Source organism: Catenulispora sp. EB89 (assembly GCF_041261445.1).
Lineage (GTDB): Bacteria > Actinomycetota > Actinomycetes > Streptomycetales > Catenulisporaceae > Catenulispora.
Genome location: NZ_JBGCCU010000009.1, coordinates 57,672 through 113,965 on the forward strand (window position 1 = coordinate 57,672; position 56,294 = coordinate 113,965).

At 70.4% G+C, this 56,294-nt stretch carries 54 protein-coding genes (2 of these 54 cut by a window edge); 33 read left to right on the forward strand and 21 right to left on the reverse strand.

What is annotated here, in order from left to right; all coding sequences use genetic code 11:
* On the reverse strand, positions 1–518 hold the 5' portion of the coding sequence (locus ABH920_RS20705; protein WP_370350696.1) for a hypothetical protein. It extends 142 nt beyond the left edge of the window; the window shows 518 of its 660 coding nt (coding positions 1–518); it begins with the start codon at positions 516–518; its stop codon lies off the left edge, out of view.
* Positions 519–666: 148 nt separating this feature from the next.
* Here ABH920_RS20705 and ABH920_RS20710 point away from each other — a divergent pair, with 148 nt between their 5' ends.
* Both ABH920_RS20710 and ABH920_RS20715 read left to right on the forward strand, forming a co-directional pair.
* Positions 667–2,499, forward strand: coding sequence for a hypothetical protein (locus ABH920_RS20710; protein WP_370350697.1), 1,833 nt, complete (start codon positions 667–669; stop codon positions 2,497–2,499).
* 240 nt (positions 2,500–2,739) lie between these two features.
* Positions 2,740–3,729 (forward strand): phospholipase D-like domain-containing protein, encoded by a 990-nt coding sequence (locus ABH920_RS20715; protein ID WP_370350698.1) that lies wholly within the window; start codon positions 2,740–2,742, stop codon positions 3,727–3,729.
* Positions 3,730–4,127: 398 nt separating this feature from the next.
* Here ABH920_RS20715 and ABH920_RS20720 read toward each other — a convergent pair whose 3' ends face one another.
* Genes ABH920_RS20720 through ABH920_RS20730 form a run of 3 tightly spaced genes read right to left on the reverse strand, consistent with a single transcriptional unit; the run spans position 4,128 to position 5,664 of the window.
* A complete protein-coding gene (locus ABH920_RS20720) occupies positions 4,128–4,667 on the reverse strand; it encodes an EF-hand domain-containing protein (RefSeq protein WP_370350699.1) in 540 nt (179 codons plus the stop codon).
* 56 nt (positions 4,668–4,723) lie between these two features.
* The gene (locus ABH920_RS20725) at positions 4,724–5,086 is read right to left on the reverse strand and encodes a winged helix-turn-helix domain-containing protein (RefSeq protein ID WP_370350700.1); all 363 of its coding nucleotides are present in this window, start codon (positions 5,084–5,086) and stop codon (positions 4,724–4,726) included.
* Positions 5,083–5,664, reverse strand: coding sequence for a hypothetical protein (locus ABH920_RS20730; RefSeq protein WP_370350701.1), 582 nt, complete (start codon positions 5,662–5,664; stop codon positions 5,083–5,085). The genes ABH920_RS20725 and ABH920_RS20730 overlap by 4 nt, the downstream gene beginning before the upstream one ends.
* Before the next feature lie 138 nt (positions 5,665–5,802).
* Between ABH920_RS20730 and ABH920_RS20735 the strand changes: the two genes are divergently transcribed.
* The 5 genes from ABH920_RS20735 (at position 5,803) to ABH920_RS20755 (ending at position 10,041) form a co-directional block, all read left to right on the forward strand.
* Complete coding sequence (locus tag ABH920_RS20735; protein ID WP_370350965.1) at positions 5,803–7,176, forward strand: glutamate decarboxylase; 1,374 nt, start codon at positions 5,803–5,805, stop codon at positions 7,174–7,176.
* Positions 7,177–7,372: 196 nt separating this feature from the next.
* The gene (locus ABH920_RS20740) at positions 7,373–8,227 is read left to right on the forward strand and encodes an SAM-dependent methyltransferase (RefSeq protein ID WP_370350702.1); all 855 of its coding nucleotides are present in this window, start codon (positions 7,373–7,375) and stop codon (positions 8,225–8,227) included.
* A 177-nt stretch (positions 8,228–8,404) separates the two neighbouring features.
* Positions 8,405–9,325, forward strand: coding sequence for a YhjD/YihY/BrkB family envelope integrity protein (locus ABH920_RS20745; protein ID WP_370350703.1), 921 nt, complete (start codon positions 8,405–8,407; stop codon positions 9,323–9,325).
* Positions 9,322–9,651, forward strand: a complete 330-nt coding sequence (locus ABH920_RS20750; protein ID WP_370350704.1) for a hypothetical protein — start codon at positions 9,322–9,324, stop codon at positions 9,649–9,651. The genes ABH920_RS20745 and ABH920_RS20750 overlap by 4 nt, the downstream gene beginning before the upstream one ends.
* A gap of 57 nt (positions 9,652–9,708) precedes the next feature.
* The gene (locus tag ABH920_RS20755; protein ID WP_370350966.1) at positions 9,709–10,041 is read left to right on the forward strand and encodes a cupin domain-containing protein; all 333 of its coding nucleotides are present in this window, start codon (positions 9,709–9,711) and stop codon (positions 10,039–10,041) included.
* A gap of 74 nt (positions 10,042–10,115) precedes the next feature.
* On the opposite strand, the gene ABH920_RS20760 is transcribed toward ABH920_RS20755, so the two are convergent.
* On the reverse strand, positions 10,116–11,165 hold the full coding sequence (locus ABH920_RS20760; RefSeq protein ID WP_370350705.1) for a DUF4349 domain-containing protein: 1,050 nt from the start codon (positions 11,163–11,165) through the stop codon (positions 10,116–10,118).
* Positions 11,166–11,567: 402 nt separating this feature from the next.
* On the opposite strand from ABH920_RS20760, the gene ABH920_RS20765 reads away from it, so the two are divergent.
* The gene (locus ABH920_RS20765) at positions 11,568–14,288 is read left to right on the forward strand and encodes a glucosidase (RefSeq protein WP_370350706.1); all 2,721 of its coding nucleotides are present in this window, start codon (positions 11,568–11,570) and stop codon (positions 14,286–14,288) included.
* A gap of 1,071 nt (positions 14,289–15,359) precedes the next feature.
* Complete coding sequence (locus ABH920_RS20770; RefSeq protein WP_370350707.1) at positions 15,360–15,992, forward strand: TetR/AcrR family transcriptional regulator; 633 nt, start codon at positions 15,360–15,362, stop codon at positions 15,990–15,992.
* Between the two features lie 4 nt (positions 15,993–15,996).
* Here the strand turns inward: ABH920_RS20770 and ABH920_RS20775 are convergent, their stop codons facing one another.
* A complete protein-coding gene (locus ABH920_RS20775) occupies positions 15,997–17,016 on the reverse strand; it encodes an SIS domain-containing protein (RefSeq protein ID WP_370350967.1) in 1,020 nt (339 codons plus the stop codon).
* 83 nt (positions 17,017–17,099) lie between these two features.
* Here ABH920_RS20775 and ABH920_RS20780 point away from each other — a divergent pair, with 83 nt between their 5' ends.
* The 3 genes from ABH920_RS20780 (at position 17,100) to ABH920_RS20790 (ending at position 20,374) form a co-directional block, all read left to right on the forward strand.
* Positions 17,100–18,683 (forward strand): PLP-dependent aminotransferase family protein, encoded by a 1,584-nt coding sequence (locus ABH920_RS20780; RefSeq protein ID WP_370350708.1) that lies wholly within the window; start codon positions 17,100–17,102, stop codon positions 18,681–18,683.
* A 197-nt stretch (positions 18,684–18,880) separates the two neighbouring features.
* Entirely contained in the window at positions 18,881–19,768 is an 888-nt protein-coding gene (locus tag ABH920_RS20785) for a chitosanase (protein ID WP_370350709.1), read from the forward strand.
* Positions 19,769–20,080: 312 nt separating this feature from the next.
* Positions 20,081–20,374, forward strand: coding sequence for a winged helix-turn-helix transcriptional regulator (locus ABH920_RS20790; RefSeq protein WP_370350968.1), 294 nt, complete (start codon positions 20,081–20,083; stop codon positions 20,372–20,374).
* 100 nt (positions 20,375–20,474) lie between these two features.
* Here the strand turns inward: ABH920_RS20790 and ABH920_RS20795 are convergent, their stop codons facing one another.
* Positions 20,475–22,514: an LCP family protein gene (locus ABH920_RS20795; RefSeq protein WP_370350710.1), complete on the reverse strand. Its 2,040-nt coding sequence runs from the start codon at positions 22,512–22,514 to the stop codon at positions 20,475–20,477.
* Positions 22,504–22,890, reverse strand: coding sequence for a hypothetical protein (locus ABH920_RS20800; RefSeq protein ID WP_370350711.1), 387 nt, complete (start codon positions 22,888–22,890; stop codon positions 22,504–22,506). The genes ABH920_RS20795 and ABH920_RS20800 overlap by 11 nt, the downstream gene beginning before the upstream one ends.
* A gap of 614 nt (positions 22,891–23,504) precedes the next feature.
* Between ABH920_RS20800 and ABH920_RS20805 the strand changes: the two genes are divergently transcribed.
* The 5 genes from ABH920_RS20805 to ABH920_RS20825 all read left to right on the forward strand — a co-directional run bounded on the left by ABH920_RS20805 (position 23,505) and on the right by ABH920_RS20825 (position 26,852).
* Positions 23,505–24,818: an LCP family protein gene (locus ABH920_RS20805; RefSeq protein WP_370350712.1), complete on the forward strand. Its 1,314-nt coding sequence runs from the start codon at positions 23,505–23,507 to the stop codon at positions 24,816–24,818.
* An 80-nt stretch (positions 24,819–24,898) separates the two neighbouring features.
* A complete protein-coding gene (locus tag ABH920_RS20810) occupies positions 24,899–25,876 on the forward strand; it encodes an L-threonylcarbamoyladenylate synthase (RefSeq protein WP_370350713.1) in 978 nt (325 codons plus the stop codon).
* A gap of 75 nt (positions 25,877–25,951) precedes the next feature.
* Complete coding sequence (locus ABH920_RS20815; RefSeq protein ID WP_370350714.1) at positions 25,952–26,416, forward strand: lipopolysaccharide assembly LapA domain-containing protein; 465 nt, start codon at positions 25,952–25,954, stop codon at positions 26,414–26,416.
* Positions 26,417–26,453: 37 nt separating this feature from the next.
* Positions 26,454–26,615 carry a hypothetical protein gene (locus ABH920_RS20820; protein WP_370350715.1) on the forward strand — a complete coding sequence of 54 codons (162 nt, stop codon included), beginning with the start codon at positions 26,454–26,456 and terminating at the stop codon, positions 26,613–26,615.
* A 39-nt stretch (positions 26,616–26,654) separates the two neighbouring features.
* Positions 26,655–26,852, forward strand: a complete 198-nt coding sequence (locus ABH920_RS20825) for a CsbD family protein (RefSeq protein WP_370350716.1) — start codon at positions 26,655–26,657, stop codon at positions 26,850–26,852.
* Between the two features lie 28 nt (positions 26,853–26,880).
* Here ABH920_RS20825 and ABH920_RS20830 read toward each other — a convergent pair whose 3' ends face one another.
* Both ABH920_RS20830 and ABH920_RS20835 read right to left on the reverse strand, forming a co-directional pair.
* Positions 26,881–27,450, reverse strand: a complete 570-nt coding sequence (locus ABH920_RS20830; RefSeq protein ID WP_370350717.1) for a MarR family transcriptional regulator — start codon at positions 27,448–27,450, stop codon at positions 26,881–26,883.
* Positions 27,451–27,566: 116 nt separating this feature from the next.
* A complete protein-coding gene (locus tag ABH920_RS20835; RefSeq protein WP_370350718.1) occupies positions 27,567–28,754 on the reverse strand; it encodes a PP2C family protein-serine/threonine phosphatase in 1,188 nt (395 codons plus the stop codon).
* A gap of 67 nt (positions 28,755–28,821) precedes the next feature.
* On the opposite strand from ABH920_RS20835, the gene ABH920_RS20840 reads away from it, so the two are divergent.
* From ABH920_RS20840 to ABH920_RS20855, 4 genes are all read left to right on the forward strand, one after another.
* Positions 28,822–29,370, forward strand: a complete 549-nt coding sequence (locus tag ABH920_RS20840) for a MarR family winged helix-turn-helix transcriptional regulator (protein WP_370350719.1) — start codon at positions 28,822–28,824, stop codon at positions 29,368–29,370.
* A gap of 189 nt (positions 29,371–29,559) precedes the next feature.
* Positions 29,560–29,895: an STAS domain-containing protein gene (locus ABH920_RS20845; protein WP_370350720.1), complete on the forward strand. Its 336-nt coding sequence runs from the start codon at positions 29,560–29,562 to the stop codon at positions 29,893–29,895.
* 101 nt (positions 29,896–29,996) lie between these two features.
* Entirely contained in the window at positions 29,997–34,682 is a 4,686-nt protein-coding gene (locus ABH920_RS20850; protein WP_370350721.1) for a HAMP domain-containing protein, read from the forward strand.
* A gap of 74 nt (positions 34,683–34,756) precedes the next feature.
* Positions 34,757–37,750 (forward strand): SpoIIE family protein phosphatase, encoded by a 2,994-nt coding sequence (locus ABH920_RS20855; protein ID WP_370350722.1) that lies wholly within the window; start codon positions 34,757–34,759, stop codon positions 37,748–37,750.
* A gap of 4 nt (positions 37,751–37,754) precedes the next feature.
* On the opposite strand, the gene ABH920_RS20860 is transcribed toward ABH920_RS20855, so the two are convergent.
* Complete coding sequence (locus ABH920_RS20860; protein ID WP_370350723.1) at positions 37,755–38,063, reverse strand: STAS domain-containing protein; 309 nt, start codon at positions 38,061–38,063, stop codon at positions 37,755–37,757.
* Between the two features lie 173 nt (positions 38,064–38,236).
* Between ABH920_RS20860 and ABH920_RS20865 the strand changes: the two genes are divergently transcribed.
* The 3 genes from ABH920_RS20865 to ABH920_RS20875 all read left to right on the forward strand — a co-directional run bounded on the left by ABH920_RS20865 (position 38,237) and on the right by ABH920_RS20875 (position 40,636).
* On the forward strand, positions 38,237–38,686 hold the full coding sequence (locus ABH920_RS20865; RefSeq protein ID WP_370350724.1) for an ATP-binding protein: 450 nt from the start codon (positions 38,237–38,239) through the stop codon (positions 38,684–38,686).
* 4 nt (positions 38,687–38,690) lie between these two features.
* A complete protein-coding gene (locus ABH920_RS20870) occupies positions 38,691–39,482 on the forward strand; it encodes a SigB/SigF/SigG family RNA polymerase sigma factor (protein ID WP_370350725.1) in 792 nt (263 codons plus the stop codon).
* A gap of 167 nt (positions 39,483–39,649) precedes the next feature.
* Entirely contained in the window at positions 39,650–40,636 is a 987-nt protein-coding gene (locus ABH920_RS20875; RefSeq protein WP_370350726.1) for an anti-sigma factor RsbA family regulatory protein, read from the forward strand.
* On the opposite strand, the gene ABH920_RS20880 is transcribed toward ABH920_RS20875, so the two are convergent.
* The 3 genes from ABH920_RS20880 to ABH920_RS20890 all read right to left on the reverse strand — a co-directional run bounded on the left by ABH920_RS20880 (position 40,623) and on the right by ABH920_RS20890 (position 42,113).
* On the reverse strand, positions 40,623–40,925 hold the full coding sequence (locus ABH920_RS20880) for a hypothetical protein (RefSeq protein WP_370350727.1): 303 nt from the start codon (positions 40,923–40,925) through the stop codon (positions 40,623–40,625). The genes ABH920_RS20875 and ABH920_RS20880 overlap by 14 nt on opposite strands.
* Before the next feature lie 208 nt (positions 40,926–41,133).
* Positions 41,134–41,643, reverse strand: a complete 510-nt coding sequence (locus ABH920_RS20885; protein ID WP_370350728.1) for an ATP-binding protein — start codon at positions 41,641–41,643, stop codon at positions 41,134–41,136.
* A 53-nt stretch (positions 41,644–41,696) separates the two neighbouring features.
* On the reverse strand, positions 41,697–42,113 hold the full coding sequence (locus ABH920_RS20890; RefSeq protein ID WP_370350729.1) for a hypothetical protein: 417 nt from the start codon (positions 42,111–42,113) through the stop codon (positions 41,697–41,699).
* A 160-nt stretch (positions 42,114–42,273) separates the two neighbouring features.
* Here ABH920_RS20890 and ABH920_RS20895 point away from each other — a divergent pair, with 160 nt between their 5' ends.
* Both ABH920_RS20895 and ABH920_RS20900 read left to right on the forward strand, forming a co-directional pair.
* Positions 42,274–42,957: a hypothetical protein gene (locus tag ABH920_RS20895; RefSeq protein ID WP_370350730.1), complete on the forward strand. Its 684-nt coding sequence runs from the start codon at positions 42,274–42,276 to the stop codon at positions 42,955–42,957.
* Positions 42,958–43,004: 47 nt separating this feature from the next.
* On the forward strand, positions 43,005–44,906 hold the full coding sequence (locus ABH920_RS20900; RefSeq protein WP_370350731.1) for an acyl-CoA dehydrogenase: 1,902 nt from the start codon (positions 43,005–43,007) through the stop codon (positions 44,904–44,906).
* Between the two features lie 186 nt (positions 44,907–45,092).
* Here the strand turns inward: ABH920_RS20900 and ABH920_RS20905 are convergent, their stop codons facing one another.
* Both ABH920_RS20905 and ABH920_RS20910 read right to left on the reverse strand, forming a co-directional pair.
* Positions 45,093–45,629, reverse strand: a complete 537-nt coding sequence (locus ABH920_RS20905; protein WP_370350732.1) for a DUF1453 domain-containing protein — start codon at positions 45,627–45,629, stop codon at positions 45,093–45,095.
* A gap of 77 nt (positions 45,630–45,706) precedes the next feature.
* Positions 45,707–46,261, reverse strand: coding sequence for a hypothetical protein (locus tag ABH920_RS20910; RefSeq protein WP_370350733.1), 555 nt, complete (start codon positions 46,259–46,261; stop codon positions 45,707–45,709).
* 410 nt (positions 46,262–46,671) lie between these two features.
* Here ABH920_RS20910 and ABH920_RS20915 point away from each other — a divergent pair, with 410 nt between their 5' ends.
* The 3 genes from ABH920_RS20915 (at position 46,672) to ABH920_RS20925 (ending at position 49,268) form a co-directional block, all read left to right on the forward strand.
* Positions 46,672–48,033 carry a GAF domain-containing sensor histidine kinase gene (locus ABH920_RS20915; protein WP_370350969.1) on the forward strand — a complete coding sequence of 454 codons (1,362 nt, stop codon included), beginning with the start codon at positions 46,672–46,674 and terminating at the stop codon, positions 48,031–48,033.
* On the forward strand, positions 48,023–48,745 hold the full coding sequence (locus tag ABH920_RS20920; RefSeq protein WP_370350734.1) for a response regulator: 723 nt from the start codon (positions 48,023–48,025) through the stop codon (positions 48,743–48,745). Before ABH920_RS20915 ends, ABH920_RS20920 begins: the two co-directional genes overlap by 11 nt.
* Before the next feature lie 73 nt (positions 48,746–48,818).
* Entirely contained in the window at positions 48,819–49,268 is a 450-nt protein-coding gene (locus tag ABH920_RS20925; RefSeq protein ID WP_370350735.1) for a response regulator, read from the forward strand.
* A 51-nt stretch (positions 49,269–49,319) separates the two neighbouring features.
* On the opposite strand, the gene ABH920_RS20930 is transcribed toward ABH920_RS20925, so the two are convergent.
* The 5 genes from ABH920_RS20930 to ABH920_RS20950 form a co-directional block, all read right to left on the reverse strand.
* The gene (locus tag ABH920_RS20930) at positions 49,320–51,050 is read right to left on the reverse strand and encodes a thiamine pyrophosphate-dependent enzyme (protein WP_370350736.1); all 1,731 of its coding nucleotides are present in this window, start codon (positions 51,048–51,050) and stop codon (positions 49,320–49,322) included.
* A 96-nt stretch (positions 51,051–51,146) separates the two neighbouring features.
* Complete coding sequence (locus tag ABH920_RS20935; protein ID WP_370350737.1) at positions 51,147–51,326, reverse strand: hydrophobic protein; 180 nt, start codon at positions 51,324–51,326, stop codon at positions 51,147–51,149.
* Positions 51,327–51,444: 118 nt separating this feature from the next.
* Entirely contained in the window at positions 51,445–52,443 is a 999-nt protein-coding gene (locus ABH920_RS20940; protein ID WP_370350970.1) for an undecaprenyl-diphosphate phosphatase, read from the reverse strand.
* 154 nt (positions 52,444–52,597) lie between these two features.
* Positions 52,598–53,338, reverse strand: coding sequence for an HU family DNA-binding protein (locus ABH920_RS20945; RefSeq protein WP_370350738.1), 741 nt, complete (start codon positions 53,336–53,338; stop codon positions 52,598–52,600).
* Between the two features lie 171 nt (positions 53,339–53,509).
* Complete coding sequence (locus ABH920_RS20950) at positions 53,510–53,956, reverse strand: MarR family winged helix-turn-helix transcriptional regulator (RefSeq protein ID WP_370350739.1); 447 nt, start codon at positions 53,954–53,956, stop codon at positions 53,510–53,512.
* 41 nt (positions 53,957–53,997) lie between these two features.
* Here ABH920_RS20950 and ABH920_RS20955 point away from each other — a divergent pair, with 41 nt between their 5' ends.
* The 4 genes from ABH920_RS20955 to ABH920_RS20970 form a co-directional block, all read left to right on the forward strand.
* Positions 53,998–54,588, forward strand: coding sequence for a YbhB/YbcL family Raf kinase inhibitor-like protein (locus tag ABH920_RS20955; protein WP_370350740.1), 591 nt, complete (start codon positions 53,998–54,000; stop codon positions 54,586–54,588).
* A 118-nt stretch (positions 54,589–54,706) separates the two neighbouring features.
* Positions 54,707–55,090: a hypothetical protein gene (locus ABH920_RS20960; RefSeq protein ID WP_370350741.1), complete on the forward strand. Its 384-nt coding sequence runs from the start codon at positions 54,707–54,709 to the stop codon at positions 55,088–55,090.
* 136 nt (positions 55,091–55,226) lie between these two features.
* Complete coding sequence (locus ABH920_RS20965) at positions 55,227–55,892, forward strand: response regulator transcription factor (protein WP_370350971.1); 666 nt, start codon at positions 55,227–55,229, stop codon at positions 55,890–55,892.
* On the forward strand, positions 55,889–56,294 hold the start of the coding sequence (locus ABH920_RS20970) for a sensor histidine kinase (RefSeq protein WP_370350742.1). The gene runs 836 nt beyond the window's last position; 406 of the gene's 1,242 nt are visible here — the first part of the coding sequence; it begins with the start codon at positions 55,889–55,891; the stop codon falls past the right edge of the window. The genes ABH920_RS20965 and ABH920_RS20970 overlap by 4 nt, the downstream gene beginning before the upstream one ends.

The following is a 56,294-nucleotide window of genomic DNA, read 5'->3' on the forward strand; positions in this document are numbered from 1 at the left end:
TGCAGATCCACGAAGCGCACGTTGGGTTGGATGGGGTTGCGCGACACCGCCGCGTTGCAGGCGGCCGCGTCGGGCGTGCCGGTGATTGCGGCGACCTGGCCTGCGAAGTCGAGGTAGCTGGTGTTGTCCAGCGGGTTGAAGCACGCCAGGGTGATGTCGCCCCACACCTCGCCGCCGGGCAGGTAGGTCCATACCTTGGGGCCCGCGGCGCTGAAGTCGGCGCCTGCCGGGTTGTAGCTGACGTTTTCGCCGTCCATCTGGCAGCTCGCCCCGGGCAGCGTGAAGGACGCCGCCTGGTAGCTCACCGTGTATGAACTGCCGGGAGCCGGTGGCGATGTGGCGTTGTGTCCCGCGCTGCTTCCGCCTTTGGCCAGTGCGGCGGGAGGTGCCGTCAGCGACGTGGAACCCTGCGCCGTGGGCTGGTCGGCGCTGCGCGGCCACACCCACGCGACGACAGCGACGATCGCGCTGACCGTGGTGGCCAGGGCGCTCAGCGCTTTCCATCGTCTGTCCGACACTTTCGCCTCCTTTGTCGGGCGATCCGTCCGCCGGATGAACGGCGCCAACTGGTACTGACGGACCATGTCAGGTAGTTCCACGGATTCGTCGTCCGTGCCCTGCGCCATAGCCTCGTCAAGGTATTCGGGGCCTTACAAGGGGGAGACGATGAGAAGTGATGTGGCCCGCGTGCGGGCGGGCCGGCGTGGTGCGGCGGCGGGGCTGATCCTGGCGTTCGCGGTGGCCGTGGCCGGTTGTGGCGGGGGAGGGAATTCGGGTTCGACGACGTCGCGCGGAGGGGATGCGGCGGCCGTGACGGATCCGGTTTCCTGGTACGGCTACGGGCCGGCGCCGGATCCGCACATCACCTATCAGCCGGACGTGGTGATGATCGGCGGGGGGCCGAAGGCCATCCGGTCGGCGTCCTCGGACGGGCTCACCTGGACGCTCGACGGCTCCGCGAAGGGGGTGTCGGATCTGCAGCCCGGCAAGGTGATGCTCGCCAGCGCCAGGGCGGCGGGGCGGGTCGTCGGGATCCAGCACCAGGGGTCGGACGTCGCGGTGACCGTGGCGCCGGTGTCGCTGACCGACGTCGTCAAGGACGGCCATCTGACGATGGACCAGCCGCTGGATCTGGGGAGCATGCTCTACCAGCAGATCCCGGACGAGCCGGGGGCGTTCGTCGATCTGAAGACGGCGTCGGGGGACGCCTCCGGGGCCACGCCGACGGACGGGTCGAGTTCGCCGACGGACGGTTCCGACACGGCGACCGATGGCTCCGGCACGCCGACGGATTCGTCCACTGACACGCCGCCTGCGGATACGTCCACTGATACGCCGACTGATACGCCGACCGATACGCCGACCGACACACCCACGGACACGTCGAGCACTGACGCGGGCGCAGCAGCGGACACCGCTTCGTCGGGCGACACCGCAGGCGACACGTCAGGTGACACCGCGTCCCCGACCGACACCGGCTCGGCGACCGACACCGGCTCCGCGACCGACGCCGCCGCCGCGGACGGCACCCGCGTCATCAAGCTCCCGCCGGTCGACCTGGCCGCGGCCGTCGCCGCGTCCGGCGGCAAGCTGCCGCCGCCCGGCGCGTCGGTCAAGAACGACCCGAACGCCAGCTCCGCGGTCAGCGTCGGGAACTTCGAGGTGTCGCCCTACCGGGACGGCAAGAACATCGGCTTCACCGCGACCTACAGCCAGGGGCTGAAGCTCTCCTTCGACTTCAGCCTGGACGCCAGCACCGCGGCCGTGCACGCCGACGTGCCGATCTCCGGCGGCCAGGTCTCCTCCAACTCCCAGATGTTCATCAGCGGCATCAAGGCCGTCCGGGTCAAGCTCCAGGCCGGCAGCGCCAACGGGTTGGCGGACAACAAGAAGGTGCGGATCCAGCTGCCGATCGACCTCGGCTCCGAGCTCATCCCCATCTACGGCATCCCGACCACCATCGCCATGAAGATGACGTTCATCGTGGACACCGGCTTCAGTGCGAAGAACTCGACGCTCACCGCGTCCGGCACCATTCCGCTGAGCGGCAACGTCGGCTTCGGCGGTTCGGGTGCCGCGGCCAGCGGGTCGCCGGCCGGCGGACTCATCAACTCGCTGTCCGGCAGTTCGGTGGGAGTCAACGCCGTCGTCGTCGCGGCGAACGTCAAGGCCAGTTGGGGTCTGGGCTTCGCCGCCGCGATGGCCGGTCCCTATGCCAGCCTGACGTTCTCCGCCGGGTTCACCACCGGATCGAGCATCGGCATGCTGCCCTGCAAGAGCGTGACCTACAAGGTGACGGTCGGCGGCGGCGTGGGCCTTTCGGTCTCCTCCGATGCGATCGACGGGTTCAAGAAGGCCCTGGTCGCAGCAGCGCCGAATGCCACGGCGTGGCTTGGCAAATCGCTCGGCACCGGCGTCAGCAAGGACTTCCCGACGGTCACCGCGCTCAGCCAGACCGACTACTACCCCAAGGTCAACGGCTGCAATCCGAGCTCGTAGCGGTCGCATAGCGGTCGTATCAGGGGTCGTCTTCACACAACCCCAGCCTCCCAGAATATCGGAGTAGTCAACGTCTCCATAACCCGGTTCATGGAATCGTTGCGGAGACGACACGGAATCTCCATCTGGATTCAGTGTGCTGAGTCGGGGTCCAGTGATGGTCTGGACCCCGCCCCCTGATACGGGATCCGCGCCCCCTGATACGGGCGCGACACAGCCGCAGAAGGAGATCACCCCTTGATGAACGCCCACACGTTCCGCAAGACCGCCATGCTCGCCGGCTTCGCCCTCGCCGCCACGGTCGTCGCCTACCCGGCGCACGCCGCGACCGGCACCTACACGCCGTTCGTCTTCGACCAGACCTCCGGCGGGCAGCCGACCATCTACAACTTCATCGACTCCGCGACCACCAGCCTCGACATGACCATGTACGAGCTCGAAGACACCACCGCCGAGCAGGACCTGGTCAACCTGCAGGCGGCCGGCGTCACCGTCCGGGTGATCCTGGACCAGGCCGAGCAGTCGAAGAACCAGGCCGCCTACGACGCCCTGACCAACGGCGGCGTCAGCGTCGCGTGGTCCTCGACCTCGTTCGTCTACACCCACCAGAAGACGATCACGGTGGACGGCGCGCAGTCGATGATCCTCAGCGGCAACCTGACCTCGCAGTACTACAGCACCGGCCGGGACTACGGAGTCGTCGACAGCGACTCCACCGACGTCTCCGCGATCGAGGCCGTCTTCAACGCCGACTTCTCCGGCAGCGACATCACCCCGAGCGACGGCGACAACCTGCTCTGGTCGCCCACCGACTCGCAGTCCCGGCTGCTGTCGGTGATCAACGGCGCCACCTCGACCCTGGACATCGAGGAGGAGGAGCTCAGCGACTCGGCGCTGGTCAACGCGGTCGTGGCCAAGGCCCAGGCGGGCGTGGCCGTGCGCGTCGTGGTCGAGGACCCGTCGTCCTGGAGCAGCGCGGTGAACAAGATCAAGAACGCCGGCGGCTCGGTCGTCGGCTACTCCGGCACCACCGGCCTGTACATCCACGCCAAGGCCGTCGTCGCCGACTACGGCCAGTCCGACGCGGCCGTCGAGGTCGGCTCGATGAACTGGACCTCGAACTCGCTGAACAACAACCGCGAGCTCGGCATCATCCTGACCGACACCGGCGTCGAGAACACCATAGAGACCCAGTTCAGCTCGGACTACTCCGGCGGGACCGCGCAGTAAGCGCCACAAGCGCAGAACGAGCGGTAACCCTCGCCGCGTTCGCGACCGCCGATCGGCGGCAGCGAACGCGGCGAGCCCCGCGTGCGGGTCCGCCGGTCGATCTGGTGGAGGCCTTCGCCATGGCCCTGCCGATCCACGTGATCTGCGAGGTTCTGGACCTGCCCGTTGAGGACGCGCCCAAGCTACCTTCGGCTACGGACCGCCCTACTGCCTCGGAGCGCACCTGGCGAGGGTCGAACTCCAGGTCGCGTTCCCGGCGCTGTTCGGCAGGTTCCCCGACCTGAGCCTGGCCGTGCCCGCGGAGTCGCTGCGATGGTCGACGTCGACGCGTATGCGGGCCCTGCGAACACTGCCGGTGACGTGGGGGAGTGGCTGACGGCACCAGATCCGGCGCACCCTCACACCGGCAGCTCGAACCGCCCGAACACCCACGTACCCGGCGCGGCGGGGTCGTCGCCGGCCCAGAACTGTCGCCACAGCGCCCGGAACTCCTCGTGCGAGAGGTGGCCGTCGCCGTCGAGGTCGAGGAGGTCGAAGATCTCGTCGGTGTCTGTGGGGCGGCCGTTCCAGGCCTCGATGAGCTGGCGGTACTCCGCGCGGGAGATGTGGTTGTCGGCGTTCTCGTCGATGGCCTCGAACATGGCGTCGGCGGTCGCGTCCATTGCCTCGGTCATGGTCGGCAGGGCGTCGACGACGGTGAGGACGTCGTCCAGGCCGACGTGCGTGTCGTCCGCTGCGGCCGCGCTGAGTGCGGACCACCAGCCCAGCATGATCGCCTGGAGGCGGTCGGCGCTCCCGGTGTCGGGCCGGGCTCCGCGCACCGTGGTCCACCTCGCCGCCAGTGCCTCGAAGTCGGCCTTGATCAGGTGGCCCCGGCGGTCTGTGTCCATCGCGGTGAAGACGCCGGCGACCTTGTATCGCTGGAAATCGCTCGCCATGGGGTCATGGTGACTCCGCATCAGAGCCACCAGAATCATTCCCGCGTCAAACCCCGCTATCGAGTGACACCGTCAGGCGAAGTCGCTGGCGCCGACGTCGGCGTCGGCGTCGGCGCGACCAACGAAGCCCCGGTCCCGTTGACGATCTCCTGCAACGCCGATACATGCCGCTCGAACGCCCCGCGCCCCGCACCCGTCAGCCGGGCCGACGTCCGTGGCCGCTTGCCGACGAAGGCCTTGCGGATCTCGACGTAACCCACGTCAGCCAGCGTCGTCAGCTGCTTCGACAGCGCCGAGTCCGACAACCCGAGGCTGTCGCGCAGCACTGCGAAGTCCGCCCACCCGGTCGCCGCCAGGAAGGCGACCAGGGACAGCCGGGTCGGCGCGTGGATGAGCTCGTCGAACTCGGGCGTGGTCATCGCCGGCTCCCGGACCGGCGCAGCAGGACAGCCGTTTCCCACCGCACCAGCAGCTGCCCGCCGACCGCGAACAGCACCGCGCCGACCACCGTGGCGATCGTCGCCGGATGGGCGACCCCGGCCGCCTTCAGGCTCAAGCCGGTCGTCAACGTCACGCCGAGCAATACTGCCACGAAGCCCGCCACCGCCATCAGGGTCCGGCGGGTCGAGCCCGGGCCCGCCAGGTCGCGGCGCGGCGCGGCGGCGCGGGCCCTGCGGGACACCGGGAAGTCGATGGCGGCCGCACAGGCCGTGTAGCCGGCGACACCGATCCAGACGACCGCACCGTGCCCGGACTCCAGGGACGTCGCGAGTGCGATGGTCAGGGCCGCGTGCGCCCACCAGTACCAGCGCGGGAAGATCTTTCGGCGGATCACCTGCTCGCGGCGGCGGTCGATCTCCGCGAGGGCACGCGCGGCGTCGGCGGCGTCCAAGGGGTGCGCGGCGTTCATGTTCGAAGTCGCGGCTGTGGGCTCGATGCGGTCCTTCGTGCGGTCGTTCGTGTGCTCATTCGTGTGCTCATTCGTGTGCTCGTTCATTTTCCCTCCCCGACATTACTTTCCCATCAGGAAAGTAGCCCCCTGACTCCCGCCGCGCAAGGGTTTCGCGCCACTACCGGGCGTTCAGGTACGGCTGGCATGCTGGGCCGCTGAGACAGCCCGCCAACCGAGGGAGTGATCGTGGTCCATCGACACGACGACAACGACGCGGTGATCGATCCGGCCTACACCAAGCGCCTGGGCTGCGTGAACGTGCCGAAGAACAAGATGCCCGACCAGGAGACGTCGCCCCAGGCCGTCTACCGCATGATCCACGACGAGCTGCTCCTGGACGGCAGCTCCCGCCTGAACATGGCCACCTTCGTGACCACGTGGATGGACCCCGAGGCCGAGAAGCTCATGGCCGAGACGTTCGACAAGAACATGATCGACAAGGACGAGTACCCGCAGACCGCGGAGATCGAGCGCCGCTGCGTCAACATCGTCGCCAACCTCTTCCACGCGCCCTCGACCGGCGACGCGATCGGCGTGAGCACCATCGGCTCCTCCGAGGCGGTCATGCTCGGCGGCCTGGCGATGAAGTGGAAGTGGCGCCAGCGCCGCGAGGCGGCCGGCCTGAGCACCGACCGTCCGAACCTGGTGATGGGTTCCAACGTGCAGGTGGTGTGGGAGAAGTTCTGCCGCTACTGGGACGTCGAGCCGCGCTACGTCCCGGTCGCGCACGAGCGGTTCACCGTCGACGCCGCCGAGACGTTGACCTACGTCGACGAGAACACCATCGGCGTGGTCCCGATCCTGGGCACCACGCACACCGGCGAGTTCGAGCCCATCAAGGACATCCACGACCGGGTCGTGGCCTACAACGCCGAGCACGGCACGGACATCGCGATCCACGTGGACGCCGCCTCCGGCGGGTTCGTCGCGCCCTTCCTGCACCCGAGCCTGGAGTGGGACTTCCGGCTGCCGCAGGTGAAGTCCATCAACGTCTCCGGCCACAAGTACGGCCTGACCTACCCCGGCATCGGCTTCGTCATCTGGCGCGACGCCGAGGAGCTGCCCAAGGACCTGATCTTCCACGTCAACTACCTCGGCGGCGACATGCCGACCTTCACGCTCAACTTCTCGCGCCCCGGCAACCAGATCGTCGGCCAGTACTACAACTTCATCCGGCTCGGCCGCGACGGCTACCGGAAGGTCATGGAGGGGCTGCGGGACACGGCGAGGTTCCTGGCCGACGGCATCGCGCAGCTCGACGCCTTCGACGTGATCAGCGACGGGACCGACATCCCGGTGCTGTCGTTCAAGCTCACCGACCCGAGCAAGTACACGGTCTTCCACGTCTCCGACGAGCTGCGGCGCGACGGCTGGCAGGTGCCGGCGTACACGATGCCGCCGAACGCCGAGGACATCGCGGTGCTGCGCATCGTGGTGCGGGAGGGCTTCAGCCTGGACCTGGCCGAGTCGCTGCTGGTCGCGCTGCGCAAGGCGGTCACGCGGCTGAACACCACGCCGCCGGCGCACGAGGCGGAGTCCGGGTTCGCGCACACCTGAGGGGGCGCCGCGCGCCAGGTGTCTTCCCGGCCGGCCACCGGGCCGACCGACCAGCGTCCGACGGGCCGACAGGCCGACCGACCAGCGTCCGACGCCGGGCCGACCAGCGCCCGGCGCCGCGCCGGCCGGCCCGTATCAGCATTCGATGATCATGGGCTACCCTGGCCCGACGACCAAGGCGAAGGGGGAGCCAGGCATGGAGGACACCGACACCGCACCGGGGTTGGGGGACGACGGCTTGACGCCGGGCTGGGCGCCGCCGCCGGTCGACGCCATCGACACCGCCAAGGCCCACCCCGCGCGCATCTACGACTGCCTGCTCGGCGGCAAGGACCACTTCGAGGTCGACCGCCAGGCCGCCGAGGTCGTTCTCAAAGCCCTGCCAGGGGCGCGCGAGATGGTCCGGGAGAACCGCGCCTTCCTCGGCCGCGCCGTCCGCCACCTCGCCGAAGCCGGCATCACACAGTTCCTCGACATAGGTACCGGCATCCCCGGCCCCGGCAACACCGGCGACGTCGCGCGCTCGATCCGTCCCGACGCCCGCGTGGTGTACGTGGACTACGACCCGGTGGTCGCCGTCCACTCCCGCGCCCTGCTGGCCGGCGCCGACCCCGAGCTGACCGCGATCGTGGTGGCCGACGTGCGCGACCCCAAGTCCATCCTGGACTCCCCGGCCGTGGGCGAGGTCCTGGACTTCGAGAAGCCGATCGCCGTCCTGATGGTCGCCCTCCTGCACTTCATCAAGCCCGAGGAGGACGCGCACGGCATCGTCGCCACGTTCCGCGACGCCCTGCCGCCCGGCAGCGCGGTGGTGATCTCGCACGGCACCGACGGCGGCGACCCCGAGACCTCCGCCGAGGCGCGGAAGGGCTGGGACAACGCGACGTCGCAGTTCACTGTTCGCGACCGGGACGACATCGTCGCGCTCTTCGACGGGCTCGAGTTGGCGTTGCCGGGCGTGGTGAACGTGCCGTTGTGGCGGCCGGAGGGGGCGGTGCGCGAGGACTGGGCCGACATCTGGTTCGACGGGGGCGTGGGGTTCAAGCGGTAGCATTCGCGGCTTCGGGGTTCGCGAGTGCGGTGCGAGTGATGCTGAAATACCGTCGAGTCCGTATGGATGGAACAGGCGAATTCGACCGCGTCGGCTGACAACCGCCACACGCGCCCCTGGAGCAACACAACTGCTCTCTCCTTTCCTGGAATCACCAGGTGAGCGAGGAGGTGTGGAATGGAAAGCGAATCCGTCGCCGTCGGTGACAGCGTCGCCGGGCTACCCGCGAGCCGGTATGCGCGCCTGGTCGAGCGGTGCCGCCGCAGCGTCGTGGCGAACGTGTGGCGCGGGGGCGTGCAGATGGAGCTGCTTCGACGTTCCATGGCGTTCGCGACGCTGGGCCTGGTCGCGCTGGTGCCGCTGCTCGTCGTGGTGGCGGCGATCGATCCGTCCTCGCAGCAGGGCTTCGGGCAGTGGGTCGCCGACGGGATGGGCCTGCCTCGCGACACGGCCGCGCCGGTGCTGCGACTGTTCTCCACGCATCATCAGGAAGCGCGGCAGATCAGTGTCCTGGGATTCGCCCTGCTGGCGGCGTTCGGGCTGGCGTTCGTGACGGATGTGAAGCTCGGTTACGAGCGGATCTGGGATCTGCCGTCGCAGTCGTGGCGGCAGGCGTGGCGCCGGGCGGTGTGGCTGGCGGTGATGGTCGGCTACCTCGCGTTCGAGGTGGAGAGCGGCGTTCTGCTGAGCCACGGGGCGTTGCAGTCGGCGGGGCGGATCGTCATCTTCGCCTCGGCCGCGCTGCTTTTCTTCTGGTGGGGCCAGCATTTCCTGCTCGGCGGAACGGTCCCGTGGGGGTGGCTGCTTCCGGGCGCCATCGCGACCGTCGCGGGCCTGAGCGGCCTGCGGTTCTTCTCGACGCTGGTGTTCACCCCGATGATCGTCTCCAGCGCGCACGACTACGGCATGGTCGGCGTCGTCCTGGTGGTGCTGTCGTGGCTGATCGGCGTGGGATTCGTCATCTTCGGCGGAGCGCTGGCCGGGCGGTACTACTGCGAGCGCCTGGCCGAGCGGCGCGCCGTTCGGGAGCCGGTGGCGTGCGGACCGTTTGAATCCGCGAACGACGGGCAGCAGGACGGTTCGTCCGAGGAACCGTGACGACCCCGATCGCTGAGGAGGACACCATGACGGCTTGGATCCGCGTCTACCCCGGCTCAGCGCTGCCGCGCCGCCTGACCGCCGACGACGTCGAGTACCTGGACGGCGCGATGCGGCACGCCTACGGGGTGTTCGCCGACGATCCGGTCACCGGCCTGGACCTGGCCCGGACGATGGCGGCGAGCGTGCTGAACCTGCGCGGCCTGGACGCCGACACGCTGCTGCGCCCCTTCCACGCTTCGCAGGGTGCTGATCGGGCGGAGGTCCTGCAGACGATGGGCGCGCTGGCCGCCGCCATCGACCGGATCGCGGTCGACGGGGCGTAAGCCGACGCCGCCGCACGTCGACGGGGCGTAAGGGGAACCACCATGAGGGGAACCACCATGCAGAAGGTCTCGCTCGAAGCTCTCTCCCGCCAGCACCTGGAGCGCGCCGCGGCCTCGTCCACCGGCCGCAGCTCGCAGACGGTCTACGGCGGCCACGAGCGGGTGCTGCGGCAGACGCTCATCGCGCTGCGGGCCGGCAGTGTGCTGGCCGAGCACGAGAGCCCGGGCGAGGCGACGGTGCTGGTGCGGCGGGGGCGGATCCGCCTGGTCGCCGACGACGCGTCGTGGGACGGCATGGCCGGCGACCTGCTCATCGTGCCCGACTCCAGGCACAGCTTGGAGGCGGTCGAGGACGCGGTGATCGTGCTGACGGTGGCCAAGGTGCTGTGAGGCGGGATGCCCGGGCGCCGTCCACCGAATGCCGCATCGCCGGCGCCTGAACCTGCCTGAACCTGCCCTCGCGGCTATTCGGACCCGTCCGCAGTGGTCACGGCAGCCGGCTGCGCTGGTTGCGCTGGCTGTGCCGACTGCGTCGGTTGCCCCGGCTTCGCCCCCAGCGCCGCTGCCCGCGCACGCAGCCGCGTCGCCACCCGCACCAGCCGCCGCACCGGCCACCACAGCACGGCGACCAGCACCGCGAACGGCAGCAGCGTGCCGCCGACCACCAGCACCACCTTCATCGTGCCCGTGAACGCCTGCCACCCGTCGTGGAGGCCGCGCTGGAGCGCGTTCTGGTGCTTCGCCACCGCCGGGGCCGGCGCCGGTGTCTGCGGGACGAGGAACGTGACGGTGATCGTGGACAGCGACACCTGGTCGTTCAGCGTGGCCAACTGTGCCTGCATCGACTCCAGGTCGGCCTCGCGCCGCGACAGCTCGCCTTCGAGCGAGACCACGTCGGAGAGGTTCGCAGCGTTCTTCATCAGCTCGGTGATCCGCGCGATGCTCGCCTGCTGTGCGGAGATGCGGGTGGTGGTGTCGACGACCTGCGAGGTGACGTCGGAGGCGTTGCGTGTCTCGTCCTGTACGGTTCCGCCGTTGCCGAGCTGGCCGATGACCTTGTCGAACACCGTCGACGGCACGCGCAGCGTCACCGTGGACTGCGTCAGGCCCTGCACGTCCGGCACGGTCCCCGACTGGGAGTTCTCGCCGCCGACGAACCCGCCGTTGCTCGCCGCGAGCGTCTCGGCGTTCGCGGTGGCGCCCGCGACGTCCTTCGTGCGGACGGTCAGGGTGGCCGTGTAGACGATGCTGCGTCCCGCCACCGGCGCCTTGGCCAGCGAGTTGTTTCCCGAGGCGGGCGCTGCTCCGGCGCTTGGGGCCGTATCGCCCGGCGCGCCGCCGCTACCGCCGGCGGCACCGTTCGCGCCGTTGAAGCCCATCGCCGGGCCGGCGGCCGCCTTCGACGACGCCGCCGAATTGCTGTCGGCGTTGGTGCCGCACCCGGCACTGAGGCCGATCGCCACGACCACGGCCAGGACCGCCGCCATCCGCCGTGCTTGAGCGCTCTGATTCATCACGGGACTGGGACGGGGGCGTGCACCGGGCGGTTCCGCCCGCGCGCTCACGGTTCGGTGACGGATCGGTTTCGGGATGGTGCAGAGAGTGCGGGGCCCGCTGCCGGTTTCCTGCCGGGATACGCGTGGTTTCACGGGTTCGGGCGCGCGCCGGGCTCCGTAGCGTTCTCCGTGGACGCACCGCCAGTGGCGCCTGGCGATCAGTACGGGGTCGGGGGGCGCTTTTCACCCCGGCTGGCGGTGCGTCTGATGCGCCACCCCCGGTTATCCCCACCACGCGCCGACGCGCGATCGAGGTCGTCGGCGCCGTCGAGTAGCCGTCGAGCAGACGTCAGCCGCGCAGAAGCGTCATCGGCCCACCCGAAATGCGCGTTATGTGAGTCCTCCCTAAGCTCGGGGATCATGCAGGCGGAGAAGGCCAGGCTGGCGGCGGCCGACGAAGGACGCGTCCCCTGGCGCGCGTGGGGCCCGTACCTGGCCGAGCGCGCGTGGGGGACGGTGCGGGAGGACTACTCGGCCGGCGGAACGGCGTGGGACTACTTCCCGCACGACCACGCCCGCTCCCGGGCCTACCGCTGGAACGAGGACGGGCTCGCCGGCATCTGCGACGACCGGCAGTGGTTCTGCTTCGCACTGGCGTTCTGGAACGGCCGCGATCCCATCCTGAAGGAACGTCTGTTCGGGCTGGCCGGCCCCGAGGGCAACCACGGCGAGGACGTCAAAGAGTACTGGTGGTACCTGGACTCCACGCCGACGCACTCCTGGATGCGCTGGCGCTACCACTACCCGCAGGACACCTTCCCCTACTGCGACCTGGTGGAGGAGAACCGGGCCCGGGGCCAGGACTCGCCCGAGTACGAACTCGTCGACACCGGCGTGTTCGACGAGGGCCGCTACTGGTCGGTGACCGTCGACTACGCCAAGGCCGGCCCGCGCGACATGTGCGTCCTGATCAAGGCCGAGAACCGCGGGCCGCAGGAGGCGACGCTGCACGTGCTGCCGACGCTGTGGTTCCGCAACACGTGGGCCTGGGGACTCGCCGACCACGGGGACTTCCCGGTCGTCCGGGGCGAGGGGTCCCAGCTGATCGGCGACCACCTGTTCGTGGGCCGCGTCGTGCTGTCCGGGGACGGGACGCCGACCCCGCTGGCGTGCGACAACGAGTCCAACGCCCGATTGCTGTGGGACACCCCCGGCAGGTCGCACTACCCGAAGGACGGCATCAACGACCACGTCGTGCACGGCGCGGAGACGGTCAGTCCCGACTGCAGCGGCAGCAAGGCGGCGCTGCACTACGTGCTGACCGTGCCGCCGGGGGAGTGCGCCGAGATCCGGCTGCGGTTGACCGCGCAGGATCCTGAGGGCCCCGACGACACCGGGCAGACCGCCAAACCCGCGACCGCGCACTCGCAGCCGCACCCCGCCTCGGGCAAGCACCCGGACCTGGCCGCGCGCCCGGCCCCGGACCTGGGCTCCGGCTTCGACACCGTCCTCGCCGCGCGCCAGGCCGAGGCGGACGAGTTCTTCGCCGACCTCACCCCGGCCAGCTGCACCGCCGACGAGGCGCTGGTGCTGCGTCAGGCCGTCGCCGGGCTGCTGTGGTCGAAGCAGTACTACCACTACAACACCGCGCGCTGGCTCAAGGGCGACCCGCTCTACCCGGCCGAGGGCAGCCGCGAGCAGGGCCGGAACGCGCGGTGGTGGCACCTGTCGGCGCGCGACGTCATCGCGATGCCCGACGCGTGGGAGTACCCGTGGTTCGCGGCGTGGGACCTGGCCTTCCACGCCGTGGCGCTGGCGCGCGTCGACCCGGCGTTCGCCAAACAGCAGCTGGAACTGCTGCTGGAGGGCTGGTATCTGCACTCCTCCGGCCAGATGCCGGCCTACGAGTGGAACTTCGACGACGACAACCCGCCGGTCCACGCCTGGGCCGCGCTCCAGGTGTTCCATCTGGACGGCGCGCGCGACTTCGCGTTCCTCAAGCGGGTGTTCCGCAAGCTGCTGATGAACTTCACCTGGTGGGTGAACCACGCCGACCCCGACGGCGACAACGTCTTCAAGGGCGGCTTCCTCGGCCTGGACAACATCGGGCCCTTCGACCGGCACTACGGCCTGCCCCCGGGGACGCTGCTGCAGCAGAGCGACGGCACAGCGTGGATGGCGATGTACTCGCTGAACATGATGGAGATGGCGCTGATCCTGGCCCGGCAGGACAGCACGTACCACGACCTCGTGCCGAAGTTCTACGAGCACTTCGCACTGATCGCCGAGGCCGCGTACCGCATCGGGCTGTGGTCGGAGGAGGACGGCTTCTTCTACGACGTGCTCCGACTCCCCGACGACGGCCTCGTCCCGGTCCGCGTCCGCTCGGTGGTGGGCCTGCTGCCGCTGGCCGCGGCGACCTCCGTCCCGACCTCGAGCCTGCGCTCGATCACCGCCCTGGCGAACCGCGTCCGCTGGTACCAGTCGAACCGGCCGGAGTACACCGAGCACCTCGGCGACGACGCGGGCGGCGCCGGCGGCGGGCACCGGCGGCTGCTGGCGATGGTCGGCCCCGAACGCCTGCGCCGCCTGCTCACCCGGATGCTCGACGAGGACGAGTTCCTGTCCGGCCACGGCCTGCGCGCCCTGTCCCGCGAGCACCACGACCACCCCTTCTCACTGGCCGTCGGCGGCATGCGCTACACACTGGAGTACGAGCCCGGCGAATCCCGCACGGTGATGTTCGGCGGCAACTCCAACTGGCGCGGCCCGGTGTGGTTCCCGGTGAACTACATGCTCATCGACGCCCTCGACCGCTACCACGAGTTCTTCGGCGACAGCTGGCGCACGCCCTTCCCAGCCCCGGACGGCCCCCCGGCCACGCTCCGCCAGATCGCCAACGACATCGCGCACCGCCTGGTGTCGCTGTTCCTGAAGGACGCCGACGGCCGCCGCCCGGTGTTCGGCGACGTGAAGCTGTTCCAACACGACCCGGCGTGGCACGACCTGATCCCGTTCTACGAGTACTTCCACGGGGAGACCGGCGCCGGGCTCGGGGCATCGCACCAGACGGGCTGGACGGCGCTGGTGGTGAATCTGATCCTGCGGCGGCAGGAACCGCGCAAGCCCCCTTCGGTGTAGGGGGTGTCCGGCGATCAGCCGGGCCGGCCACGCGGTTCGTCGGGTCCGACCGGACCATGCGGGGGTTTGGTTCTGGGTCCCTCGCCGCGTCGACGGGCGAAGCCAACCTGGCCGGGCTGGTGGTGTCCAGCCGAACGAGGCCTGACCACAGCAGCAGCGATGCGGCTGGACACCGCCAGACCGGACTGGTTCCGTTTACGGCGACGACGCGGCGAGGGACCCAGAACCCGGCGACCACAAGCAGTACCGCCACCGGCCAACGCGGCGCCAGCAACAGCGTGAAGTAGAGCCGAACAGTCGCGGGCCGCCGCCAAACAGCAGGTCGCGCGGGTCGCCCCCTCGCTGTAGAGTGCCCGCCGGAGGCCTCGAGGCGCCCACCAAACGCGGCAGGCAGCCGCCCACATGACGTGTGCGCAGTGACTCGGACCTGTGCGTGCTCTTGCCTGCGAAAACCGCCGGTCGCCAACGCACCACTCACTGACCTCAACCGCTGCGCGGTCGTGTTTATGACAACCGCCAGCCGCCAACGCACCACAGCAGAGACCTGAACTACTGTGCGGTCTTGCCCGCGAAAACCGGCGGCCGCCAGACCAAGCGCGTGCGCAGTGACTCGGACCCACGCGTGGTCGTGGACGCGAAAACCGGCGGCCGCCAGCGCGCCGCCGCAGAGACCTGAACTGGTGCGTGGTCTTGTCCGCGAAAACCGGCGGCCGCCAACGCGCACCGCCGCAGAGATCTGAGCCGGTGCGTGGTCGTGCCCATCAGAACCGCCAGCCGCCAACGCACCACAGTAGAGACCTGAACTACTGCGCGGTCTTGCACGCTGAAACCGCCAGCCGCCAGCGCAACCCGCCGGGCACAACCGAACTGCGTCCCCTAGCGAGGTCACCAAACCTTAGGCGAAGCCGTAAAAATCGCCTGTAAACCCACACGTCTACCGCACCGCGGCAACTTATCGCACACCCCACCTGACACACCCCACCCGAAATCAGCACCACTCCCACCGCGGGCCACCCGCCCGCCTCCTCGCTCCCCTTGACAAGAAGTCAAGCAAATGTTTGAATTCCCGCCATGGCGACAGAGAAGACCGACCTGCGCCGGGAAGCCGGCCAGCGTACCCGCGACGGTCTGATGTCCGCCGCTCTGGAACTGCTCGCCGACCGGGGCCAGGAAGGTGTCACGCTACGCGAGATCACTGACAAGGCCGGTGCGAACGTGGCGGCCGTGAGCTATCACTTCGGTTCCCTCAGGGCGTTGTGCGATTCAGCGATCGAACACGCCCTGGAGAGCTACCTGGACGAGCAGATCCGCGCGATCAGCGCCCTCGGCCCCGCCTCCACGATCGACGAGCTGGCTGAGGCGTTCGCGCTGCCGATGGTGCGGGCGATCGCGGCGGGTGGCCGCGACCGGGACGTGATGCGGACCGTGGCGCGCGTGGCCATCGATCCGCCGGAGAGCTGGGAGCGGCTCACCGCCAAGTTCGAGCTCTCGCGGCGGGACGCCATGCGGGTGCTGGAGGCGAACCTGCCCGGCGTCAGCGGCGAGGACCTGGTGTTCCGGATCCGCTGTGCGGCGGGCATCCTGAACTGGCTGGCGCTGGCGCCGATCGGTGCCGAGCTGGCGACGCAGCCTGTTGAGGAGATCGCGCGGAAGCTGCTTCCGGTGGTGGCCGGCGCTTTCCACGGGTATTCGTCAATGTCCTGATACTTCAGCGAGTCCGCGTGACCTTCGCCAGGGCGCGGGGCGCGTCGGGGTTGAGGCCGCGGGCCATCGTCACGTGGTAGGCCAGCTGTTGCAGCGGCAGGATCTCCAGGATCGGGGACAGCTCCTCGGGGATCCCGGACGGCAGGGTGAAGCCCGCGGAGGCTCCGGCCATGTGCTCGTCGGAGCCGATCACGACGAGGTCCGCGCCGCGTTCCCGCAGGCGTTCCAGGACCGGCTCCAGTGCGGTGCCGTCTGCGCCTTCGGCGGCGATGGCGATCACCGGGGAGATGTTGTCGACCATGGCCAGCGGGCCGTGGAGGAGGTCCGCGCCGGAGAAGGCGTGGGCCGGGGTGTAGGACGTCTCCATCAGCTTCAGCGCTGCTTCGCGGGCGGTCGGGTAGGAGTAGCCGCGAGCGGTGAGGACCAGGCGGGAGGCGAAGCGGTAGCGGCCTGCGAGCTCGGCGACCTCTGCCTGGCGGGCGAGTGTCGCGGCTGCCAGTTCCGGGAGCGGCTTGGCTGCGGAGCCGTCGCCGCCGCGGAGTGCGTCGACGAGGAGCCAGAGGGTAAGGAGCTCGGCGGTGTAGGTCTTGGTCGCGGGCAGCGCGAGTTCCGGGCCGGCCAGGACGTCCAGGTCCAGCTCCGATGCCGCGTTCACGGGGGATCCGGCGACGTTCGTCACGGCCAGCGTCAGGCCGCCGCATTCCTTGGCCGTCTCGGTGGTGGCGACGAGGTCGGGGGAGCCGCCGGACTGCGAGACCGTGATGCACAGGACGTCGGTCAGGTCGGGGCGCGCGTGGTAGGCGGTCGTGGTCGACATGGAGGTCAGGCCGACGGGGAGGCCGAGGGTGATCTCCATGAGGTACTTCGCGTAGTAGGCCGCGTTGTCGCTGGTGCCTCGTGCGGTCAGGAGGACGAAGCGGGGGGCGGCGGCGCGGATCCGGTCGGCGACCTCGCGGATCCGGGGAAGTCCCTTGGCCAGGATGCGTTCCAGCACCTCGGGCTGTTCGGCGATCTCGCGTGCCATCACTTCGCCGGGCAGGACTTCGTCGGTGTCGTTCACACCGAACACGGTAGACGGCAGGCGGCTCGGGTGTACGGTCCGATTCTGTGACGGAAAACCAGTCCAATCGGTCCAGGCGGTCCGGCCAGTCCGGCCAGTCCAGCCAGTCCAATCACGGGTTCGAGACGCTGCTGGTGCCCGACGAGTACGGCCCCGGGCCGCTGCACGCGCGGCTGCGGCGGGCGCTGCGGGCGGCGATCGCGGAGGGGCGGATCGCGCCGGGGAGCGTGGTGCCGCCGAGCCGGTTGCTGGCCGCTGACTTGGGATGTTCGCGGTGGGTCGTCACGGAGGCCTACGCGCAGCTCGCCGCTGAGGGGTACTTGGAGGCGCGGAGCGGGTCGGCGACGCGCGTGCGGCGGGGGCCGGCTGATCGTCCGCAGGAGGTGGCCCGGGAGTCGGTTTCGGCGGGATCGCCGCTGCCGCCGCGGTTCGACTTCGACCTCTCGCCCGGGCTGCCGGACCTGCGCATGTTCCCGCGCAAGCGCTGGATCGAGGCGTTGCAGCACGCGATGCACGACGCCCCGAACGCCGACTTCGGCCACGGCGACCCGGCCGGCCACCCGACGCTGCGCGCCACGCTCGCCGAGCACCTGACGCGCTCGCGGGGCGCGGCGGTGGTGGCGGAGCACGTGACGATCTGCGGCGGCACGACGGACGGGCTGGTCAGGATCCTGACGGCGATGCGGCGCGCGGGGCACACGGCGCTCGGCGTCGAGGACCCGGGGTGGGACTGGCCCGCGACGCGTGCGCTGATCGCCGGCGCGGGCCTCACGGCGGTCCCGATCCCGGTCGACGGGCACGGCCTGCGCGTGGACGTTCTGCGCGAGACCCCGGCGGTGCGCGCGGTCCTGGTCGCACCGGCGCACCACTTCCCGACCGGCGTGGCACTGGCGCCGGACCGGCGCAGCGACCTGATCGCGTGGGCGCGGGACGTGGACGGCCTGGTGCTGGAGGAGGACAAGGACTCGGAGTTCCGCTACGACGGCCGCCCGGTCGGGGCGCTGCAGGGGATGGCGCCGTCGTACGTCGCACTGCTCGGCTCGCTGAGCAAGACGCTCGCCCCGGCACTGCGGATCGGGTGGATCGCGACGCCGGCGCGGTGGACGGCGGCGCTGCCGGGGGCGCGGGTGCCGGCGAGCCAGTGTGCTGCGATAGGGGCACCGAGCCTGGATGCCGACGATCACGCAGCCCATCTGCCGGCCGACTCCGCAGCGCACCCGCCAGCCACTCCCGCCGCCCCACCCCCGACCCTCGACCAACTAGCCTTCGCCCACCTCATCCGCTCCGGCGCCTTCGACCGCCACCTCCGCACCGCGCGCCGGGCCTACCGCCGTCGGCGCGACGCGTTCGTCGCCGAGCTCGAGCGCCTGCTGCCCGAGTGCCCGGTGTCGTCGGCCTCCGCCGGGTTGCACGTGATCCTTCGCGTCCCCGGCGTGCCGGCGGCAGTGGTGGTCGAAACGGCCGGGGCGCGCGGGCTACGCGTCGGGAGTATGGCTGAGCACCGCTCTGAGCTGGATGTTCGCGAGGATCGGTTGGTGCTCGGCTACGGCACCGTGGCCGACAGCCAGGTGGCCGCCGCGGTGTCGGCGCTGGCCGGGGTCGTTTCCTCCGTCGTGAACGAACTTCATTAGTAAACTTTCCTAATAGGTCTGGACTGACGCCCGGACCCGCCCCTACAGTGCTCCACGCGAGCTCGCACCTGTACGTGTACCTGCACCGCCGCACCAGCCGGCCGTCGACAGCGGCCGGTTCCCTTCACGCCGGCCGCGGCATGGCCGCGCCGGAGTATCTGGAGCGTCAGATGCGAGTTTCCCTTCGTCCTGTCCGCGTGGGCAGGCACCTGCTGGTCCCGGCGCTGGTCCCGGCCCTGGTCGCCGCGACCGTCGCCGGCGGGCTGTGCGTGGTCGGTGCGACCGCGCCGAGTGCCGGCCCCGGCCCCCGTGTCGCGCAGCACCAGGCGTTCGCGCCGGTGGCCTGGGCGGCCGGTGGCGGGCTCACCGCCGACCAGCGTCGTCGGGCCGATCAGCTGATCAGCGTCTTCGAGAACAGCACCACGACCCTGCAGTACGCCTACGCCGAGAACATCAACGACGGGCGCGGCGTCACCGCCGGGCGCGCCGGCTTCACCACCAACGACGGCGACGCGCTCAAGGTGATCCAGGCGTACGACGCGATCTCGCCGGGCAACGTCCTTGAGCCCTTCATTCCCGAGCTGCAACGGCTCGCCGCCGCCGGTTCCGGCGACACCTCCGGCCTGCCGGAAGCCGACTACATCGCGGCCTGGAAGCAGGCCGCCACGGACCCGGTCTTCGACCAGGTCCAGGACGACCAGGTCGACCAGCGCTACTTCAACCCGGCGATGGCCGACGCCGACCAGCTGGGCCTCACCACGGCCCTGGCCCGCGCCGAGCTCTACGACGCCTCGATCCAGCACGGCAACGACAGCGGCAACTACGACGCGCTGCCCGCGCTGATATCCCGCACCAACGCGGCGGTCGGCACCCCGGCCACCGCCGGTGAGTCCGCATGGCTGGACGCGTTCTTCAACGTCCGCATCGACGACCTGCGGAACCCGGCGAACAGCGCCACGCAGGCCGAGTGGTCGCAGTCCACGGACCGGGTGGAATGCCTGCGGCGCATCGCCGCGACCGGCAACTACAACCTCGACGGGCCGTTGAACATCACGGCGTTCGGTTCGTCGTACACCATCAACTGATGAGCGTCGAGGCATGAGAACGGGCTACTGAGAAGCAGGCGGGGGGATCGCGCAGGAGTCAGCCGCGCGATCCCCCCGCTCCCCGCGAGTGTTACGCAGGGGCCTGAGAGCACCATGAAGATCTCCTTGATGCAGTAGCCAATGGGTAGCGGCTACCCGCGAGGACCAATGGTTCCCATCGGGTATCGTTGCAGCATGACGACCGTTGCCACCTCCGCGCACAAGGCCCGCGGCACTCACGGATCCCACGGCGCCGCCGGCACGTGCGACGACCCCAAGAGCGTCTACCTGGCCGCCTGCCCCTGCCGCGACATGCTGGACATCCTCGCCAACAAGTGGAGCGCGCTGGCCCTGGGCGCCATGGAGGACGGCCCGCAGCGCTTCAGCGCACTGCGGAACCGGCTGCAGGGCGTGAGCCCCAAGGTGCTCACCCAGACCCTGCGGCGGCTGGAGGACAACGGTCTGGTCAGCCGGGAGATCTTCGCCGAGGTGCCGGTGCGGGTGGAGTACAGCCTGACGCCGCTCGGCGAGGAGGCTTGCGTGCCGCTGGCGCAGCTGCGCACGTTCGTGGAGCTGAACATCGACCGGTTCCCCGGCGCGGTCTGAGGCTGTCCTGCCCATCAGCGCTGTCAGCAGTAAAGGTGCCGCACAGCCTCACGAGGCTGTGCGGCACCTTTCTGAGCTGTCAGAACTCTGTCTTGCCGACTCAGTACACGCAGGGAATCCCGTTCTGCGAACTGGCATCCACCGCGCCACCGCTGTTCAGCCCGTTGCCGGTGTCCCCGCCGCCCGAGCCGCCCGAGCCACCTGAGCCGCCGGTGGTGCCGCCGGTCGAGCCACCGGTGGTCGAACCGCTCGACGTGGCGCCGCCGGTCGGGGTGCTGCCCTCGGTGAGCTTCGACTGCTTGAAGTCGTTCCCCACCGTGACCACGATGTTGTTCGCCTTCAGCGAGCTGCTGGCGACCGGTACCGTGCCGGTGCCCATCGCGTCGGCGATCTTCTGTGCCTCGTCCTGACCGCCGGCGCCGTAGCGGATCACGGTGTGCTTGATGTTGCCGCCGTTCCCGGTCTTGGTCACCGGCACGCCGGTCTTGTCCATGATGAACGACGACAGCTTTAGCGCCAGTCCCGTGCTGTTCGTGCCGTTCTCCACCGTGATGGTGTCCTTCGGCGGGGCCGGGGCTGACGGGGTCGACGGGGCCGCGGGCGCCGACGACGACGTCGTGGTCGGCGGCGGGGCGGGCGTCGCGTCCTTGGTGAAGGTCGAGGCGAAGACCGTCTTGATCGCGGCCGGGTCGACCGTCAGCGCGTCCTCGCCCTTGACCTTGGTCGTACCGGTCGTCGGCAGCGTGATGAACTGGGCGTTGCCGCCGGTCAGGTTCGAGGCGCTGGCGGCGAAGTCGAGGACGTTCCAGTTGTCGTTCTTGTCGATGACGATGTCGTTCGACACCACCTGCAGCAGCGAGTTCATCTTGCCCAGGTCGCCGAACAACCCCTCGCTGCGCAGCTTCGCCATCACCGAGGACAGGAACGCCTGCTGGCGGTGCGTGCGGTCCAGGTCGCCGTTGGGCAGGTGGAAGCGCTGACGTACGAACTGCAGCGCGGTCGCCGCGTCGATCGTCGACACGCCGGCCGGCAGGTTGATGCCGGTGCCCGCGCCGTCCTCGATCGGGTCGTTGGCCGGCGCCTTGAGGCAGACCTGGATGTTGCCGATCGCCTTCACGATGTCGTAGAAGCCGACCAGGTTGACCTCGGCGAAGTGGTCGACGTGCTGGTTGGTCAGCTCCTGCACGGCGGCGATCGTCGCCTCGCGCCCGACCTCGCGGCTCTTGGCCTCCAGGTCGGACTTGTTCGTGATCCCCGCGGCCCGCAGCTTGGTCTCGGCATAGGCCTTGGCGTCGCCGTAGGCCTCCTTGATCTTGCCCTTGCCGTCCGACGGGAAGGTCGGCACCTGCGAGATCGTCGAGGAGCCGCCCGGCCGGTCGACGTCGCTGTCGCGCGGGATCGAGTACGCCGTGACCTTCCCGCCGTTCGCGGGTATGTGCATGAAGATCAGGACGTTGGTGTTGTACCCGCCGATCGCCGAGGACCCGGCGTGCAGTTCGTCCTCGACCAGGGACGTCGGCAGGTCGTTGCCGTTCATGTCCTTGCGCGAGTCCAGGCCGACCAGCAGCAGGTTGATGTCGTTACCCAGGTGCTTGGGGACGTAGCCGCCCTCGCCGGGCTTGGCCGCGTTGGTCGCGTCGGAGGTGTGCAGGCTGTCGTTCAGGCTGCTGTTGACGTACCAGATCGAGCCGGTCGTGATGAACACGGCGGCGCCGACGACTCCGGCCAGTGCGCGGCTGACGATCAGGCCGGTGGCGAGTGCCTTCTTGCCCGGACGGCCGCCGTCGGCGCGGCCGCCATCGGGACGGCCGGCGTCGCGGCGGGACCGGCCCGGCGGGCGCGCCTCCTCGGCGGCGTGGAAGTCGTCGGCCTCGTCATAGCCCTGATAACCCTGACTCTCCGGTGCGGCGTAACCACGCTCTGCCGGGTAACCACGCTCTGTTGGGTAACCCCGTTCCGGGGGATAGCCCTGGTCATAACCCCGGCCCTGGTCTTCGCGGGGGCGCCCGCGCTCCGGCCCGGCAGCGCGGTCCCAGGGCATGGGATCGGGTTGCTGCTGCCCGTACTCGTCCCCCCGCCGCCGACGCCCCTGGCGCGGGTCGTCCTCGCCGTAACCCTCCGGCCGCCACTCATCGGCCACGCCGGGCCCCCTTCTTCTTCCGCTCCTGGACCGTCCCCCAGACGGCCACCAAACCCATCACCACTGCGCAGACCGCTATCACCGGGAACGTGTGCGTGGTGGCGTGCACCAGCCCGACTGCCTCTGCCTTGGTGCCCTCGTAGGGCGGGTTGCGCCACTCCAGCTCGGCCACCGCGCCGACCAGCCAGATCACCGGCGGCAGCGCGGGGATCAGGTACCACAGCCAGTTGGACGCGGCCGCCGCGGCGGCGAGGCCGGCCGCGAGCACGCAGACCACGGCGAAGCCCGGGCCGTAGTAGTTGCCCAGGATTTTGCCCACGATCGCGGCGAGCACCGGGCCCAGCCCCACGGCGGCCGCCGGCAGCCACCCCGGCATCCCCGCCAGCAGCGGCGGACGCCCCGAACCCGACCCCGGCTCGTTCGGGCCGGCCGGGGCGGGGGCGCCGCGGCCCTCGGAACGCGGCGCCTGCCGACGGCTGCCGCCGGGACCGCCGGGACCGCTGGTGTAACTGGGACCGCCGGGGCCTGGGTTCGCGCCGGCACGCCGTGGAACGGGCGGACGGGGTTGCGAGCCTGATGGGCGGCGCGTCTGGGGTGGCATGGGACTCCGAAGTCGAGAGAGGGCGAAAGCCGAACCGGTTGATGCTCACTACTTGGACGCCGCAGCCCACCCTCAGGTTCGTCACAGACTCGCTACAACCGGAAGCTGCGACCGACCCGCGACCGACCCGCGACGAACCCGCGACGAACCCGCGCCGGCGGGGTAAGGGGTAATACGCGAGCCTTTCGAGTGCGTGTAACCGAACCGGGTGATCGCAACGTCTGGACGAGCATAGACGTGAATACGGATCGGGAGGGCGGGCGTTGATGAGGCTCGGACGCCGAAGCGGTGGACCAGCGAAAATCCCGGAATCGGCGCCTTCTGCCCGCGGCGGCCTGCGTCAACTACGAACGATCATTGCTGTATCGACCTTGTCACTGTTGGTGACAGTGGCCGGATCCACTGGCTATGTCTACCTGCACCTCGACCACAACATCCACACCGCCGGCGACCTGAACACGCTGCCGGACCGGCCGCCGGTGCTCGTTCCGCCGCCGACGACGAGCACGAGCGGCAGCAGCGCCCCGGCTCCCAGCACGTCCAGCACCGCGCCTCAGGGCCCTCCTATCAATATTCTGCTTCTAGGCTCCCAGACCCGTGACGGACAGGCGGGGCAGTTCGGCGACTCCAACTCCACCGGCAGCTTCGGCGGCTCGGACGGCACCGACCTGTCCGACACCTCGATGCTGCTGCACATCTCCGGCGACCGGCAGCACGCCATCGTGGTCTCCATCCCGCGCGACACCCTCGTCGACCGGCCGACGTGCCCCGCCCGCGACGGCAAGGGCACGATCCCCGGGCAGCAGCGGGCGATGTTCGACGCGTCGATGAGCCTCGGCGGGCCGTTGTGCGCGGCCGAGACCGTCGAGCAGTACTTCCATGTCAGGGTCGACCACTTCGTGCGGCTGGACTTCAACGGCTTCCGCAAGATCGTCACCTACCTCGGCGGCGTCGAGGTCTGCATCCCGCCCGGCGGCATCAACGATCCGTTCAGCCACCTCAACCTCCCGGCCGGGCGGCAGGTGGTCACCGGCGACGAGGCGCTGGCGTTCGTGCGAGACCGGCACGGCCTGGCCGGCGGCAGCGACCTGGCCCGCATCGAGATGCAGAAGATGTTCCTGACCTCGCTGATCACCAAGATCGAGGACTCCGGGACGCTGAACGACGCGGGCAAGCTCTACCAGCTGGCGAACACCACCACGTCGTCGATCACCACCGACGACGCGCTGGGCTCGGTGTCGGCGCTGCTGGACCTGGCGAGCGAGGTGCAGGACATCAAGCCGCACGACATCGACTTCGTGACCATGCCGACGGTGCAGGACCAGATCGATCCCAACCGGGTCGATCCCGCGCCGGACGCCGAGACGCTGTGGGCGCTGATCCGGAGCGACCAGGCGCTGGACGGGGCGTCGACGGCTGCGACGACGGCGACGCCGGCGAGCTCGGCGACGACCGCGACGGCACCCGCGACTCCGACCCCGACCGGCGACGCCACGCCGAGCACCGATGCCGGAACGCCGACGCCGACGCCGACTCCTACTAGCACTGGGACGACTCCTTCGCCGACCGGACCCCCGTCCCAGGCGTCGTCGGCGACAGCACCGTCCTCGGGCATAGCGACCGATCTCCAGGACCGGCCCGCCGACGCGGACATCTGCTCCAACCTCCCGGCGTCCAATCCCTATGCCGCAGACGGGTCCTGAACTCCCGGGCTCAACCCCGGCTCACCCGATGGTGTTCCGGTGGGCAGGCGGCGTGCTCGGTGCGTGAGAAGATTTCAAGGGTGATCCGAGCCAGTGACATCGAGCAGGCGGCCGAGGTGCTTCGCGCCGGAGGCCTGGTGGCCCTCCCCACCGAGACCGTCTACGGCCTGGGGGCCGACGCCGAGAACCCGGCCGCGGTGGCGCGCGTCTACCTGGCCAAGGGGCGTCCGCCCACGCATCCGCTGATCGTCCACCTCGCGGGCGCCGACCAGCTCGACGACTGGGCCGACGGCGTGCCCGATGCGGCGCGCCTGCTGGCCGAGCGGTTCTGGCCGGGGCCCCTGACGCTGGTCCTGCGGCGGGGGAGCCGGGTGCCGTTGGAGGCGACCGGCGGCTTGGAGACGGTGGCGCTGCGCGTGCCGAACCATCCGGTCGCGTTGGAGCTGCTGAAGGCGTTCGGGGGAGGGATCGCGGCTCCGTCGGCCAACCGCTTCGGCTCGGTGAGCCCGACCACCGCCGAGCACGTCCGGGCCGAGCTCGGCGACGCCGTCGACTTCGTGCTCGACGGCGGCCCCTGCGAGGTGGGCGTCGAGTCGACGATCGTCGACGCCACCGGCGACACTCTCAGCATCCTGCGACCCGGCGGCGTGACGCGCGAAAGCCTGGAGGCGGCGCTGGGCTCGCCGCTGTCGGTGCCCGAGGCCAGTCCCGTTCGGGTGCCGGGTCAGCATCCCTCGCACTACGCGCCGCGCGCGAAGGTCGTCCTGGTCCGGCCGGACGAGGTCGTCGCGGAAGCCGGACGCGCGCAGGACGAGGGCTACCAGGTCGGCGTGTTCCTGCCGCCGGCGTTCGCCGATGCCCCGGTGAAGGCGCACGCAGTGGTGCAGGTGCCGGACTCGGAAGCCACGTACGCGCACCACCTCTACAACTACTTGCGCGAACTCGACGAGCAGGGCTGCGACCTGATCATCGCGTCGCTGCCGACGGAGTCGGGGCTGGGGCTGGCGATCGCCAACCGGCTGCGGCGCGCGGCGGGGCCCCGGGACCTTACTGCTTGACCTGCGTAAATGGGGGTACCCAGCCAGTAATGGGTCGATATCCGGCGCTGGTGCGCCGGTGAGAGGTTGCTGGCCATGGCTGGAAACGTGCCGCAGGAACCGGATCCTCCGCGCGATCCGGCGCAGGCCCCAAACCCGGCGGTCACATCGGCACCGACACCGGCACCGGCACCGACTCCGACGCCAACACCGACACCGATCCCGGATCCGGTACCGGCGCCCACGCGCCTCGGCGGCCTGTGGGTGATCCTGACCAGCGGCGCCGTGGTGCTGGTGTTGCTGCTGGTGTTCATCCTCCAGAACGGCCAGCACGTCCAGATCCACCTCTACGGCGGTCACTGGGACGCCCCGTTGGGCGTCGCTCTCCTCATGGCAGCGGCACTCGGTGTACTGCTCGTTCTGGTGCCGGGAGCGGGCCGGATCATCCAGCTGCGCCGCACGGCACGAAAGCTGCACCAGGCCCGCGAGCAGCTCCTGGAGCAGGTCCCGCAGGTCCCGGCAACCCCACCAGCCCCGCCGGTACCACCACGGCAAGGCTGAACCTGCGGCGTCGCCGAAACCGGCGAATCATGAAGCCATGGGATGGATAGTTCTGATCATCGTCTTGGCTCTGGTGTTCGGCGTCCTCGGCGCCGTGATCAAGGGCCTCCTGTGGCTCCTGGTCGTCGGCATCGTGCTCTTCGTCGCCGGATTGCTCTTCGGTGCGGTCAAGTCGCGCAGCGGCTCCCGCACCAGGTGATCAGGGCGCCATCGACATGCCCTCGGAAGGGAGCAGTTCATGAGCGACGTCTCCAACAAGGCTCAGGAAGCCTTCGGCAAGGTCAAGGAGAAGACCGGAGAACTCACCGACGACCAGGACCTGGCGACGGAGGGCCGGAACGACCAGACCGAGTCCAAGGCCAAACAACTCGCCGAGGACGCCAAGGACATGGTCGGCCATGTGGCGGACCGCGTGAAGGACGTGTTCAAGAAGTAGGACGGGTTCGAGCAGTCCGAGAAGAAGGTCAGCGCGTGCCGGGATCCGGTGATTCGGCTCCCGGCACGTTCAGGTCCATGCTCGGCTCCATCGCAGGCGCCAGCCCGGCAGCCGGCTCGGGCGCCAGAGGTGACGGCTCGACCGGCGCCAGCATCGGCTCGACCTGCTCCGCCCCCACCGCGGCCGCGACCGTATCCAGCGGCGACGGCGCCGGCGGCCCTGCCAGCGACCCCGCTGGCGACCCCGTCGGCAACGGCATCACCGCGGCCGCCAGAAAACTCTCCCGTGGCGTCGGCATCGCCGGCTCCACCTCCCCCGTGAGCAGGTCCAGGAACGGCCCCACCTGCAGCCCGTCCTGAGCCGAGTGCCGGAACGGGTTGTCCGGATGGATCACGTAGTGCGTGCGCCGCCCCATGCGGACGCGCTCCACGTATCCGGCCCGCTCCAGGTCCGCGATGATCGCCTGGGTCGCGCGCTCGGTGATGCCGATGATCGCGCTGATGTCCCGGACCCGGGACCGTGGATTCCGGGCGATCTCGACGAGGACGTGTCCGTGGGAGGTGAGCAGCGTCCACTTCCGACGTTCGTCTGCCTCCATCAAGCCAGCATATCTCGGCCGGTATGGAACGACGTTGACCTCTAACAGGCTTCACACGCCCCCGGCGCCCCTGGCGGGGTTCTCGATGGTGCTCCCGATGGTGCCCCGGCACGCCCTCACGAGCCCGGACGCCCGTACCAGTCCACGCACACCACGACCGCGTCGTCGTCGGCGTCGGCCGACCGGTGGCCGGCCACCTCGCGCAGGATCGCGGTCGGCACGTCCTCGGCCGGCAGCAGCCCGGAGGCGACGATCCCGCGGTTCAGCGCGGCCGGGCCGTAGACCTCCCCGCGGGGCGAGAGCGCCGCGTGCGCGCCGTCGCTGACGATGACCAGCCGGTCGCCGGGCTCCAGCCGGAACGTCTGGACCTCGTACGCGGTCTCCTCGAACATGCCCAGCGGCAGCTGCGGTTCGACCGCGATCCGCTCGGTGGAGCGGCCGCGGCGCAGCCACATCTGTGGCGAGCCGGCGTCGACCACGCTCACCACGTCGGTGTCGTAGTCGAAGGACAGCAGCAGGGCACTGACATACATGTCGCCCTGGTGCTGCGCGTAGACGGCCTGGTCGGCCAGCGCCGCCTGGTCGGCCAGGCCGATGCCGGCGCGGCGCGCGTTGCGCAGCGCGTTCACCGCCAGCGAGGTCAGCAGCGCGGCCGTCATGCCCTCGCCCATGCCGTTGATGACGGCCAGCGTCAGGTCGGTGTCGGTGACGGCCCAGTCGTAGCCGTCGCCGCGGATCGCGTAGGCCGGTTCGAGCTGCGCGCCGAGGGCGTACTCGCGGCGGCGGCTGGCGCGGCCGGGCAGCAGCTGCCACTGGGTCTCGGCGGCCAGCGTGAGCCGGGTGGCCCGGCGGGCCTGCTGGTAGCGGTCGGTGTCGCGTTCGGCGACGATGATCTCGTGCCCGAGCAGCTGGGCGATCGCCTGCAGCGCCTCGACGTCGGGGCCGGAGACGTCGCCGCTTGCGCCGTTCCCGTCGCCATCTCCGGCGGGCAGCCGCGCGGTGAGCGTCCCGTGCCGGTCCCCGCGCACCGTCACCGGCACCGTGACGATGACCTTCCCGTCCTGGAGCTGCTGGAACTGCGCCAGCTGGCTGGCGAACGCCTTCCCCTCGACGCTGGCGTGGATCGGCAGCGTCCGGGCCGGCGCCGGCCCGCCGACCGGCGCGAGCACCCGCAGCGCGTAGTCGGCCAGGTGCACCTGGACGCCGTCGATCCCCATGCCCAGCAGGGCAGCGCGCACGGCTTCCGGCAACGCTTCCGGGTCGGCCGAGCGCAGGGCGCGCTCCACGGTCGGATAATCGATCACTTCGGTTCCTGATTCTACGGGGAGGGCGCGGGTGGTCGCCTCGGCGCGGCAGTGGCACAGTGGTGGCGTGCACCAGGATCCGCCGCCGCCCGAGAAGGTCGCCGAGACGGCGGCCGCGCTCGCGGAGTTGCTGGACGCCTTGCACGGACGGGGTATGGAGTCACTCCCCGGCGGCCCGGTCCCGCCGTCGCAGCTGCGGGCGCTGCGGGCGATCGAGCGCTCCGAGGGCATCAACCTGCGCGCGCTGGCCGAGGCTCTGGGCACCAGGCCGCCGGCCACCAGCCGGCTGTGCGACCGCATGGAGGCCGACGGGCTGGTCCGCCGCACGCCGAGCGCCAGCAGCCGCCGCGAGGTCGAGCTCTGGCTCAGCCCGCGGGCCCGCCGGGTGCTCGCCGAGATCCGCTCGGCCCGGGTGCGGGAGCTCCAGGAGGTCATGCAGACGCTGCCGCCGGACTCTCTGGCGGGGCTGTCGACCCATCTCGGGAGCCTCCAGGCCGCGATCGAACAGCGGCTGGGATCCTCCTCGGCAACCGGTTCCGAGACGGAGGAGTCGGACGCGGCCGGCCCGGGAACAGGCGAGTCGGGGGCCGGTGAGCAGGAGAGCAGCGCAGCCTGACCGTCCACTCGCCTCCTTCCCGCCGCTGCCACACGCGTCGCATCACGTCTCGTGCTCCACGTTGCCGTAGCGCGACCGGGATCCGGGCGCCGCGTCAAATGTTGCCACATGTAAACGATTAATTCTAAAGTCTGTCGGGGCAGCCGCGGAGCTGCCCGGTCCGAGCCGTCCACACCGTGGGAGCGTCACATGAACACCTTCGGTCACACGGTCACCGACCACGGCGACCAGGTGCGCCTCGTACTGACCGGCGACGTGGACTTCGCGGCCCACGCTGTCCTCGCCGAAGAGCTCGGAGCGCTGGTCGCGGGCGGACGCCCGGTCGCCGTCGACTGCGCCGGCGTGACGTTCCTGGATTCGATGGGCCTGCGGGCCCTGATCGAGGGCGTGCAAGCGGCGCAGGCCAAGGGCGTCGGCTTCGAGCTGGCCGATCCCTCCCAGCCCGTGTTGCGGGTGATGGAGCTGTCGGGAACGACGGAGCTTTTCGCGATCCGGGGTACGAATCCGGAAGATTCAGGCTCCTGAGACGTCTGTCGTGCGGTCCGACGGGGGAGGAAGATGACTCAGGTCGGCGCGGTCAGCGGCAGAAGTCGCCAGGTGCGATCGGGTAGAGAACAGGATGACTGATGGACGACAGGGCTGAGCGTGCGGCCTCCAACGGGCGGACGGTGCTGCCGGGCGGGCCGGAGGACTCCGAGGCGGCGGGCCTGAGCCAGCTGCTGGCCGGGCTCACCGCGGTCCGCGACGGCGACTTCGGCACCCGGCTGCCCGAGCACGGCGACGGGCTGCTGGTCGAGATCGCGACCGTGTTCAACGGCATGGTCGACCAGCTGTCGCTGTTCACCTCTGAGGTGACCCGGGTGGCCCGCGAGGTCGGCACCGACGGCCGGCTCGGCGGCCAGGCCGAGGTGCCGGGGGTGTCCGGGACCTGGAAGGACCTGACCGACTCGGTCAACGCCATGGCCGGCAACCTGACGACCCAGGTCCGCGACATCGCCCAGGTGGCGACCGCGGTGGCCAAGGGCGACCTGTCGCAGAAGATCGACGTGGACGCCCGGGGCGAGATCCTGGAGCTGAAGAACACCTTGAACACGATGGTGGACCAGCTGTCCTCCTTCGCCGACGAGGTGACGCGCGTGGCGCGCGAGGTCGGCACCGAGGGCCGCCTCGGCGGCCAGGCCGACGTCAAGGGCGTGTCCGGGACCTGGAAAGACCTCACCGAGTCCGTGAACTTCATGGCGAACAACCTCACCGACCAGGTGCGGTCGATCGCCGAGGTGACCACGGCGGTGGCCAAGGGCGACCTGTCGCAGAAGATCACGGTCGACGCCCGGGGCGAGATCCTTCAGCTGAAGAGCACGATCAACACGATGGTCGACCAGCTCTCCGCGTTCGCCGACGAGGTGACGCGCGTGGCCCGCGAGGTCGGCACCGAGGGCATGCTCGGCGGCCAGGCCCAGGTCCCCGGCGTGGCCGGCACCTGGCGCGACCTGACCGACTCGGTCAACTTCATGGCCGGCAACCTCACCGCGCAGGTGCGCTCGATCGCGCAGGTGGCGACGGCGGTGGCCAAGGGCGACCTGACGCGCACCATCGACGTGGACGCCCGGGGCGAGATCCTGGAGCTCAAGAACACCCTGAATACGATGGTGGACCAGCTGTCCTCCTTCGCCGACGAGGTGACGCGTGTCGCGCGCGAGGTCGGCACCGACGGTCGCCTCGGCGGCCAGGCCGACGTCAAGGGCGTATCAGGGACCTGGAAAGACCTCACCGAGTCGGTCAACGTCATGGCCGACAACCTCACCGCGCAGGTGCGCTCCATCGCCGAGGTCACCACCGCGGTGGCCAAGGGCGACCTGTCGCAGAAGATCCGCGTCGACGCCCGCGGCGAGATCCTGGAGCTGAAGGAGACCATCAACACGATGGTCGACCAGCTCTCCGCGTTCGCCGACGAGGTGACGCGCGTGGCGCGCGAGGTCGGCACCGAGGGCAACCTCGGCGGCCAGGCGACGGTGCGCGGCGTGTCCGGTACCTGGAAGGACCTGACCGACAACGTCAACGTCATGGCCTCCAACCTGACCGGCCAGGTGCGCTCGATCGCGCAGGTGGCCTCCGCGGTGGCCAAGGGCGACCTGTCGCAGAAGATCACGATCGAGGCCCGCGGCGAGGTCGCGGCGCTGGCCGGCGTGATCAACACCATGGTCGACACGCTCTCGGCGTTCGCCGACGAGGTGACCCGCGTGGCCCGCGAGGTCGGCACCGAGGGCACGCTGGGCGGCCAGGCCCGGGTGCCGAACGTCGCCGGGACCTGGAAGGACCTGACCGACAACGTCAACTTCATGGCGAACAACCTGACCAACCAGGTCCGCAACATCGCCCAGGTGACCACGGCCGTGGCCCAGGGCGACCTGACGCGCAAGATCGACGTGGACGCGCGCGGGGAGATCCTGGAGCTGAAGACCACCATCAACACCATGGTCGACCAGCTGTCCTCGTTCGCCGCCGAGGTCACGCGGGTGGCGCGCGAGGTCGGCAGCGAGGGCCGGCTCGGCGGGCAGGCCGAGGTCGAGGGCGTGTCCGGGACCTGGAAGCGGCTCACCGAGAACGTCAACGAGCTGGCCGGGAACCTGACCCGGCAGGTCCGGGCCATCGCCGGCGTCACCAGCGCGGTCGCCGAGGGCGACCTGACGCGGTCCATCACCGTGGACGCCTCCGGCGAGGTCGCCGAGCTCAAGGACAACATCAACTCGATGGTGGAGTCGCTGCGCGAGACCACCCGGGCCAACCGCGACCAGGACTGGCTGAAGTCCAACCTGGCCCGCATCAGCGCCCTGATGCAGGGCCGCCGCGACCTGGCCGTCGTCGCCGAGCTGGTGATGGACGAGCTGACCCCGCTGGTCGGGGCCCAGTACGGCGCGTTCTTCCTGGCCGAGGAGGCCGCCGACGGCAGCGGCACCGAGCTGCGGCTGATCAGCTCCTACGGCGACCCCGGCGACGACCGCCCGACCCGCTTCCGGCTCGGCCAGTCGCTGGTCGGCCAGGCGGCGCGCAGCAAGCGCGTCATCGCCATCGACGACCTGCCCGGCGACTACGTCGCGCTGGGCTCGGCGCTGGGCCGCACCGCCGCGGCGAGCCTGGTGGTGCTGCCGATAGCGGTCGAGGACCAGGTGCTCGGCGTCATCGAGCTGGCCTCGATGCACCGGTTCACCGCGGTGCACCGGCAGTTCCTGGAGCAGCTGATGGAGACGGTCGGCGTCAACGTCAACACCATCGTCGCCAACGCCCGCACCGACGAACTGCTCGGGGAGTCCCAGCGCCTGGCCGCCGAGCTCCAGGCGCGCTCCGGCGAGCTGCAGGTGCGGCAGGAGCAGCTGCAGACGTCGAACGCGGAGCTGGAGGAGAAGGCGGCGCTGCTGGCGACCCAGAACCGCGACATCGAGACCAAGAACCTGGAGATCGAGCAGGCCCGGCAGGAGCTGGAGACGCGGGCGCAGCAGCTGTCGCTGGCGTCGAAGTACAAGTCGGAGTTCCTGGCCAACATGAGCCACGAGCTGCGCACGCCGTTGAACAGCCTGCTGATCCTGGCGCAGCTGCTGGCGCAGAACTCGAACCGGAACCTGACGCCGAAGCAGGTCGAGTACGCGGGCGTGATCCACTCCGCCGGGTCGGACCTGTTGCAGCTGATCGACGACATCCTGGACCTGTCGAAGGTCGAGGCGGGCAAGATGAACGTCGATCCGGAGCGGGTGTTCCTGCAGCGGCTGTTGGACTACGTCGAGGCCACGTTCCATCCGTTGACGACGCAGAAGGGCCTGGAGTTCCGGGTCCGGACCGCGAACGGGATCCCGGGGGAGATGCTGACCGACGACTCCCGACTGCGGCAGGTGCTGCGGAATCTGCTGTCCAACGCGGTGAAGTTCACCGAGACCGGCGGCGTGGAGCTGAGCATCGAGCAGGCTACTGTCGAGGAGCTGCCGGGGAACGTGCGGGATCACGGGCCAGCGTTGGCGTTCCGGGTGAAGGACACCGGGATCGGGATTCCCGAGCAGCAGCTGGAGACCATCTTCGGGGCCTTCCAGCAGGCCGACGGCACCACCAGCCGGAAGTACGGCGGGACGGGGCTGGGGCTGTCGATCAGCCGGGAGATCGCGCAGCTGCTTGGCGGCGCTATCACCGCGCACAGTGTGCTTGGGGAAGGCAGTACCTTCACTTTGTACCTGCCGGTGGCGCATCCGGATTGGGCGGAGATGACGTCCTCCGACGGCGGCGCGCATGGTGATTTCGGGTTTGCATCTGATGCCGCCTCCATTACGAGTACGAGCAACGGAGCCGCCGCCGACAATTCCGTCAGCGCCGGCCAAGCTGGTCACGCGGACTACACCGCGGTTGCGTCGTCCGGGGCGCGGCGTTCGGGGGCCGGGGTCGTGGCCGAGCGTTCTGTCGCCGAGGCCTCGCCGCGTCGGCTGCTGGTCGTCGAGGACCAGGCGCGCGGCCTGCTGTCCCTGGTCGCCGAGAGCGCGGCCGAGGACCTGCTCGCCGGCCGGGAGCGGCTGGGCCCGCACGCGCAGGTGCAGATCAGGACCGCGGTCGGGGCTCAAGAAGCGGCAGCCATGCTCGCGGCCGAACCGCACCACTGCGTGGTCCTGGAACTGGACATGGCCCAGGACGGCGCAGCGCTGTTCCTCCAGGCGCGCACCGCCGACCCCGCCCTGCGCTCGATCCCGGTCCTGGCACACCACAACCGGACCCTGCGCGGCGACCAGGACCGCCTCCTGCGCGCCCACGCCGAGCTGTACCCGCTGGAGCTCCTGCCGAGCCTGGACGAGCTGCGCGAACGCATCGTGCTCCACCTGGGCGCCGAGCACCCCGACGACGTCGTCCCCCTCGGCCTCCCCGGCCGCGAACGCCTCGCCGAACTCCCCGACAGCGGCGGCCGCCTCTCGGGCCGCAGCGTCCTGGTCATCGACGACGACGCCCGCAACCTGTTCGCCCTGACCGGCATGCTGGAGATGCACGGCATGCGCGTGGTCGACGCCGAGGACGGCGTCAAGGGCATCCAGGCGCTGCAGAACGACCCGAGCATCGAGCTGATCCTGATGGACGTGATGATGCCGGAAATGGACGGCTACGAAGCGACGGCCCGCATCCGCACCATGCCCGAGTTCGCGGACCTGCCGATCATCGCCGTCACCGCGAAAGCCATGCACGGCGACCGCGAAAAGAGCCTGGCGGCTGGCGCCAACGACTACGTGACCAAACCGGTGGACGCCGCGGTGCTCATCGAGAGCATCCAGCGGGTCCTGGGCCTGTGAGCGACGAAGCGGAGACGACCCCGCACGGCCCCGACCACACAGCAGCACGCCCGCCGGCGGAAGGAGCACGGCCCATGCCGGAGGACGCCGCCGGGCCGAGTTCGGAAGCCACCGCCGAGCCGAACGCGGCGCTCGCCGATGCGCAGGCGGCCGCCGCGCCCGACCCGCGTGCTGCCGCTCAGGCCGCCGCCGGGCCGAGCTCGCAAACCGCGGCGCCAACTGGTGCACCCGCTGATGGGCTCGCTGGTGCGCCAGTCGGTGCGCAGGCCGCCGAGCCCGCCGGCGCGCTCGCCGATGCGCAGGCGACCGCTGCGCCCGACCCGCGTGCTGCCGCTCAGGCCGTCGCCGGGCCGAGCTCGCAGATCGCGGCGCCAACTGGTGCGCACACTGATGGGCTCGCTGGTGCGCAAGCCGGTGCCAGGACGAGCTCGCAGATCGCCGTGCCAACTGGTGCACCTACTGGTGGGCTCGCCGATGCGCAAGCAGCCGCCGGGCCAAGCTCGCAAGATGCTGAGTCTGCCGGCGCGCAAGCCGCCGAGCCCACCGACGCGCAAGCCGATGTCCTCGCCGGCGCCCGGGTCGAAATGCTCGCCGCCGCGCATCTCCCAGCGGCGCCCGCCACCGTTACCACCACCCTCCCCGCCGGGCAGCCCGCCGCCGGCATCGGTCGCCTCGCCGCGACCGTCGGCCGCCTCCAGTCCCTCCTCCATGACGCCGAGTCCAGCGCCGATGTCCGGGTCCTGATCGCTCTCGCGCGCGGCATCCTCATGGAGCGCCTGCACATCGCGCCGGCCGCTGCCGCGCGCCAGTTGGAGGAGCTTGCCGAGCGCAGTGGGGTGCCGGTCGTCGAGCTGGCGGCTGACATCGTCAACGAGATCGCTGGCGATCCGCTCGGTGAGGTGGCGCGCGCCAGTGTCTCGGATCCGCGGCGGGCCACCGCCGGCGCGCAGGCGCTGAATGTGCGGCTGCGGGCCGCCGAGGCCGGCGTGCTCACCGCCTCCGACGTGCACGCCGCCGCCGGCTCGCTGCATCGGCAGGCGCTGGAGCCGCTCGGCGCTGTCGCGGTCGCGGTCTGGGCGCTGGCCGCCGATGGCTCGCTGCTCCTGGCCGGGTACTCCGGTTTCGCCGCCGCCGAGGCCCGGAGCTGGTATCAGACTCCGCCCGGCGTCGAGACCGCGGCGCGGCGCGCCATTCGTACCCGTGCCACGCACTGGAGCAAGGGTCCTGACCGGGCGCCGAGCATTGGTGAGCGTACGCTCGGCCCCGACGCCGTCCGCGTCGCGATTCCGGCGCAGCTCGGCGGGCGGTTGCTCGGTGTGCTCGAGGTCTGCTGGCCGGGCCCGGTCGGTGAGCTGCCGCAGCCGGTGCACCGCCAGCTCCAGGCGCTGGCCGAGCTCTGCGCGCACACGCTCGACATCATGCCCGCGGATCAGCCCGGCGGATTCGGCCCGTCCGGCGGCCAGGGCGGACAGGGCGGACAGAGCGGACAGAATCAGAGCGGCTACAACGGCCACAACGGCAACGGCCCAGGCGCCCCCGGCCAAGGCCCCGCCCCCGTCGCCCCCGGCCTCAGCGACCTCCTCGACGGCCTCCTCGAACCGGCCCTCGTCCTGCAACCGCAGTACGATGCCGCCGGCGTCCTGGCCGACTTCCGCATCGTCCATGCCAACCGCCGCTTCGTCGACCCCGTGGGCCGCCCCTCCGCGGCGATCCTCGGCACGCCGTTCCTCCAGGCCTACCCTCTGTCCGCCGAGGACGGCGGCCTCTACGAACGCATCGAGCACGTCCACGCCACCGGCGAACCCTTCCACCACGACCGCGTCGTCCTGCGAGCTCTGATCGCCGGCATCCCGGTCTCCACCTCCCTCACCGTCGGCATCAGCCGCCTCGGCCCCAGCCTGGTCCTCACCTGGCACCCCGAGGACGAGGAAACCCGCCTGGCTCGCCTCCTCCAGCACGCCCAGCGCCTGGGCCGCTTGGGCGGCTTCGAGGAGAACCTGCTCACCGGCGAGGTCACCTGGAGCGGCGAGCTGTTCGAGCTGTTCGCCCTGCCCGGCACCGCGCAGCCGGTCCCGATCCGCGAACTCGCCGCCCACGCGCACGCCGACGACGTCGCCGCGATCTCCCGCTTCGTCCGCACCGTCCTTCACCACCGCACCCACGCCTCCGCCGCCTTCCGCCTCCAGCGCGGCGACGGCGTCCAGCGCTACATCCGCATCGTCGCCGAGCCCGTGCTCGAAGACGGCACCATGACCGCCGTGCGCGGCGCCTGCCAGGACGTCTCCGCGCAGCACTGGACCGAGATCGCCCTGGCCGCCACGCGCGACCGGCTGGAGCACAGCGAGCGCGAGGTCGAGGAGAGCAACCGCCTGACCCTGCGCCTGCAGCGCGCGATCATGCCGGTCGCCCCGACCCTGATCGACGCCATGGGCCTGCAGATAGCGACCAGGTACCGGCCGGCTGAGAAGGGCCACCTGGTCGGCGGCGACTGGTACGACGCCGTCGTCCTGCCGAACGGCCGTATCCTGCTGGTCGTCGGCGACGTCGCCGGCCACGGCATCGACGCCGCCACCGAGATGGTGGCGCTCCGCAACGCCCTGCGCGGCCTCGCGGCGACCGGCGCGACCCCGTCGCAGATGCTCAACTGGCTCGGCACGGTCGCCCACCACCTGTCCGGCAACGTCGTCACCGCCACTGTCATCTGCGGCATCTACAACCCCGAAGACCGCGTGTTCCGCTGGTCGCGCGCCGGGCACCCGCCGCCGCTGCTGGTCCGGGACGGCGTCACCGCCGTCCCGCCGACGCCCGAAGGGATACTGCTGGGAGCGCTGGGAGAAGCCCGCTACGAGGAGCAGGTGCTGCAACTCCAGCCCGGCGACAGGCTGCTGATGTACACCGACGGCCTGATCGAACGCCGGGACCGCGACATCGAGGAGTCGCTGTCGGACCTGCTCAAGCTGGTCCAGCCGGACATCGACTCGCTGGAGGGGCAGCTGGAGCACCTGCTCCTGCACAGCAACGCCGACACCGACGACGACACGTGTCTGGTCGGGGTCGAGGTGCGGTGAGCGGCTACGCGGTCACCGTGAAGAGCTCTTTGACCCCGGCCAGCTCCAGCACCCGCAGTACCGGCTGGGACGGCGCCGCCAGCGTGATCACGCGGCTGTTCGCCGAGGCGCGCTGCATGGCGTGCACGAGGACCCGCAGCCCCATGGAGTCCAGAAAGGTGACCTGGGAGCAGTCGATGACGAGATCGGACGAGCCGTCCCAAGCCTGCTCGACGTCGGCCTGGAACCGGCCGTGCGCGGCGAGGTCGACGTCCCCGACGACGGTGAGCAGCACGTGGTCCGCGAACTGCTTCGCGGTACAAGAGAACTCCATGGCGGCTCCTAGCCCTCGACCCCGTATCTGAATCCCCTCCGGCGTCGAGCCGACGGTAGCGGACACCAGCTTTCGGCATCGCCGCGGGCTCTGTCAACTGATACATGAACTACTTCTCGTGATTCACACTTCGTGGGTAAGCTGACCCCGAAGAGACAGGGCGGAGAGCACAGATGGATCCTGAATCACAGTCCGACCGGACGTCGTCGACGGTCTCGGAAGCCACGGCCGAGCCGGAAACGGTCCTGGTCCGGGTGCCCGCGGACCCCGACTACCTGGCCGTCATCCGATCGGCCAGCGCACACGTCGCCACCAAGTTCGGCTGCACGCTGTCTGAGGTCGCCGACCTGCGCCTGGCCGTCGACGAGGCGAGCGGCCTGATGCTCCGGCACACCGTCGGCGACCGGCGGGACCCCGGCGCCGGGGACCTGGAGTGCCGTTTCATCCTGGCGGCCGCCGAGCTCCGCGTCGTGCTCAGCCGCCAGGCCCAGGACGTCGCGCGGCCCGCGGACGACGACTTCGGCTGGACGATCCTCAGCGCGCTCGTGGACGACATCGTCTGGCGCGTGGACGGCCCGACCGTGCACGTGGAGATCGTGAAACGCCGTACGGCCGGGAGCTGAGGCGATGGACACCCCCGCCACACCCGACGACTACGCGCGTGAACGCGCCGCGGCCCGCGCCGCCCTGGTCCGTCTCCGAAGGATGCCGCCCGACGATCCCGAATACGATTCGCTGCGCGAGCACGTCATCGGCGAGTACATGTCCTACGCGCGCTATATAGCGGGCAAGTTCCGTCAGCGCGGCGAAGCGCAGTCGGACCTGGAGCAGGTCGCGTACCTCGGCCTGGTCAAGGCCGTCGACAACTTCGACCCCGACTACGGCGCGGCGTTCCTCACCTACGCCACGCCGATGATCGCCGGCGAGGTCAGGCGCCACTTCCGGGACACCACCTGGGACGTGCACGTGCCCCGCAGGGTGCAGGAGAACGCCTTGGCGGTCCGGGCCGCGGAGCGTGAGCTGACCCAGGAGCTCGGCCACCCGCCGAGCGCGGCCGAGATCGGGCATCGGCTGGAGCTGTCGGCCGACGAGGTCGCGGAGGCCTATGAGGCCGGCGCCGCGCACCACGCCGCGTCGCTGGACGTGCCCACCGCCATGTCCGACGGCGACGGCGCGAGCCTGGGCGACCTGCTCGGCGACGACGACCCCGGCTTCGAGCTGGTCGTCAACCGGGAAGCGCTCAAGCCGCTGCTCGCCGAGCTCAGCCCACGCGACAAGCGGATCCTGCTGATGCGCTTCTTCCGGAACATGTCCCAGGTGCAGATCGCCGAGGAACTCGGGGTCTCGCAGATGCAGGTCTCCCGGCTGCTTTCGCGGATCCTCGGAGACCTGCGGAAGGGCGTCGAGGCCGAGCGCTGAGCACTGCTCGCCCACCTGTTCGTTTAACGCGCGCCGAAGTGGTAATCCGAGGACAGTGTCGCTTGACGGCGCGGTCCGGTGTCGGAACCCGGACCGCGGAAGGACGTCGGCCGACTCCGAGTCTTGAAGAACATGCCGTCGGCCCGTCGTCTGTGTGAGGTGAAAGCATGAGCAGGCTTCCCTTCGCTGCTCAGGACCCCGTCGCCGCGGAGTCGTTCCGCCATGAGGCGTTCCTGTACTCCGGTGATGAGCACTTCGTGGCGGGCACCACCGCCTTCGTGCGGGGCGCGTTGGACGCCGACGAGACCGTGCTGGTCGCGGTCGTCGAACCCCGTGCCACGCTGCTGCGGGACGCGCTGGGCCGCGACGCGGAGCATGTCGGCTTTCTCACCATGGAGACCGTCGGCCGCAATCCCGCGCGGATCATCCCGGCGTGGCAGGAATGGGTCGACCGGCACGCGTCCGGCACGCGCGGGTTCCGGGGGATCGGCGAGCCGATCTGGGCCGCCCGCACATCGAGCGAGGTGGCCGAGTGCCAGCGGCACGAGGTGCTGCTCAACACCGCGTTCGACGACGGCCCGGGCTGGTGGCTGCTGTGTCCGTACGACGTCGACGCGCTGTCCGGGCCGGTGATCGAGCGCGCGCACGCCGCTCATCCCCACGTCTTCGTCGACGACATCCGGACGCCCAGCGCCACCTATCCGCAGTTCGGCGCGGGCGCCGGCGCCGGGACCGCCCCGGCCTTCGACGAACCGCTGGAAGAACCGCCGGGGCCGGTGTGGGAGATCTTCTTCGACCTGGCGAGCCTGGGAGAGCTCCGCGACCGGGTCGCGGAGTTCGCGGAGCCGGCGGTCGACAAGCGCGGGACCGACAACGCGGTCCTGGTCGTCAGCGAACTGGCGGCCAACAGCATCAAGTACGGCGGGGGAGCGGGGATCCTGCGCTTATGGCGCGACGGCCAGAGCCTGGTGTGCGAGGTGCGGGACGACGGCGTGATCACCGATCCGCTGGTCGGCCGGCGCCGACCCTCCGTGCTCGTCGGCGGGAAGGCCGGACTGTGGATCGCCAACCAGGTGTGCGACCTGTTACAGATCCGGTCGGCACCGGGAAGGGGGACCACAGTCCGGGCCCGCTTAGGAATTACAGATCATTGATGAGCCGGCGGAGGATTCCGCCCAGAAGCAGGTAGCACACCGCGGCCAGACCGTAATTCAACACCACGTTCAAATCGTGGCTGTCGGGCGTGAACAGATTCAGGAACCAGGTCGCGAACCAGGCCGCCCAGTCGGCGTCCGTGCTCACGATGTCGTTGCCGCCGTTCGCGTTGAGCAGGACGAAGATGATGTGGCCGATGATGATGATCGCGATGATCGCGGTCGCCAGGAAGACCAGGTCGCCGGGCGCGCGTCGGTGGTAGAACCGTGTGCGGGTCTCAGTGGTCACCAGAGAGATCCTTTCTCGGCATTGAACCGGATGCCGCGGGTGTGCGACATCTTCGTAGGAACACGGTCCCCGTATTCAGTGGCCGGCTTGCGGCCTCACCCCTGATACCCGATCCAGGGAAATGAAACTGTGGATATTATGCAAAGAAGAGCCATGAAATGGCGCACAGGTAATGCCTGCGAGCGGTGACCGAGAAGGTCTATCCCGTCTATCCCTTTTGTCGCCCGGCTTGTCGCCCGACCTCGAAGGAGACGGTCTTGCCGGCCCGGTCGGCAGCGACCTGGAGCCGGTCCACGGTCAGCTGCACCATCTCCAGCCCGCGCCCGCCGACGTCGGCCGGCGCCGCGTGCCGGGCCCTCGGGAGCCGCGAGGACTGGTCGGCGATCTCACAGCGTGCGCTGGTCGGGCAGATCTGGGCCGCGACGGTGACCGGGCCGGCGCCGTGCACGACCGCGTTGGTCGCGATCTCGCTGTAGGCGAGCACGAGGCGGTCGGTGTCGTCGCAGTCGCCCCACATCTCGGTCGCCGCCATCGCCAGCCAGTGCCGCGAGCAGGCGACGTCGGCCGGGGTGCCGGGGAAGGACCACGACAGGGAGCTGGCTCGGGGCTCGCACGCGTTTCGGGGCTCCCCGGAGGGCGGGGTTCCACGCCGCGCGCCGCGTGCCTGGCGGTCTGCCGTGGTGTGGGCGGCTGATCCGGTGGAGCGCGATTGCTGCATGGTCGTCCCTTCCATCCTCGCCGGTCCGAACGCGGCGACGGGTTTCGCCGTCGTCAGTGCAACGGAATGTCCCGGATCTCGTGCGCCAAACGGAGCCGGCTCTCCTCGCCGAGCTGCTCGGCCTCCCGGACCGCCGCCCGGACCGCCCCGGCCTTCCCGGTATCGGCGATCGCCCGAGCCGCCGCCGCGAGCCGATCCCGGTCCTCCAGGATCTCCAGCGTGCGGATGCGTTCGGCCTGCTCCCACACCACGCGCTCGCGCTCGATGAACTCCCGCAGCTTGCTGTCCCGCTCGCTGCATCCCGATCCGGAAGCGTGCCGCGCGCCCGCCTGCCGCTCCGCCTCGGTCAGCCCGGCCATCCAGGCGCCGCCGACGATTTCCTCAGCGGCCCAGACCACATCGTGTCCGGACACCTGCGCGACCAGCCGTGAGTACGCGGCCCGCCTCCTCCTGGCCTTCCACATTCCCATGTCTGCTCCCTGATCATCGCTGCCTGGGTCACCCGGTGCCCGGCTTCTTGATCGTCTAACAGCCGGGTTCGGCTTGATTGTTCGCCGGCCCCGGTTGTTTGCCGGTCTCGGTTCTGGACACAGACGGTCCTTACGACAAGCGAGAGAGAGGACTTCCGAGATGCAGGACACCCTCGAGTACGTGATAGGCAGCCGCGTCCGATGCGCCGGGGAGGAGTGCGGCGAGGTGGAGTTCGTGGTCGTCGATCCGATCGCCGACAAGCTCACGCACCTCGTGGTGCGCGCCGACGACGCTGAAACCGAGCCGCGCCTGGTGCCGGTGCACCTCGCCGTCCCCGGCCCGGACGGCGTGGAGCTGAACTGCACCCGCGCCCGGTTCGAGGAGTTCGAACCCGCGATGCGGACCTTCTTCCAGCCCGGCGCCGAGCCCACCGGACTCACCGAACCCACCGGGATCACCGGATCGGGGCGCGGCGACCGGGTCCTGGAGTGGCCGTTCTACGGCCTCGCGCCGTCGCCCGCGCTGGTCGGCTTCGCGCCGGGCGTCGATCCGCAGCCCGCGACCACGACCGTGGAGCGCCTTCCGGCCGGCGAGGTGAGCGTCCGTCGCGGGGAGCGCGTGCACGCCGTCGACGGCGAGATCGGGCGGGTCCGGGGCCTGATCGTGCTGCCGCCGGAGAGCGAGGTGAGCCACGTGCTCCTCGACGAGGGCCACCTGTGGGGCCGCAAGCGTGTCGCGATCCCCATCCGGGACGTGACCGGGATCGACGCGGACGGCGTGGCCGTGCGACTGTCCAAGGACGAGATCAAGGATCTGCCGCCGGTGGACGTCGAGGGCCTGTAGAAAAGCACCAGAGCGGCATCAGCCGCTCCAGAACGGAGGAATGCCCTATGCCGCCGCTGCCCGCAGCCGTCGATCCGCACGCCCTGGCGTCCGCCCTGACGTCCGTCCTGGACGGCCGCTGGGCCCACCTGCGCGCCGACATCCGAGCCCAGATGGCCGCCGAGCCCTACCGCGACGCCGTCGACCTCGGCGTGGAAGCGCACCGAGCCCGGGTCTTGGACCAGCTCCAGGCGCTCGCCGCGACCGACCGTCCCGGGCTCGGCTTCGACAAGGCCTACGGCGGCGGGGGAGACGTCGGGGGCTCGGTCGTCTCGTTCGAGATGCTGGGCTTCGGCGACCTCTCGCTGATGGTCAAGGCCGGCGTGCAGTGGGGCTTGTTCGGCGGCGCTGTGCAGCTGCTCGGCACTCAGCCGCACCACGAGCGGTACCTGCGCCGTATCAAGGACCTGGATCTGCTCGGCTGCTTCGCGATGACCGAGCACGGTCACGGCTCTGACGTCCAGCACCTGCGGACCACCGCGACCTATGACCCGGCCGCCGGGGAGTTCGTCGTCCACACCCCCGATCGCGGCGCCATGAAGGAGTACATCGGGAACGCCGCGCGCGACGGTCGCGCGGCTGTGGTGTTCGCGCAGCTCGTCACCGGCGGCGAGTCGCGAGGCGTGCACGCCTTCTTCGTGCCGATCCGCGACGACGCCGGCGATCCGGCGCCCGGCGTCACCATCGAGGACTGCGGCCCCAAGGCCGGCCTCAACGGCGTCGACAACGGCCGCCTGGCCTTCGACCAGGTCCGGATCCCGCGCGAGGCGCTGCTCAACCGCTTCGGCGACGTCGCCCCCGACGGCAGCTACAGCAGCCCGATCGAGGGCGACGCGCGCCGCTTCTTCACCATGCTCGGGACGTTGATCCGGGGCCGGGTCAGCGTCGGCGGGAGCGCCGGCAGCGCGACCAAGCGCGCGCTGGCCCTCGCCGTGCGCTACGCCGAGCAGCGCCGGCAATTCACGAAGCCGGACGGCGAGGAGGTCGTGATCCTCGACTACCTCGGCCACCAGCGCAAGCTGCTGCCCGCCCTGGCCACCACCTACGCGCTGCACTTCGCGCAGGAGGAGCTGGTCGCCGCACTCCACGACACCGCCGCCGACGCGCCCGAGGAGGACCAGCGCGAGCTGGAGTCGCGGGCCGCCGGGCTGAAGGTCGCCAACACCTGGCACGCCACGGCCACCATCCAGGCCGCCCGCGAGGCCTGCGGCGGCGCCGGCTACCTCGCCGAGAACCTGCTGCCCGGGCTGAAGGCCGACACCGACGTCTTCACCACCTTCGAGGGCGACAACACGGTCCTGCTCCAACTGGTCGCCAAGGGCCTCCTGACCGGCTACAAGGACTCCTTCCAGAACCTCAGCCCACTGGCGACGGCCCGCTTCGTCGCCGAACGCGTCCTCGGCGCGGTGGCCGAGCGCACCGCCGCCCGCAAGGTCGTCGACCGCCTGACCGAGGGCGACGACCGCGAGGCGCTGGCCGACAGGGACTGGCAGCTGAAGCTGTTCGAGGACCGGGAGCAGCACGTACTGGAAGGCGTCGCAGACCGCCTGCGCAAAGCAGGAAAGGACCCGTTCGAGGTTTTCAACGCAGCCCAGGACCACGTCCTGCGCGCTGGCCGCGTCCACGTCGACCGCCTGGTGCTGGAGGCGTTCGTCCGCGCGATCAGCCGCTGTTCGGACCCGAACGCGAAGGCCCTGCTGGAACGCGTCTGCGACCTCTACGCGCTGGCGAACATCGAGGCGGACCGAGCCTGGTTCCTGGAGCACGGCCGCCTGAGCGCGGGACGAGCGAAGGCGGTCATCGCCGCGGTGAACGCGCTGTGTGCGGAGCTGCGGCCGTATGCGCGGACGTTGGTGGATGCTTTTGGGATCCCTGAGCAGTACCTGGCTGCGCCGATGCTCGAAGACTGAGCCTGCGCCAAGATGCCGCGCCGACGCTGACGCAGACGCCGGCGGCCCGGGCCTGGATCAGCAGCACCGAGCGCGCCTCGTGCGGTGTTGATGAACCTCACAAGCACATTCGAGGCGAGCAAGCAGACAGCCGGCCCGCAATGAGATGGGCCGGCCGGTGTCGGGCGGGGAGCCTGGTGTCAGGCCTCAGTGGTCTGCCCAGCGGTTCTGCAGGTCATCCAGGTAGGGGGAGGTGGTGTGTGGCTGCCCGTCCTTGCCTTTGGCCCAGATGACCTTGCTGCTGGTGTGCATCGCCCGGTAGAGGGTGACCGCGCCTTCGAGGAACATCCCGGCGCCCAGGGTCAGCAGGAGGCTGTTGCCTGAGCTCGCCGCGGCGTGCGGGTTCACGGTCTTGAACACTGCGTTGAGTCCGAACTTGGCTGCCAGGTTGGCCACCCACAGGGCGATGGTCACTCCGGTGTAGTGCACGTAGGCGATGCCGTCTTTCTCGGAGAGCCTGGTGCTCAGGCCGCGCAGGGCTCCGAACGCGATGCTGACGACCGCGGTGCCGATCAGGAAGGCCAGGGCCGCGGGGCTGTGGCCGGCCTTGGACACATCCGAGAATCCCAGCGCGACCAGGACCGCCGGCAGGACCAGCATCCGCTTGGCCTGTGCCGCCTCTCCGGCCACTCGGCGGGCCATGACGTAGCCGACAGCGGCGATGATCAGTACGACATCGAACATGGTGGTCTCCTGGCGTGCGGGGCTGGTGGTGGAGTCGCGGGGTGGAGTCGGGTGGAGTCAGAGCGCGAGCTGCGGCGTCAGATGCGCGCGGTGGCCGGGGCATTGGCCTGCTGCGAGGCAGACCGGCCGGCGGGAAGGGTGGAGGCGCGGGCGGCCATGCCGACGGTGCGGGTCACGAGCATGGCCACGGCCATGAAAAGCAGTCCGTCGGTGATGGCGGCGCTGGTCACGTTCTCCCGGCTCGCCCAGTCGGTGAGCTGGCTGGGGAACCAGTGGACTGAGCCATATGAGAAGGCGGCGCGGGCACCGACGACAGCGATCCACAGCGCGGCGTACGGCGCCGCGGCCCGGCTGACCGGCTTGCCGGTGCTGGGACTGCGGTAGATCTTCATCTGGGTGATGGCGATGAGCCCGCACAGGACGCCGAAGGCCGCCGCGCTGATCTCCAGGACGAGACCGGATCCGTGGGTGGCCGGGGAGTCCAGGAACAGCGGGACGACGCCGGCCGCGAGGACCAGCGGCCGCAGGATGCGCATCCGGCCGACCTTGCGGTGGCCGCCGAGGTCGGCTTCGAGGACCGCGGCGAGGACGGCACCGTTGACGATCATGGCCTGGGTGAGTTCGGACAACATGGTGGCTCCTTGGATCGGGGTGGTCGCCGGCGGTTCGTCCGGCGGAATGCTCTGCTGTTCCGGTTGCTCTTCTTCGGCCGCGGTGGCGATGTCTCAAGGCTCCCGCTCGGCCGGCTCCAGGCCATCGGCTCATTGACCGGACAACGGCCCCGTCATGCGACGCGGTGTGCCTGTGCGTAATGACGTAGGCCGTCGGCGGCCGAACCCGTGACCGGCGGTCGGAGCGCGCAAGATCGCGGGGTGGCGCGAGGTAGTACTGTCAGGCCTGACACGCACAGAGAGGGCCTGCCCCTATCTCCTTCAATAACGAATCACTCGCGGACGCGGCCGCGCTGGGTCTGCCGGCGCTGGTAGAAGCGCTGGTCAGCGTCGAGGACGGGGTCGCCGTCGTCGATTCCGGTGGCCGATTCCTGCACGCCAACCCGGTGGCCTGCCGAATGCTGGACCGCCCCGCCGACCGGCTCCTCGGCCGGGAACTCCTGGAGACGCTGGCGGAGACCGCCGGCGGCGAGCTGACGTGCTCCCTGTCCGCCATCGAGCTCGACGGCGTGCGGCACTGGCTGGCGACCCTTCGCGACGCCCGCGGCACACGTCCCATGGAGCGCACCGTCGAAGCGCTGGCGCAGACCACGGCCCAGCTCGTCTCAGCCGGGACGCTGGAGGAGATCCTGCAGGGCATCGCCCGCCACGCGGTCGAGTACACCGTGGCCGTGGCCTGCGGGATCGTGGTGATCGGGGAGGATCACAAGCTCGCGGTGGCCGGCGGGCACGGGTTCCCGGACCGCGCCCGCAGCAGGAGCGCCTGGACCGCCAGCTCTGTCACTCTGGACGAGCTTCCCGGCGGGTCCTATGTGCTCAACGGCAAGCCGTACTACCTGCCCGACGCGCGCTCGGCCATCGCCGCCGCACCGGCCACGAGGGAGTTCGCCGCCAGCATGGCCGCGCTGGACTGGCGGGGTACCTATTTCGCGCCGCTGGCCTGGGAGGGGGAGGTGTTCGGCGTCTTCGGGGCGCACCTGCCGCACGACGTGGCGGGTCCCTCGGCGGATGAGTCAGCCTTCTACGACGTCCTCGCCAACCAGGCCGCGGTCGCGGTGACGAACGCCCGCCTGGCGGCGTCGATGGAGCGCACCCGCCTGGCTCGTGAACTGCACGACTCGATCAGCCAAGCCCTGTTCTCCATGACCATGTACGCCAGAACCGCGCAATTGGCGATGGCCAAGGAGGGCCTGGACGACACCGGGCCGCTGGGCCGGTCGGTGGCCCAGCTCGCCGAGCTGACGCGCGGCACGCTGGCCGAGATGCGCGCGCTCATCTTCGAACTGCGCCCGGGCGCCCTGGCGGAGGAGGGTCTGGTGACCGCGCTGCGCAAGCTGGGAGCGGCGCTGACGGCCCGGGACCAGGTGGCGATCACCGTGGACGGGCCCGAATGGCGGCTGGACCTGGGATCCGGCGTCGAGGAGCACCTCTACCGCCTCGCCTCGGAAGCGCTCAACAACGTGGTCAAGCACGCGCGTGCGGAGCACGCGGAGGTCCGGATCAGCGTCGAGTCGGGCCTGCTGCGGATCGTCGTGGAGGATGACGGTGTCGGCTTCGACGCCGATGCCGAGCATTCCGGCTGTATCGGGCTCTCCGGCATGTCCGACCGGGCCCGGGCCATCGAGGCCGAGTTCGCCGTCGCCAGTTCACCCGGCGCCGGCACCACTGTCACGGTGACGCTGCCGCACAGCCGCCGGGACCGACCGGAAGAAGGCGCCGACGATGTCCGCTGACAGCGAGCCCGATACCGAATCCGCCGCCGAGTCCGCCGCCGAGTCCGCTCATCCGTTCCGGGTCTTCCTCGTCGACGACCACCGCGTCGTGCGCCGGGGCGTCTCGGCCTACTTGGCGATGATCGACGATATCGAGGTGGTCGGCGAGGCCGCGGACGGCCAGGAAGCCCTGGACCGCATGGCCGTCCTGGAACCGGTGGGGAACCTGCCCGACGTGGTGCTCATGGATCTGATGATGCCGGGGATGGACGGCATCACCGCCACCCGCCGGATCAAGGGCCGTTGGCCGGCCATCGAGGTGGTCGCGGTGACCAGCTTCGTGGAGGAGGTCAAGGTCCGCGGCGCCCTGGAGGCGGGCGCGGCCGGCTACCTGCTGAAGGACGCCGACGCCGACGAGGTCGCCGCGGCCGTCCGCGCCGCGGTCGCCGGCCGGATGCATCTGGATCCCGTCGTGGCCCGGATACTGGCCGACTCGACCCGCGCTCCCCAGCGCGCGGGCGACACGCTGACTCGTCGGCAACGGGAGGTCCTCCTGCTCATCGCGGAGGGCGCGTCCAACCGCCAGATCGCGGAGACCCTGGTCGTGAGTGAGCGCACAGCGCGCACCCACGTATCGGATATCCTCGCCAAACTGGGTCTTTCTTCCCGTACCCAGGCGGCCTTGTGGGCGGTTCAAGAAGGCATCGCACAGGATCGCCCGCAATCCCTGTGAAAGCACCAGGCCGTTCGCGCAGTGCCGTCATATGGCCGATGCCCGCCGAGCGGATCGCGGTCAGCATGAAGGAATGGCACGTTCAAAGCTCGCCGACGACACACCCGGCTCCGGAAAGGGTTCCAGCTCAGGCGACGGCTCTCCGCCTCGCGAGGCGCCCCGTCCGATCCGCCTGCTGTTGGTGGACCGCGACGTCCGAGTACGCGTCGCCCTCTCTGAGACGATCACCCTCGAGAGCGACTTGGTCATCGTCGCCGATGCCGCCGACGCTGCGCAGGCCCTGACACTGGCCGACAGCACACGCCCATCGGTGGCTTTGGTGGATCTGCTCCTTCCCGACACCGCCTCCGGGCTTCGGCTGGTGCGCGGCCTGACCAAGGGGTCCGTGTGCGCGGTCGTGGCGATGAGCGAGCGAGGCGGCTTGCGTGACGCCGCCCTTGCCGCGGGCGCGTTCGCCTTCGTCGACAAGAGCAGCGACATCGATGCGATCTTGAATACCGTTCGTGCCTCAGTGCGTTCCTAGGCGGCTGACTTGAGGGGGTACACCAGAGCTCCATCCTGACAGTGCAAGTGCTCAAGACTTGGCGCCCCGGCTGACGATCCCTTCCTTCACCTTCGCGATGGCGAACCCCCAAGCCTGGTCGGCGCTCGCCTTCGGCGGCAGCGCGATCTCCTCGGGGTTCGTGACGACGTCCAGCAAGTACGGGCCCGGCGACGCCAACGCCGCCACCACCGCGGCCTCCAACTCCTCCGGCTCGGTGACCCGCGCCGCCGGCATGCCCACGGCGGCGGCCACGCCGGCCAGGTTCGGGTTGGCCAGTTCGGTCCCGAACTCCGGAAGGCCGCCCTGCTCCTGCTCCAGCTTGACCATGCCCAGGCGGCCGTTGTCGAAGACGATCAGCTTGACCGGGAGCTCGTAGGCGACCGCCGTCAGCAACTCGCCCAGCAGCATCGTCAGGCCGCCGTCGCCGCAGAACGCGACGACCGGCCGTCCCCGGTCCAGCGCCGCGGCTCCCAGGGCCTGCGGCAACGCGTTCGCCATCGACCCGAGGTTGAACGAACCGATCAGCCGGCGCGTGCCGCGCATCGTCACGCAGCGTGCCAGCCAGACCGTGGACATGCCGGTGTCGGTGGTGAACACGGTGTTGTCCGGGGCGTGAGTGTCGACGAAGGTGGCCAGCGCCTCGGGACGGATCTTGGCTTCGGTGTTGTCGAACCGCGAGCGCACCTTGCCCACCAGGCTGTGGTCGAAGTCCGGGTCGGTGAGCTTGCGCTGCCGGCCCTGCCAGTCCTCGTAGTGCGAGCGCGCGTGCTCCAGATGGCTCCGGGACTCCTTGCCGCGCAGCCGCTTCAGCAGGGCGCTGATGCTCAGGCCGGCGTCGCCGACGATCCCGACGTCCACCGGTGTGCGGCGGCCGATGTGGTCGGCGTGCGAGTCGATCTGGATGGTCGGGGTCGCCGCCGGGAGCCATTCGGGATACGGGAAGTCCGTGCCGATCATGAGCAGCGCGTCCGCGCTCTCGAACGCCTCGCGGGTGGCGGGGTTGCCGATCAGGCCGCTCTGGCCGATCTGGAAGGGGTTGTCGGCCTCCAGGCCTTCCTTCGCCTTCAGCGTCAGGACCATCGGGGCGGCCAGCCGGTCGGCCAGCTCCAGCAGCGAGGCGCGGTAGTCCCGGGCACCGGCGCCGACCAGCATGGTCACGGTCTTGGCGTCGTCCAGGAGCCGTACGGCGCGGGTGATCTCGCCGTCGTCCGGGGTCAGGCGCGCGGGGACGCGGGTGATGTGGACGGCGCTGTCCTTGGCGACGTCCGTGGAGCCGATGTCGCCGGGCAGCGTGAGCACGGAGACACCCGGCTTGGCGTACGCGGTCTGCACGGCCTGCTCCAGCACCCGCGGCATCTGGCTCGCGTTGGTCACGGTGTGCCGGAAGGCGGCGACGTCGCGGAACACCGCGTCGTTGTCGACCTCCTGGAAGTAGTCGGCGCCCAACTCGGCCGACGGCACCTGGCCGCAGATGGCCAGCACCGGCGCGTGCGACTTCTTGGCGTCGTACAGGCCGTTGAGCAGGTGCAGCGAGCCCGGCCCGACGGTGCCCATGCAGACTCCGATGGTGCCGGTGAGCTGCGCCTGCGCGCTCGCGGCGAACGCCGCGGCCTCCTCGTGCCGGGTGCCGATCCACTCGACGCGCTCCTCGCGCCGGATGGCGTCGGTCACGGGGTTGAGCGCGTCCCCGACCACGCCCCACACGGTGCGTACTCCGAGGTCGGCCAGGGCGGTGACGATCTGTTCGGCGACGGTGGTCATGGCGTCCTCCTCATGGCGTCCTCCTCGCGGTGGAGAGCCGGCGGTACGAGCGCGGTGCCCGGGGCCGGCCGGTCGCCCGGCCGGCCCCGCGGGCTGCTACCAGCGCCCGTACCAGCGGCGACGGCCACCACCGGCGGCGGCCTCGCCGCGGCGGATGCCGAAACCGATCAGCCACGCGGCGAACACGATCACGGCGATCACCCACAGTGCGTGGATGGCGAAGCCGAGGCCGCCGAGCACGAGGGCCAACAGAAGAACCAGCAGAATGACGCCCATGATGGTCAATCCTTTCCGCGGGCTGCGACGGGGATTAATCCGGAGCCCGGCTACGTCGTTGTGAAGCGTCCTTCTGGCCCGTGCTGGACCGTTCAAACAACTTTTTTCGACGCGCCGCTCAGCCGCGAACTGCGAACACCACCAAAGAAGCGATTCCGGCCAGCGAGCAGTAGACGGCGAACGGCGTCAGGGTCCTGGTCTCGAAGTAGCGCACCAGGAAGCGCACCGAGAGGTACGCGCCGATCCCCGACAGCAGCGCGCCGACGAGCACCTGGCCGTGGATGCCGTTGCCGAGGGGGCCGGTGAGGTCCGGAACCTTCAGGATGCCGGCGGCGAGGATGACCGGTGTGGCCAGCAGGAAGGAGAAGCGGGCGGCGTCCTCGTGCGAGAGTCCGCGCAGCAGGCCGGCGACCATCGTCACGCCGGAGCGGCTGATGCCCGCCAGCAGGGCCAGGATCTGCGCCGAGCCGATGAGGGTGCCGGCGCCGAGGCCGACGCGGGAGAGGCGGAGGTCGGAGGCGATCGGGTCGCCGGATGGGGCCGCCGGGTCAGCTGAGGCTGTAGCTGTAGCTGTAGCCGTTGCAGTCGGCGTTGCAGTCGCCGCGGCCGCGGCCGTGCCTGAATCGCCGGCCGTGCCCGCGCCCCCGGACGTCGCCACCGACCGCCGCCGCAGCAGCTCGCCGCCGTAGAGGATCACGCCGTTGGCCGTCAGGAAGATCGCCGCCGGCACCGGACGCCCCAGCGTCGTCCGGAACGTGTGCTCCAGCACCAGGCCGGTCAGGCCGACCGGGATCGTGGCGATGACGAGCAGCCACGCCAGCCGCTGGTCCGGGGTCTCGACGCGGCGGTCGCGCACCGAGGTCAGGAAGCCGCCGACGATCCGCAGCCAGTCCCGCCAGAAGAACACCACCAGCGCCAGCGCCGTGGCGACGTGCAGCCCGACGATGAACGCCAGGTACGGCGACTCCGGCGTGGAGACGTCGAGGTCGCGCGCCCAGCGCCCGCCGATCAGCGCCGGGATCAGCACGCTGTGACCCAGGCTGGACACCGGGAACAGCTCGCTGACGCCTTGGAAGAGCCCGACGACGATCGCCTCGGGATAGGTCAGGTGCGACATCGGGACCTCGCCGGCCGTGGTCGGATCGCTGGACGCGACCACGGTAGGGCACGACGGCGCGGCCTGGGAACCGGTTCGCGGAAGGCCGTGCCCTCGTTCGGCGTGGGGAGCGGGCGCCGCTTGGCGCCACTCCGGCGATGCCCTGCCTGCTGCCCTACTTCTTGCCGGACTTGGCCGGCTTGGCCGCCTTCTTGGTGACCTTCTTCGCGACCTTCGGCGACTTGGCCGGCTTGGCTTCGGCCTGCTTGGTTGCGGTCGGCTTCGTCTCGGTCGGCTTGGTCTCGACGACCTCGACGACCTTCTTGGCGGGAGCCTTCGCGGGCTTCTTCTCCGCGACCTTCGCGACCTTGGCGACCTTCGCAACCTTGGCGGGCTTCTCGGCGACGACCTTGGCGGGCTTGTCCGCCTCGACCTTCGCGGGCGCCTGCTCTGCGGCTTCCGCAGTCTTCTTCTTCGTAGCCTTCGTAGCCTTCGTAGCCTTCGCGGGCTTCTCCGCAGCCACCGCAGCCACCGCTTCAGCGGGCTTGGTGTCCGCCGCCTTGGCCGCCTTAGCCGTCTTGGCCTTCTTCACCTTCGCCGGCTTCGCAGCCTCCTGCGAAACCTCAACAACAGCCGGCGCCGTCTCCGTCACCTGAGCCCGGAACGTCTGCCCCGCGTGGAACCGCGGCGAAACGCTGGCCGCGACCTGGATCGCCGCACCGGTCCGCGGGTTCCGCCCGACCCGAGCGGCCCGCTCCACACTGTCGAACGTGCCGAACCCGAGGATCTGCACTCGCTCCCCGGCGGCCACATGACGCATGATGACGTCGAACACCGCGTCCACGTACTGCCGGGCGTCCGGGTCGGTGCCGCTCAGCCGCTCCGCCACCTCGGTGGCCAAGTCCGCCTTGTTCACCACTGCGTCCCCTCCTGTTCAACTGAAATACGTCTGTGGTTCGGCACCGTAGCATCCCAAAGTGTCCAGAAGGTGCGGCTTGCTCGGCAGGACAGGACCTGATCGAGCGCGCGCGACCCTGAGCCGAGCCCTTGCCCCGCCTCGTTTCGGCCGCTTTTCAGTCCACCGTTCTCAGGATTCTGCGATCTGGTGGAAGAGCTCGGCGGCGCGCGCGACAACAGCCCGGTCCTCCGCGCTGAGTGCCTGCAACCGCCGGTCAAGCCACGCGTGGCGTTGAGCCCGCGCGGCGCCGGCGACCGCGTCGCCCTCGGCCGTGGCGCTGAACAGAACCTTGCGACCGTCGTGCGGATCGCGGGTGCGCACCGCGTAGCCCGCCGACGTGAGGCGGTTCACGGTCTGGCTCATGGAAGCGGGGGAGACGCGGTCGGCCTCGCTGAGTTCGGTCAGCGTCCTCGGCCCGTGCTTGTGCAGCCGCGTCAGCACCTCCAGCGCCGCGTCCCCGAGGCCGCCCTCGGGACGCTCGCTGCGGAATCGCCGATACAGCCGCACCATCGCGACCCGCAGCTGTTCGCCCAGCTCGTCCTGGCCCGCCGCGCCTTGTGTTGCCCGCTTCTCCATGGGTCATTAGTATACCTAAAGATCTACTGAAAGGTCTTCCCGTGACGATCCTGGGCACCCTCCTGCGCGACAAGCGCCCCGACGAGGCCACCTACGCCTGGAACCAGCCGAACCTGTCCGCCCCGGACACGATCGGGCTCTCCAGCCACGACTTCACCGACTCCGGCGTCCTGCTCACGCGCCACTCCGGCCGCCGCGTCAAGGGCGAGAACGTCTCGCCGCACCTGGCCTGGAGCGAGCCGCCGGCCGGCACCGCCGAACTCCTGCTCCTCATCGAGGACATCGACGTCCCGCTGGGCCGCAACCCCGCCGTCCACTGCCTCGCAGCCATCGACGAAGCCCGCCTCCAGACCCCGCACGAACTGCCGTCCGGCGGGCTGGACAAGAAGAATCCGGCCCCCGGCGTCACGCTCCTGCGGTCCTTCATCAGCCGCGGCTACTACGGACCGGAACCGCTCAAGGGCCACGGACCGCACCGCTATGTCTTCCAGCTCTACGCGCTCAACCAGAGCCTCCTGAACGGCCCGGACCGAAGCGCCGTCCTGAAGACCCGCCCCCGAGCCCTCCTCGCCGCCATCGACGCACCGGTCCTGGCACGCGGCCAGCTCATCGGCGTGAGCGAGCGCAGCTAGGGCGCCGGCTCACCTATCGAAAACGTATCGGCGCCCCGAACGCTCGGGATAGGCCCCGATTGGTTCGCTTGCCCCACCGCCGGTCCACGGCGGCGAGGCAAGCGAAGGGGATGGATCGATGATCATCAAGCGCAGGACGATGGCAGTCCTCGGCCTGGCCACCGTGCTGGCCGGCGGGGCGGGCAGCGGGATGGCCTACGCGTCCGGGACGGGCTCGGCACCGGCGCCGGCGGCGACGCTGAAGGCGGTGCCCGGCGCCAAGCCGGACCTGGCCAAGGTGCAGGTGGGGACTGCGATCCCGCTCGGGAAAGCGACCGGCATCGTGTCCGGCGGCACGACCACGACCGCTCCGGCTGCCCCGGCCGCCGGCGCCCCCGGCACGGTCACCCTGCAGGCGGTGCCCGGCGCCCAGCCCGACCTGTCGAAGGTCGTGCCGGGCATCGCGATCCCGCTCGGCGTCGTGCCGCACACCGACGGCTCGGGTACCACCGGCGCGCGCTGACAGCTGACGGACCTGTAGATCGCCTGAGAACTGTCGATGTCCGGTTCCATCGGCATCGTCCCGTCTGGCAAGGTCGGACGGTGCCGGTGGGCCCGATCAGCCGCTCTGGCCGATCGACGCCGTGAAAGGAAGAACCGTGCGCGTGCTGGTGGTCGAGGACGAGGTGATGCTGGCCGAGGCGATCCAGGCGGGCCTGCGCCGCGAGGCGATGGCGGTGGACGTCGCGCACCATGCCGACGCGGCCCTGGAGAGCATGGCCGTCACGCCCTACGACGCGGTCGTGCTGGACCGGGACCTGCCGGGCATGCACGGCGACCAGCTCTGCGCGCTGATCGTGCAGCGGTACCCGAGCTGCCGCGTGATGATGCTGACGGCGGCCCGCCGCCTGGACGAGAAGGTCGCCGGCCTCGGCCTCGGCGCCGACGACTACCTGACCAAGCCGTTCGAGTTCCCCGAACTGGTCGCACGCCTTCGGGCCCTGAACCGGCGCAGCCCGACCGCGCAGCCGCCGCTGCTGGAGTTCGCCGGCGTGCGCCTGGACCCGTTCCGTCGCGAGGTGTACCGCGACGACCGGCTGATCCGGCTCACTCCGAAGCAGTTCGCCGTCCTGGAGCTGCTGATGCGCCGGCGCGGCGGCATCGTCAGCGCGGAGGAACTGCTGGACAAGGCGTGGGACGCCAACGCCGACCCGTTCACCAACGCCGTGCGGATCACGATCTCGGCCTTGCGGGCGAAGCTTGGCGAGCCGTCCATCGTCGGTACGGTGACCGGGGTCGGCTACTTCCTGGCGGCCTCGACATGACCGCGGCGCTTCTGGCCACCCGGCCATTGCATTTCCGCCGCACGATCCGCACCCGCCTGACCCTGGCGTACACGCTCCTGATGCTCGTCCTCGCCGGCGTCACGCTCCTGGCCCTCTACCTCTTCATGCGATGGGCCCCGACCTACGAGTTCCCCACCACGACCAGCCCGCACCAGGCGACGGGAGCCGCGCAGCTCACCCCGGTGCCCGTGGCCGCGCCCTCGAACGTGTTGACCCCGGCCCCGGGCAAAGGCTTGGTGGTCCGCTCGACGGACACCCTTCTCAGTACCCTGCTGTTCGCCTCCGCGGCGGCGCTGGCAGTGCTGGTGTGTGCGGCAGCCGGGCTCGGCTGGATTGCCACCGGCCGGATGCTGCGACCGCTGCACGACATCACGGTCGCGG

Coding starts and splice junctions, on each gene's coding strand:
- ABH920_RS20790 (WP_370350968.1), top strand. CDS start 20,081: ATGCTGGACATCCTCGCCAACAAGTGGAGCGCGCTGGCCCTGGGCGCC.
- ABH920_RS20740 (WP_370350702.1), top strand. CDS start 7,373: ATGGAGGACACCGACACCGCACCGGGGTTGGGGGACGACGGCTTGACG.
- ABH920_RS20745 (WP_370350703.1), top strand. CDS start 8,405: ATGGAAAGCGAATCCGTCGCCGTCGGTGACAGCGTCGCCGGGCTACCC.
- ABH920_RS20830 (WP_370350717.1), bottom strand. CDS start 27,450: ATGGAGGCAGACGAACGTCGGAAGTGGACGCTGCTCACCTCCCACGGA.
- ABH920_RS20855 (WP_370350722.1), top strand. CDS start 34,757: ATGCCGGAGGACGCCGCCGGGCCGAGTTCGGAAGCCACCGCCGAGCCG.
- ABH920_RS20895 (WP_370350730.1), top strand. CDS start 42,274: ATGCAGGACACCCTCGAGTACGTGATAGGCAGCCGCGTCCGATGCGCC.
- ABH920_RS20920 (WP_370350734.1), top strand. CDS start 48,023: ATGTCCGCTGACAGCGAGCCCGATACCGAATCCGCCGCCGAGTCCGCC.
- ABH920_RS20865 (WP_370350724.1), top strand. CDS start 38,237: ATGGATCCTGAATCACAGTCCGACCGGACGTCGTCGACGGTCTCGGAA.
- ABH920_RS20765 (WP_370350706.1), top strand. CDS start 11,568: ATGCAGGCGGAGAAGGCCAGGCTGGCGGCGGCCGACGAAGGACGCGTC.
- ABH920_RS20925 (WP_370350735.1), top strand. CDS start 48,819: ATGGCACGTTCAAAGCTCGCCGACGACACACCCGGCTCCGGAAAGGGT.
- ABH920_RS20710 (WP_370350697.1), top strand. CDS start 667: ATGAGAAGTGATGTGGCCCGCGTGCGGGCGGGCCGGCGTGGTGCGGCG.
- ABH920_RS20875 (WP_370350726.1), top strand. CDS start 39,650: ATGAGCAGGCTTCCCTTCGCTGCTCAGGACCCCGTCGCCGCGGAGTCG.
- ABH920_RS20940 (WP_370350970.1), bottom strand. CDS start 52,443: ATGTCGCACCTGACCTATCCCGAGGCGATCGTCGTCGGGCTCTTCCAA.
- ABH920_RS20725 (WP_370350700.1), bottom strand. CDS start 5,086: ATGACCACGCCCGAGTTCGACGAGCTCATCCACGCGCCGACCCGGCTG.
- ABH920_RS20885 (WP_370350728.1), bottom strand. CDS start 41,643: ATGCAGCAATCGCGCTCCACCGGATCAGCCGCCCACACCACGGCAGAC.
- ABH920_RS20760 (WP_370350705.1), bottom strand. CDS start 11,165: ATGAATCAGAGCGCTCAAGCACGGCGGATGGCGGCGGTCCTGGCCGTG.
- ABH920_RS20775 (WP_370350967.1), bottom strand. CDS start 17,016: ATGGCACGCGAGATCGCCGAACAGCCCGAGGTGCTGGAACGCATCCTG.
- ABH920_RS20800 (WP_370350711.1), bottom strand. CDS start 22,890: ATGCCGGGGTGGCTGCCGGCGGCCGCCGTGGGGCTGGGCCCGGTGCTC.
- ABH920_RS20820 (WP_370350715.1), top strand. CDS start 26,454: ATGGGATGGATAGTTCTGATCATCGTCTTGGCTCTGGTGTTCGGCGTC.
- ABH920_RS20825 (WP_370350716.1), top strand. CDS start 26,655: ATGAGCGACGTCTCCAACAAGGCTCAGGAAGCCTTCGGCAAGGTCAAG.
- ABH920_RS20935 (WP_370350737.1), bottom strand. CDS start 51,326: ATGGGCGTCATTCTGCTGGTTCTTCTGTTGGCCCTCGTGCTCGGCGGC.
- ABH920_RS20930 (WP_370350736.1), bottom strand. CDS start 51,050: ATGACCACCGTCGCCGAACAGATCGTCACCGCCCTGGCCGACCTCGGA.
- ABH920_RS20890 (WP_370350729.1), bottom strand. CDS start 42,113: ATGGGAATGTGGAAGGCCAGGAGGAGGCGGGCCGCGTACTCACGGCTG.
- ABH920_RS20755 (WP_370350966.1), top strand. CDS start 9,709: ATGCAGAAGGTCTCGCTCGAAGCTCTCTCCCGCCAGCACCTGGAGCGC.
- ABH920_RS20950 (WP_370350739.1), bottom strand. CDS start 53,956: ATGGAGAAGCGGGCAACACAAGGCGCGGCGGGCCAGGACGAGCTGGGC.
- ABH920_RS20960 (WP_370350741.1), top strand. CDS start 54,707: ATGATCATCAAGCGCAGGACGATGGCAGTCCTCGGCCTGGCCACCGTG.
- ABH920_RS20730 (WP_370350701.1), bottom strand. CDS start 5,664: ATGAACGAGCACACGAATGAGCACACGAATGAGCACACGAACGACCGC.
- ABH920_RS20715 (WP_370350698.1), top strand. CDS start 2,740: ATGAACGCCCACACGTTCCGCAAGACCGCCATGCTCGCCGGCTTCGCC.
- ABH920_RS20850 (WP_370350721.1), top strand. CDS start 29,997: ATGGACGACAGGGCTGAGCGTGCGGCCTCCAACGGGCGGACGGTGCTG.
- ABH920_RS20720 (WP_370350699.1), bottom strand. CDS start 4,667: ATGGCGAGCGATTTCCAGCGATACAAGGTCGCCGGCGTCTTCACCGCG.
- ABH920_RS20870 (WP_370350725.1), top strand. CDS start 38,691: ATGGACACCCCCGCCACACCCGACGACTACGCGCGTGAACGCGCCGCG.
- ABH920_RS20815 (WP_370350714.1), top strand. CDS start 25,952: ATGGCTGGAAACGTGCCGCAGGAACCGGATCCTCCGCGCGATCCGGCG.
- ABH920_RS20845 (WP_370350720.1), top strand. CDS start 29,560: ATGAACACCTTCGGTCACACGGTCACCGACCACGGCGACCAGGTGCGC.
- ABH920_RS20905 (WP_370350732.1), bottom strand. CDS start 45,629: ATGTTCGATGTCGTACTGATCATCGCCGCTGTCGGCTACGTCATGGCC.
- ABH920_RS20910 (WP_370350733.1), bottom strand. CDS start 46,261: ATGTTGTCCGAACTCACCCAGGCCATGATCGTCAACGGTGCCGTCCTC.
- ABH920_RS20860 (WP_370350723.1), bottom strand. CDS start 38,063: ATGGAGTTCTCTTGTACCGCGAAGCAGTTCGCGGACCACGTGCTGCTC.
- ABH920_RS20900 (WP_370350731.1), top strand. CDS start 43,005: ATGCCGCCGCTGCCCGCAGCCGTCGATCCGCACGCCCTGGCGTCCGCC.
- ABH920_RS20770 (WP_370350707.1), top strand. CDS start 15,360: ATGGCGACAGAGAAGACCGACCTGCGCCGGGAAGCCGGCCAGCGTACC.